The organism is Amycolatopsis sp. NPDC104775, from assembly GCF_055583325.1.
The window spans coordinates 186728-244173 of record NZ_JBVJOE010000002.1; the positions used below are offsets into that span (position 1 = coordinate 186728).

Here is a 57446-nt window from a genome sequence, read left to right on the forward strand (position 1 = left end):
CGCTGCGGCAGCCGTTTCTTCGGCGTCCTCCGGCAAAAACCGGCGCACCCGGTCCGATGCGGACTCGGCCGGTTCCTCGGCGGGCGGCGCGGGGAACGTCTTCTGCGCGTCGGCCACCAGCGTTTCCGTGGTCTGATCGCCGCCGACGGTCTCGGCCGCGGCCTGCTGCAACAGTTCGGGGATCCGGGCCTGCGCGCGCTGCACGAGCCGCATCACCTCGGCGGAGACCTCGGCCATCTTCTTGCCTGCCGCGGAGTCCGCGAGCACCAGGTTCTTGAGCAGCCCCTTGGCATCCACGGTGACCTCGACCGAACCGTCCTTCGACCGTTCGGTGACGGTTTGGCCCTGCATGCGCTCGGCCATCGCCTGGTAGCGGGCAGCGGTCTGCTGGAGCTGCTTGGTCCAGCCCTCGATCATCTGCTCGCTGGCGTCGACGCTGTCCGGCATCGGGCCCCCTTCTCCACGGTGACTTCTCCAGAATGACGGACGCGCGACCCCGTCGGTTCCGCGCGGTTCCGAATTGTCCGCGCGGCGCGGTTTCTTACGTGATGTCGACTACTGTACGCGAACTTCCGGTTGCGCGCCGTAATAAAAACCGGCCCGCCCGCGAGGATCGCGGACGGGCCGGGAGAAAACAGGATACGGATCAGAGGTTGCCGCGGCGCTCCTGCTCCCGCTCGATGGCCTCGAACAGGGCCTTGAAGTTGCCCTTGCCGAAGCCGAGCGAACCGTGCCGCTCGATGAGCTCGTAGAACACGGTGGGCCGGTCGCCGATCGGCTTGGTGAAGATCTGCAGCAGGTAGCCGTCCTCGTCGCGGTCGACCAGGATCCGGTGCTCCTTCAGCGTTTCGATCGGCACGCGCACCTCGCCGATCCGGGCGCGCAGCTCGGGGTCGTCGTAGTACGAGTCCGGGGTGTCGAGGAATTCGACGCCCGCCGCGCGCATCGCGGTGATGGTGGCGATGATGTCGTTGGTGGCCAACGCGATGTGCTGGCAGCCGGCGCCCTCGTAGAACTCGAGGTACTCGTCGATCTGCGACTTCTTCTTCGCGATCGCCGGCTCGTTGAGCGGGAACTTGACCCGGTGGTTGCCGTTCGACACCACCTTGCTCATCAGCGCCGAGTAGTCGGTGGCGATGTCGTCGCCGACGAACTCCGCCATGTTCACGAAGCCCATGACGCGGTGGTACCAGTCGACCCAGTAATCCATCTTGCCGAGTTCGACGTTGCCGACGCAGTGGTCGACCGCCTGGAACAGCCGCTTCGGCGCGCCCTCGGGCCGCTTGACGGTGCCCTCGCGCGGCTCGAAGCCGGGCAGGTAAATGCCGTTGTAGCGAGACCGGTCGATGAGCGTGTGCCGGGTCTCGCCGTAGGTCGCGATGGCCGCGCGGCGGATCGTGCCGTGCTCGTCGGAGACGTCGTGCGGCTCCTCGAGGATCGTCGCGCCCTCCTTGCGGGCGTGCTCGACGCACTTGTCGACGTCGGTGGTCTCGAGTGCGAGGTCGATCACGCCGTCGCCGTGCCGGCGGTGGTGGTCGAGCAGCTTCGAGTCCGGCTTCACGCCGCCGGTGATCACGAAGCGCGCGGAACCGGACTTGAGCACGAAGGCCTTGTGGTCGAGCTGTCCCGTCTCGGGACCGGAGTACGCGACCAGCTGCATGCCGAACGCGACCTGGTAGAACCACGCGGTCTGGGTGGCGTTGCCCGCGATGAAGACCACCGCGTCCAGTGCCTTGACCGGGAACGGGTCGGTCGAGGCGTCGTGGTCCACCAGTCCGACGAGCTGGCGGAGCTGGTCGTAGCTGACGTCGTCGAGTGCGCCGTGCGGATCCATCGTGGAGGTCATGCAGTGAGCATGAGTCGCGCCCGGCAAGCTGCGCAACGGTTTCCGTTTCGACTGGACAATATGTTCAGCTTATCCTGGAGAAGCTCAGTCATCTTGGACAACCTGCGCAGGGAGAAAACCGGTGCTTGACTCGCTCGACGCGCGGCTGCTGCTGTTGCTCACCGACTCGCCTCGCCTCGGCGTGCTCGAATGCGCGCGCCGGCTCGGCGTCGCGCGCGGCACCGTGCAGGCACGGCTGGACCGGCTCACCGAACGCGGCATCCTCGGCGGCTTCCCGCCGGAACTCGATCTGGCCGCGATGGGATACAGCCTCACCGCGTTCGCCGTGCTGGAAATCGCGCAGGGCAAACGAGCCGGTGTCGCGGAGGCACTGGCTGCGATCGACGAAGTGTGCGAAGTGCACGCCACCACCGGACAAGGCGACCTCTTCGTACGCCTTGTCGCTCGGGACAACGACGATCTGCAACGCGTCATCGACGAAGTGGTTGGCGTGCCGGATGTCTTGCGTACCTCGACTTCGATCGCGCTGTCGACACCAGTGCCGCCGCGAGTGCGGCCGTTGCTCGAACGAACGGCTAGGACACGTACGTGAGATAGCGCTTCGCGGAGCGCTGTACGACGTTATGGGCGTCCGTACGCACGATGGCGTCCCACCACGCGCCGTAGAGAGCGTCGAATGCGTACGGCTCCAACAGTTCCGCGGCGCGCTGTACGACGCTCGGCCGCTCCGGAATGAGGTTCGGGTAGCTGTACATGAAACCGACGTGCGTACGGTCCGGGACCACCTGCACGATGTCGCCGGTCAGCAGCGCGCCGCGGCCTTCCTCGCCGTCCGGCCAGTGCATGACGGTGCCGCCAGCGAAGTGCACGCCGAGGTTGATCAGCTGGAGGTCCGGCGAGACCTGCAGCGTCGTGCCGGTCCACAGCTGGATCGACGGGTCCGGCCGCCCGATCCACTGCTGGTCGTTCTCGTGCAGGTAGATCGGGACGTCGAAGGCACGCGCCCATTCGACCATCGTCGTGTAGTAGTGCGGATGGCTGATCGCGATGCCGGTGATGCCGCCGAGTTCGGTGATCTTGCCGATCAGCTCGTCGTCGAGGTAGGCGGAGCAGTCCCAGAGGAAGTTGCCGCTCGCCGCGCGGACCAGCAGCGCGCGCTGGCCGATCGCGAACTTCGGATCCGAGCCGACGCCGATCAGGCCGGGCCCCTGCTCCTCGACCCTCGGCTTGAGCGCATCGTCCGAGCGGAGCGTGGCCAGGTCGGTCCATTTCTGCCCGCCCGGCGGCACGTACTGGCGTTCGTCTTCGCAGATCGGGCAGTCCGCTCGCGGGGCGGCGTACTGCGTCCCGCAGGTCAGGCAGAGCGGCATGGTGCTCATCGGTGTCCTCCAGTGGTTCAGCTGAAAGACACGCTAGACCGCCGAACGCGCGCCGGGCCACGGAGAAACCGGGCGGGCGCGCGTTCGGCGGAAACGAGTCAGGACTCGGTGTAGGGCACCGCCTTGACCAGGGTGACCTTCATGGTCTTGCCGTTCGGCAGCTCGTACTCGCGGGACTCGCCCTCCTTGGCGCCGAGCAGCGCCTTGCCGAGCGGCGATTCGGGGGAGTACACGTCGAGCTCGCCCTCCGCGCCTTCCTCCCGGGTGGCGAGCAGGAACTTCTCCTCCTCGTCGTCCCCGTCGTACTTGACGGTGAGCACCTTGCCGGGGCCCGCCGTGCCGTCGTCGTCCGGAGCCTCGCCGACCTTCGCGTTGCGCAGCAGCTCCTGCAGGTGCCGGATCCGGGCTTCGGCCTGGCCCTGCTCTTCGCGGGCCGCGTGGTAGCCGCCGTTCTCCTTGAGGTCGCCCTCTTCGCGGCTGTCGTTGATGCGGGCGGCGATGACCGGACGATTCTCGATCATTTCGTCGAGCTCGTGCTTGAGCCTGTCGTAGGCATCCTGGGTCAGCCAGGTCACCTTGGTGTCGCTCACGGTCACCATCTCCTCGTAGGGCCTGCCAGGCTTGGGTGTACAAGCCGGCCACCGCGTACGCACGCGGCTGAGATAAAGGAAAAACACGGCCCGTCGGGGGCCGTGCTGGTGTACGAGCGTATCACGGCAGGACAGGTCGACGCCGGTCCATTTCACGCCGAGCGGACGCTCGCCGCGCATTTCACTCCGTTGGCCGCTACGGGGTTGACAGATAGCGTGGTATGGAATACGAGCAGCCGAACACGTCGGCGGTCACCGGGGTCCCGATGCTCTTCACCACTGTGCTGACCCTGCTGTGGCTGGCCCCGGCGGGAACCAGCACCTCCCGGCGGCCGCTTTCCGTGCCGGAGCGGTCGCGCACCCGGACGACGCATACTCCGGGCTTGCTGTCGTCGTCCCGGGTGACGTTGAGCGTGACCTGCATCGCGTCGTTCGGCAGTTCCTTGAAGCCGACGCGCTCCGCTTCGATCGGGGTCTTGCCGAGGTTGAGGTAGTAGATCCAGCCGATCGCGCAGCTCACGACCAGCGCGACGGCTACGAAAAGCCACCTCCGCCAGCGCTTGGACGGCTTGCCCTTGCCCGCGGTGCCGTACCGGTCCGCGGGCCGCGCCGGCATGGCGTCGCCCTCGGCGGTCACAGTCTCCCCGCTCGGCAAATCCGGGCCTCCGGTCAAACTTGTCGTACCCCTGGGGACAATAGGCGGTGCGGCCGGTCCGGGGCACCACCCTGGTCGAGTATCCGCGACCCGTTCCGAAGGCGCGGAGCCGGGGCGGTTTACCGAGGCGCAACCAGGTGTCACGGAATAACAGGACAGGAAAGGGCCGTTCGGACCATGGTGGGAGCCGACGAGCTGACAACAGAAGACCGCAAGCAGCGACTGCGCCTGATGGCGGTGCACGCCCATCCCGACGACGAGTCGAGCAAGGGCGCCGCCACGATGGCCAAATACGTCGCCGAAGGGCACGAGGTCATGGTCGTGACCTGCACCGGAGGCGAGGCGGGCAGCATTCTCAACCCGGCCATGGACCGGCCGGACGTGCTGGCGAACATGAGCGAGATCCGCCGCGAGGAGATGGCGCGCGCGGCGAAGATCCTCGGCGTGAGCCACCGCTGGCTGGGATTCATCGACTCCGGGCTGCCCGAGGGCGACCCGCTTCCGCCGGTGCCGGAGGGCTCGTTCGCGGTGATCCCGCTGGAGGAGTCCACCGAGGCGCTGGTCCGCGTGATCCGCGAGTTCCGCCCGCACGTCATCACGACCTACGACGAGAACGGCGGGTACCCGCACCCGGACCACATCCGCACGCACGAGGTGTCGATGGCGGCCTTCGACGCGGCGGGCGACCCGGAGCGGTTCCCCGAGGCGGGCGAGCCGTGGCAGCCGCTCAAGCTCTACTACATGCACGGGTTCTCCAAGGCCAGGATGGTGGCGTTCGACACCGCGCTCAAGGAGGCCGGGCTGGAGTCGCCGTACGAGGAGTGGCTCAAGTCCTGGGACCCGGACCGCGCCGACATCATGGAGCGGGTGACGACCCGGATCGAGTGCGCGGAATACTTCGAGGTGCGCGACGAGGCGCTGAAAGCGCACGCCACGCAGATCGACCCGACCAGCCGCTGGTTCGCCGTTCCGCTGGAGATCCAGCGCGAGGTGTGGCCCACTGAGGAGTACGAGCTGAACCGCTCCCTGGTGGATAGCACGCTGCCGGAGGACGATCTGTTCGCAGGCATCAAGGAGAAGGTGAGCCCATGAGTTTCGGTGTGCCGGCCGTCGCGGTCGTCCCGCTCACCGCGTCGGCGCTGGTATTGGCCCAGCAGCCGGACAGCGGGGACAACGGCGGCCAGGGCGAGGACTTCGGCAAGTCCTCGCCGGTCGGCCTGCTGGTGCTGATCCTGTTCCTGGTCGCGGTCGTCTTCCTGGTCCGGTCGATGAGCAAGCACCTCAAGAAGGTGCCGCAAAGCTTCGACAAGGAAGAGGCCGGTTCGGAGACCGCTGCCGAGGCAGGCTCGGCTGAGCCCGCCTCGGCAGGGGCGGAGGAAGCACCGGCCGCGGCTGCCGAGAAGAAGCCGGATGCGGCGGCGGCCAAGAAGAGCGACTGACCTCCGGCGACGGGCCTTGGCTAGTCGGCCAGCCCGTCGCGGAGGGCGGCGATCTTGTCCGTGAGCAGGCTGTCCTCGCCGGGCAGCACCGTGATGTACCGGTTTTCCTCCGGCCCGGACACCTCGAACGCGACGCGCCCGTCGGTGAGGTCGAGGTAGCTCAGCGGCCCGGCTTCCGTGCGCCCTGGCCGAGCCGGTTCGCGCACGACGACGGTGATCTCGCCGACGCCGAAACAGGTCTGCTGGAACAGGGCGTCGACCTGGCGGACGGCCGCGTCGCGGTCGGCGGAGAAGTCGGCTTGGAAGTCCTCCTGGGGGAGAGAGAACGCGGTCAGCTGGGCTGGCCGGTACCGCGGCAGGCTCGCCACCAGCGCACCGGCCGGGCTCCGGGTCCCGTCGAGCACTTTCAGCCGCACCCGGTCGCCGCAGCACAACGCCTTGACGCCGGTCCGGCCCCGGACCGCGACCAGCACGCCGTAGCGAACGTCCTGGTTCTCGACGTGGGCGACGTATTCGGTGTCGGCCCGGCCCAGCGCGTAGAGCACGTCCTCGAATTCGTCGGCGAACCGGCCGTGCTCGGTCAGGCCGAGCCAGTCCAGTTCGCCCCGGACGGCCTCGCGCAGCCGCTGATCCTCCGCCGTGAATCGGAGCCGTCCCGAGAACACCGGATGCGGCTCGGCGAACCCGGCTTCCCGGAGCGCGCCGACGAGGGCGTCGAGGGACAGCTCGGTCGCGCGCACCGCTTCCTCCCCGACGGCCTAGCGGTCCCCGAGCACCGGAGGCGTCGGTTTGACGTCGGTTCCGCCGAACACGTCTTCGGCCTCCCGGAGGTAGGGCGGAGCGGTTTTCTCCTTGTCTTTTTCTTTGGCTTTGCCCGGGATTCCGCTTCCGAGCACGCTGCCGGGTTTTCCGGCCGCGCCCGGAGTTCCGGCGGTGTTGCCTCGGACCGGTGCCGATTCGCCAGAGGTGCGGGCATCTACCCGGTTTCCCGCACCGAGACCGCCGCTCGCAGTGCCGCCGTTGCCTGGCGCGGGAATGCCGAACGGTACGAATCCGCTCGGCCCCAGGGGGTTGACCGGCTGACCGGACGGCCCGAACTGATAACCGGGCGGCAATGCGGGCGAACTGGATTCGGACGAACTGAGATGCGTCGAATCCGGTTGCGCGGCAACTGTTTCCGGTGGTCTCGCGGAAGCGAGATGGCCGGACGGCTCAGGCTCATGACTGCCGCGGCGGACAGCCGGGCTGACGCTGGCCGTCCCGGGTATCGACGCTCGGGGGCGCGGAACTTGTCCTGCCGGGGCAGGAGGCGGCTCGGTCGAGCCGGGCTGGTGGCTGTCGGGAGGTTTCCCGCTCGGCCCACCGGGACCCGCGACCGGTTTCCGCGGCACGCTGGTGCTGGCGAGATCGACGGACCCACCGGCATCGCTCAGGTCCGCGTAGCGCGCGGGAATCCGATCGGAGTTCGCGCCCGTCGTCGAGTGATAGCCGGTGTAGGCGTCGATGTTGTGCTGGGCGTCGGCCTGCCACTGGTCGAGTTTGCCGAAGTAGCCGGGCTTCCCGCTGAGCGAGTCGTACACGTCCTGCACGGTGAGTTCCGGCCGGTCGCCCACCGGTCTCACGGTGTTCTTGACGGCCTGGAACGCCGATAGCTGTCCCTCCGCCGCGGTCTGGGCGAACACCAGGTTCGTGCTGTGGTCCGCGGAAACAGCCATCAGCGGGAAAGCCGAATTCGCCGCTTCCTCCGCGGAGACGCCCTTCCACCCGGCCCGCACTTTCTCCGCGAGGCGGGCGATTTCGTCGACCCGCTCCAGCAGGACCCGGCTGAGCTCCTCCGCGCACTGGCGGGTCGCGTTCAGGGACTCGAGTCCCTGCCCGCCGGTGATCTTCTGGTAGATCTCCGCGGCGGTCATCGATCGACCGGCCATCAGCGTCCTCCTCGCAGATTGCCGAGCACTTTCTCCTCGACGCCCCGCGCGGATTCGCACGGGTCTTTCTCGCCTTTGTGCGCCGCCGATTGCGTGACCGAGACGACCACGGTCTGGCGGTCGCTGATGCCCATCGAGACGTCGCATTCGCCGCGGCTCGCCCGATGATCTTCTTCGCCGTAAGCGACGACGGGGTATCCCTGGACGGGCGCAAGAGGCAGGAAGAACGGGTACACCCGGTCCTTGGCGCGATACAACGACGTCAGGCCGAGACCGTGGACTTCGGGGAACAAGATCACCAGTTGCGCCTCGGAGAACCAGCCGCACGCCGGCCCGCCCGGGCCGTGCGGCTCCGGCTTGACCCGCGGGTTGTCGCCGAGAAATTCGGTGATTTGCGCGGAAGTCAAGGATTCGCAGGGGTTTTGCTGGAAATGGGCGGCGTCGAGGGGGTTCGTCACTTTCGGCACCCCGGGTCCGGGCACTTGGTCGGCTTCGCTGCTTGGCGTCGCCGCGGCGGCCTGGCTGGCGTGCTCGTCCGGGGCGGCCCGGCCGTTCGTCGTGCCGGAGCACCCGGCGAGGGCGCACAGGACGATCGCGGCGAGCGCCAGGGGGTGTCTCACAGACTTCCCCCAGCGCGGTGGAGGTCGGTCGAATGCGTGTCCTCGGCGGCTGAGTATTTTTTCAGCGCGGCACGGTATTTCGCCGCCTGCTCGCGGCAGTATTGCTCACATTGCGCCAAAGATCGCACCAGTGCTCGACCGGAATTCTGGAACCGTTCCGCATTGTCGGCGCTGGAGAAATCCCACGCGGGTGGCTGGGTTTGCGCGATGCTCCGGGCGCGGGTCTGGTCTATCCGGTAATTGTCGCCCAGATCCTCGTAGAGTCGCGCGAGTTCCTCAAGCGTCGTTCTGTCGTACGAATACCCGTCACCGAGCAATGGCGCGACCGCCATCGTCTCCGTCGACGCGCCGCCGTACCTCCGGACCGGAGGCAGGCTGGATCCCTGATCGTCGGCCACGATGTACGCCTCCCCGTGCGTAGATCGTCCCGGGTCCGCTGGGCCCGACACTGGTCACCCTCTGACACCGGGTAGTTACTGTAGTCGCGACGATTAAGCCTGTCTGCAACTGCAAACTGCAACTGGCAGCCGAGTTCAGCTTTTCTGTGCTTGAGCAGGGCGGCTGTCCCGCCGCCAACAGCAGCATCACCCGAATGCCTTAAGCGGCGGACAGCGGGGAGGTGGCGTCAGTGCCGTTCGGCCAGTTGCTCGTCGTAAAGGCTCTCCGGCGCAAGGTGCTTGCCCGGCGACACGATTTCGCCGCTTCGATGACCGGACGGCGGCTTGTCCTGCGTGCCGGTGCAGCCCAGCGCCCAGTTGTGCGCGGTCGGCGGGTTTTCCACGAGATAGGAGCCCACGCCGCAGTTCCACAGCACCGAATTCGCGCCCGCCCAGCCCTGGCCGCTGCCCATCCACTGCCGGTCGGACAGCTGCAGGTGACCCGACGGCGGGCTCATCGTGAGGTCGTCGTAGAGAGTCCCGCTGGCCCAGCGCTGGTGCGGACCCGCGTCGAGGATCCGGGAGCCGGTGTTGGTCGCGGTGCAGCGGCTGACCACGTTCGGGCCGGGCACCCTGGCCTGCGTGACCCAGGCGTGCAGGTTGCTGCCGGTGACGACGCACTGCCGCACCAGGATTTCCTGGCCGCTGAGGGTGTAGGCGGCGGGTTGGTCGTGGATGTCCTGCGGGACGGACTCGTTGAGGGACGAGGTGCTCAGCAGGCTGATCCGGAGCGCGTTCTGCCCGATTCCGAAGGCGGAGCCGAAATGCTCCGCGACGACGTCGTCGACCCAGCTGTCCTGCGCGGTGTCCACGGACACCAGCTGGGATTTGAAGAAACCGTCGTTGTGCCAGGCGGGGTCCTGCTCGAATTCGGCGCCGTCCGCGGAGAGGTGCGCGAGGCCGGAACCGCTGATCCGGCCGGGATACGAGTAACGGGTGACGGTTGCGTGGGTGTACTGGCTTTCCAGCGCGTTGGTCAGCGGGACGTCGAACTGGACCGTTTTTCCGTTGACCGCGGTGATAGTCCGGTCGAACTGCAAGCCCGCGTTCGGCGTCCATTGCTTGCTCGGAGTGCCGTCCGGCCGCGGCGGGATGTTGTCCATGCCGATCGCGTGAATCCACGGCTGTTCCTGCGGACGCTGCACGAGGACGTGGTCGCCCAGGTGCAAAGACGAGGAATCGCTTACGTCGAGCCGATCCGCGCCGACCGGGACGTAGCTGCTGGTGACCGGGATCGCCGAACCCGTTGTGGTACGCGAACCGTTCCCGGCGATCGTGACCAGCGTGTGCAGCTTGCCCGCGGCGACCAGCCTGGTGCCGTGCGATCCGCTTCCCGCGCCACGCAGTTCGACGTTGCTGGCGCTGATCCGCAGCGTGCCTTCGAGCCGGTAATCGCCCGCCGCCAGCTGTACCGCGCCGGGCTTGCCACTGCTCGCGACCTGATCGATGGCCTGCTGAATCCGCGCGGTGTCGTCGCCTGACGGCTGCGGCCTGACGGTTGCCGCGACCGGCAGTTCGGGCAGCGCGGCATCGCCGTTGCGGTAGCCGACGCGGGAGAAATCCGGGATCCGGTTGCCTTGTGCGTCGCTGCCGTAGGCGAGGCGGCCGTTCGCGAAGCTGATCCAGTTCGGTGCCGCGGATGCCTCATGAACGCTGCAACCGGACAAGCCAAGACATCCGATGAAAGCGATCGCTGCGACGGACTTCCAGGAACCAGCGCCAAGGGATCGCCTCATGGAAGGGGACTGTAGCGATCTTCTCGCCGGGAAACCAAGGGCAGAGGTCGGATTTCTCAGCGTCCGCTCAGTGGATTACCTGGCATTGACATCGAGTTTACTGGAGGTTTTACGTTCGCCTCATGTCCAGCTCTTCTGCTCAGAACGCCGAAAACCCTTCGACCAAGGGAAGTTGGCGTGACTTGCTCACCGGCAGGCATCGTCGCGTAGCCGCCGTGCTTGCCGGAGGCGTGGGGCTCTACGCGACCAATGTCTTCCTGACGACCAGCCTCCTGCCCGTCGCGGTGCAGGACATCGGAGGCAGCCGCTACTACGCCTGGGTGACCACCGTTTTCCTAGTGGCGTCAGTTATTTCTTCGGCGTTGGTGAGCACGGCGTTGCCGCGGCTCGGTGCGCGCAATAGCTACTTCGCAGCCCTCGGCGCGTTCGCGCTCGGCACCGTGATTTGCGCGGTCGCCCCGGTCATGGAGGTGCTGCTGGCAGGCCGGTTCGTCCAAGGGCTCGGCGGCGGTCTGCTGTGCGGATTGGGGTACGCGCTGATCCGATCGCTGCTGCCGGAACACCTGTGGTCCCTTGGAGCCGCACTGGTTTCCGGGATGTGGGGCGTCGGAACTTTCGCGGGCCCGGCGATCGGCGGAATCTTCGCGCAGTACGGCATGTGGCGCGGGGCGATGGTCACCCTCCTGGCCGTGACGGCACTGGTGGCGATTCTCGTTCCGCTCACCGTGCCCTCGACCCGCGCGGGTGATGTGCCGCCCGTGCCGTCCCCGCTCACGGTGGGGCTTCTGGTCGTCTCGGCGCTGCTCGTCAGCATTGCCAACATCGTGGATTCCACCGTCTTGCTCGGGGTACTGCTCGTGGTGGCTCTGCTCGGCCTTGGTCTGGCGTTCGCGTACGACAAGCGACGCGGCGGGCGGATTCTGCCGCCGTCGGCGTTTTCCTTCTCGTCTCCTCTTCCTTGGTGCTACGGCGCGGTCGCGTTGCTGGCTCTCGCGTCGCAAATCGAGGCGTTCATTCCGCTGTTCGGGCAACGCCTGGCGGGGCTCGCTCCGGTGCTGGCCGGATTCGTGGGCGCCGCGATCGCGCTGGGCTGGACTTTGGGCGAGGTGCCCAGCGCGGGGGTCACGGGGCTCCGGGCCAAAAGCCGGGTGGCGTCGGCGGGACCGCTGTTGATCACCGTCGGTTTCGTGGCCGCCGGGCTGCTGGTGGGCGAGGCCATGGGCACCGGCGCGACCGTGGCCTGGACGGCGGCGCTCCTGGTGGGCGGGGCTGGCATCGGCATCGCCTGGCCGCACGTGGCCGCACGGATCATGGGCGGAGTCGGTTCCGACGACGAGGGCGATACCGCCGCCGCGGCGATCAACACCGTGCAACTCGTCTCGAACGCGATCGGCTCCGCCGTCGCGGGGGTGTTGGTCCATCTCGGCGGACCAGCCCCGGAGGGACAGGCCCGAGCCGCACTCTGCGGCATTGGCGTAGCCGGAGTGGCGGGCGCGTGGTGCGTCTGGCGGGGTACCGCCGCGTGGCGGCACAAGGCCGGTTTCTCGGCGCAGCCAGCCGAGAATTAGCGCCCGGTAGTCGTGCTTTCCCCGGCGGAAAGCACGACTACCGCAGGGGCGGGACCGGTCTCGGCCGGAATGAGGCACACTCGGCACATGCCGAACCGCCTCGCCGAAGCGACGTCCCCGTACCTTCTGCAGCACGCCGGCAATCCGGTCGATTGGTGGGAATGGGGTCCGGAAGCGCTGGCCGAGGCGCGCCGTCGCGGGGTGCCGATCCTGCTGTCCGTCGGGTACGCCGCCTGCCACTGGTGTCATGTCATGGCGCATGAATCCTTCGAACACGAGGGCACCGCGGCGCTGATGAACGCGCATTTCGTCAACATCAAGGTCGACCGCGAGGAACGGCCGGACATCGACGCCGTCTACATGGCAGCCACGCAGGCCATGACCGGCCAGGGCGGCTGGCCGATGACCTGCTTCCTCACGCCCGAGGGCGAGCCATTCCATTGCGGCACTTACTATCCGCCCGCGCCGCGGCCCGGGATCCCGTCGTTCACGCAGCTGCTGGTGGCGGTCGCGGAGGCGTGGGAGGAGCGGCCGGACGACCTGCGCGAGGGCGCGAAACAGATCGTCGGGCATCTCGCCGAGCAGAGCGGTCCGCTGAAGGAAGCCGCCGTCGACGCCGACGCTTTGGCCGAAGCGGTCTCGAAACTTGCGCAGGAGGCAGACTCGGCGCACGGCGGTTTCGGTGGTGCGCCGAAGTTTCCGCCGTCGATGGTGCTGGAGTTCCTGGTGCGCCACTATGAGCGCACGGGTTCCGCGCAGGCGCACGCGCTCGCCGAGTCCGCGGCGGAAGCGATGGCTCGCGGCGGCATTCACGACCAGCTGGGCGGCGGGTTCGCGCGCTACTCCGTGGATGCGGAGTGGATCGTGCCCCACTTCGAGAAAATGTTGTATGACAACGCGTTGCTTCTCCGAGTGTACGCGCACCTCGCGCGCCGGGGCTCGGCGTCGGCGCGGCGAGTGGCGGAGGGAATCGTCCGGTTCCTCGAACGCGATCTTCTTACCCCGCAAGGAGGTTTCGCGGCCTCCCTCGACGCGGACACCGAAGGCGTCGAGGGATTGACGTATGTGTGGACTCCCGCGCAGCTCAACGAGGTTCTCGGCGAGGACGGCCCGTGGGCGGCCGAGCTGTTCAGCGTCACCGAAGGGGGCACCTTCGAAGAAGGCGCATCGACTCTCCAGCTGCGCAAAGATCCGGACGATTTCGGCCGATTCGAGCGCGTCCGGCAGGCGTTGCTCGAAGCGCGGGCCGAGCGTCCGCAACCGGGCCGGGACGACAAGGTAGTCGCGGCCTGGAACGGTCTCGCGATTACCGCGCTGGCCGAGGCAGGCGTCGCGTTGGAGCGTCCACAGTGGATCGAACTGGCTCGCGGCGCGGCGTCGTTGCTGCTGGACCTGCATGTCGTGGACGGACGACTCCGCCGCAGCTCGCGAGACGGCGCGGTCGGTACACCGGTCGGCGTGCTGGAGGATTACGCCTGCCTCGCGGACGGTCTTCTCGCCCTCCATCAGGCCACCGGCGAAGCTCGCTGGCTCACCGAAGCGACCCGGCTGCTGGACGTCGCCCTGGCGCGCTTCGCGTCGGACTCCGCGCCGGGTGCGTATCACGACACCGCCGACGACGCCGAAGTCCTGGTGCAGCGCCCGTCCGATCCGACGGACAACGCGAGCCCGTCCGGTGCTTCGGCACTGGCTGGTGCCCTGCTCACCGCGTCCGCGCTGGCTGGACCCGATCAGGCGGCGCGCTACCGCGATGCTGCCGAACTAGCGCTGCGTCGCGTCGGTTTGCTCGCCGCGCGCGTGCCGCGGTTCGCCGGACACTGGCTGTCCGTCGCGGAGGCGGCGCAGTCCGGGCCGGTGCAGGTCGCGGTCGTCGGCGCGGACCGCGCGGAGCTGGTCACCGCCGCCGCGCAGCACATCCACGGCGGCGGCATCGTGCTCGGCGGCGAGCCGGACGCGCCCGGTGTCCCGCTGCTGGCCGACCGGCCGCTGGTCGACGGCGAGGCGGCGGCTTACGTCTGCCGCGGCTACGTCTGTGAACGCCCGGTGACTACGGCCGCCCAGCTCATCGCCCAGCTCTGAGGAATTCCGCCCCTGGTGAACGCGCTACCCGCCCGGGTGGAATCAGCGTAGCTTCTGTAGTGACGTAATCATGTAATCAAGGATGGTGGACGTCATGGGGCGAGGTTGGAAAGGCCGGGGCTGGCAGCAGGCCGAGGTGCCGTCGGCGGACGACGCGGCGGCGTGGTTCGGCGGACGGCTTCCGGACGGCTGGTTCACCGGTGAGCCAGAAATCACAGCGGACCGCGAAGAAATCCTGATCGTCGGCGAGCTTCCCGCGCTGACCGGCGATTACGCCGACGACGCGGCCCGCGCGGCGGCGGAGGACGGACGCATCAAGCGGTTCCGCGAGGAAACGCGCGACGAGCGCATCGAGATCGCCCGCCAGGCCGAGCACCGCTACCAGCGCAAGGTGGCGTGGGGCGCGAAGCTGGGCGGTACGACGGTGCATTTCACGACGCTGTCGGTGCCGGTGATGACGCGGCTGCGGCAGCCAGAACGGCTGGTCCTGGACACGCTTGTGGACGCTGGCGTCGCGCGGTCGCGGTCTGAGGCGCTGGCCTGGGCGGTGCGGCTCGTCGGCGAGCACGCGGACGCCTGGCTGACCGAACTGCGCGAGGCGATGACCAAGGTCGACGACCTGCGCTCGAAGGGGCCCGACTTGGGCTGAACTGCGGAAGATCCTCCGCTGCGGCAGGCTGGAGGCAACCGGCCGTATCGGAGGAACCGTGGACATCCCTGCTGTGCCCGAGAAAGTGGACCCGGATGCGTTGACCGCCGTCCTCGATGGACGCTGGGGCGGTTTGAAACGTGACGTGCGCGCGCAGATGAGCACGGAGAAGTTCCGGGACACCATCGGACTCGACGTCGAGGCGCATCGCGTCCAGGTCTTGGACCAGCTGCGGAAACTCGCCGAAACGGACCGTCCCGCGCTCGGCTTCGACGCCGCGTACGGCGGGCTGAGCGATGTCGGCGGGTCGGTGATGTCGTTCGAGATGCTCGGCTACGGCGATCTGTCGCTAATGGTCAAGGCCGGGGTGCAGTGGGGCTTGTTCGGTGGTGCCGTGCAGCTGCTCGGCACCGCGTCGCATCACGAGAAGTACTTGCGCCGCATCATGAATCTGGACCTTCTCGGCTGCTTCGCGATGACGGAGCACGGCCACGGCTCCGACGTCCAGCACTTGCACACCACCGCGACGTACGACCCTTCGACGCGCGAATTCGTCGTGCACAGCCCAGATCTCGGTGCCACCAAGGAATACATCGGCAACGCCGCCCGCGACGGACAGCTCGCGGTAGTGTTCGCCCAGCTGATCACCGGCGGCGAATCCCGTGGTGTGCATGCTTTCCTGGTCCCGATCCGCGACGACTCGGGCGCTCCAGCCCCCGGCGTCACCATCACGGACTGCGGCGTGAAGGCCGGTCTGAACGGCGTCGACAATGGACGGTTGACCTTCGAACAGGTCCGTGCGCCAAGGGAAGCGCTGCTGAATCGCTTCGGCGACGTATCCGAGGACGGCACCTACACGAGCCCGATCGAAAGCGACGGCCGCCGGTTCTTCACGATGCTGGGCACGCTCATCCGCGGCCGCGTGAGCGTCGGCGGCAGCGCCGGATGCGCCACCCAACGAGCCCTGACGCTGGCCATCCGCTACGGCGACCAGCGGCGGCAGTTCCAGCGCCCGGAAGGCGACGAGGTAGTCATCCTCGATTACCTGGGCCACCAACGGAAACTGCTCCCAGCCTTGGCGAAGACCTACGCCCTGCACTTCGCGCAGGAGGAACTGGTCGCCGCCCTGCACGACATCGCCCCCGACGCGCCAGAAGAAGAACAACGCGAGCTGGAATCCCGCGCCGCCGGCTTGAAGGCACTGAACACCTGGCACGCCACCGCGACGATCCAAGCCGCCCGCGAAGCCTGCGGCGGCAGCGGATACCTGGCTGAAAATCTGCTGGCCGGTCTGAAAGCCGACACTGACGTCTTCACCACCTTCGAAGGCGACAACACTGTGTTGCTGCAGCTGGTCGCGAAGGGCTTGCTGACGCAGTACAAGGAACACTTCGAGGACCTCAGCCCCCTCGCGACCGCCCGCTTCGTCGCCGAACAGCTGGTGGACACCGTCAAGGAACGCTCAGCCGCGTGGAAGTTCCTGGAACGCCTCGGAGAGTCCGACGACGCTTCGGTGCTCTTCGACCGCGAGTGGCAGCAGCGGCTCTTCGAGGACCGCGAAGAGCATGTGTTGAGCGGCGTGGCTAACCGACTTCGAGGTGCTGCTTCGGATCCTTTCGGCGTCTTCAACTCCGTACAGGACCATGTGCTGCTCGCAGGCCGCGTACACGTGGACAGGTTGATTCTCGACGACTTCGCTCGCGCTGTCGCTGCCTGCCCTGATGAGGATGCGGCTACGCTTCTCTCGCGGGTGTGCGACCTGTACGCGCTGTCAACGATCGAGGCAGACCGCGGCTGGTTCCTGGAGCACGGCCGTATCTCCGCGACCCGCTCCAAGGCGGTGACTGCCGCGGTTAATGCGCTGTGCGAAGCTTTGCGGCCCCATGCGCGGACGTTGGTGGATGGGTTCGCGGTTCCGGAGCAGTTCTTGGCGGCCCCGATGCTGAACGGCTGAGCTCGATCTGGCGCGGAAACGACTCAGGCCGTCTCCAGGCAGTGCGACGGCCTGGAGACGGCCTGAGGAAGATCCACAAGAGCGAACCCGCAGCTAGGCGTACATCGCCAACCAGATCGCGATGTAATGCGAAACCGCCGCCAACACCGTGCACGCGTGAAAGAACTCGTGATACCCGAACGTCTCCGGCCAATGGTTCGGCCACTTCACCGCGTAAAAAACCGCCCCCACGGTATAAAACAGGCCGCCCACGCACAGCAGCACCAAAGCCGCAATCCCGGCATGGCTCAGCAGCTCGGGCAGAACGAACACCGCGACCCACCCGAGCGCGATGTAGATCGGCACCCCGAGCCAGCGCGGTGCGTGCGGCCACAGCATCTTCATCGCCACGCCGAGGATCGCGCCGCCCCAGACGATGCTCAGGACGATGTATCCGGTTGGCTTCGACATGGCCAGCAGGGTGAACGGCGTGTAGGTGCCGGCGATGAAGAGGAAGATCATCGAGTGATCCGCGCGCTTCATCCACTTGTACGCGCGCGGGCTCCACAGCCTGCGGTGATACAGCGCGCTCACGCCGAACACGCCCAGCACGGTGAGGCCGTAGACGGACGTCGCCAGCGCGGCTATCGGGGAGACCGTCGACGCGGCGAGGCTGATCAGCGCGGCGGCCGCGGCGACGGCGCCGAAGAACGACCAGAAGTGGATGTGGCCCCGTAGCCGGGGGCGGGTGTCCTCGGGGGCAGGCGGGGGTTCCATCGTCACACTCACCGTGCCCAGGTTACGGGACCGTAGGTTTTTTGCCAGCCCCCGTGGCGCGTCACACCCCCGATCTTAGGGTGCGTACGCTCGGGCGACGTGAGCCTCCGGTCCTTCATGTCCGACGTTGTCTACAGCATCTACAGCCGCCGACTGATCCAGCAGTCGGCGGGCCGTCATCCGCGGCATATCGCGATCATGCTCGACGGCAATCGCCGCTGGGCTCGCGAAGCCGGGTTCACCGACGTGGCCGACGGGCATCGCGCCGGGGCCAAGAAGATCGCCGACTTCCTCAGCTGGTGCCAGGAAGCCGAGGTCGAGGTCGTGACGATGTGGCTGCTGTCCACTGACAACCTCAACCGCGATCCGGACGAGCTCACCCCGCTGCTGAAAATCATCACCGACGTCACCGACGAACTCGCCGGGGCCGAGGTTCCGTGGCGGCTGCGCATCGTCGGCGCGCTCGACCTGCTGCCGCTCGAGGTGGCGCAGAAGCTCACCGCCGCCGCGGCGCGCACCGAGAACCACTCGGGCATGGAGGTGAACATCGCGGTCGGCTACGGCGGACGGCAGGAGATCGCGGACGCCGTCCGCAAGCTTCTCCTGCAGCACGCCGACGAGGGCACTTCGATTCGCGAACTCGCGAAAATCCTCGATGTCGACCACATCTCGGAACATCTCTACACTTCCGGTCAGCCGGATCCGGATCTGATTATCCGAACGTCCGGTGAACAGCGGCTTTCCGGATTTTTGCTCTGGCAGTCCGCGCATTCGGAATTCTGGTTCACCGAGGCTTACTGGCCGGCATTCCGGCGCGTCGACTTTCTCCGCGCGCTGCGCGACTACGCCTGGCGGCACCGCCGGTTCGGAGCTTGAGCGGCTTGCGGGGGCGGTGAACCGGTCCGGCGGACCCACCCAGCCGGACCGGTTCACCCGAGCCGCGGACGCCGCGAAGGCCCCGGAGCCAGGCTCCGGGGCCTTCGCGGCAAAACGGCTCAGCCGTGGTGGTGCTCCATCGAGTGGGCGATCAGCGCCGGGGTCAGCGCAACGCCGGTGTAGGCACCCGCGACCAGGGAAGCGGCACCGTAGCCCAGCGCGCCGCCGCCCTCGATGAAGGTGGCGTAGGCGTCGCCGAACGTCGGGTCCGGAGCGCCCTGGGTGGTGGCCGGGGAGGCGAACGCCGTCCCGCCGATCATCATCAGGCCCGCGGCCGCACCGGCGACAATTCCAGCCTTCTTCAGCACTTCGCACACTCCTAGGTAGAGATACTGGGATTTCGGGGCACCGGAGTGTTCCGGTGGTGTGTCCCGCAGTAAGGAAATTACCCCCGAATGGCCTCTAGCGAATGGTGCGTACGCCCATTGTGTGAGCGCTTGAAGGCGCAGTTCACTCGGTCCGGTTCAGTGTCCAGGACGCGAAATGCATTCTGGTCTGGCCCGTGGTACAAGGCCCTTTACCTGGGAATTGCCTGCACTCGGTGATTAATTTTCCATGATCATTCGTCCGGGTGACCCCCCGATCGCCGGGTCCGGTGACGCTGAGTGAGCACTGTGGACACTCTGTTGCGGGCGACCGACGGTGGGATGACGAATCGGCGAATCACCTGTGTGGCTGCCTGCACGACGGGGCGGACGTAGGTACCTTCCGGGATAGAGAGCTCGCGTTCCGTGCGGGTTCTCGCGGGAGGCCCTGGTCGTGGCGTTGATCGAGGGGGCGGCTCAGCCGCCCACGAGATGCACGAGGGGGCCGGCACCCGGCCCTCGTGGCCGTGCCGCCTGACGCAGCCAGCGTCAGGGAGTGCGGACCCAGCCAGGGAGGTGCCCGGCCCAGCGAGTGCGGGCGTGGGGTGCACACGCCCTCGAGGGAGATGCCGTCGTGACTGCGCAGCGTTCACCCCGCAAGGCCTCTGGCCGTTCTTCGACCGGTGCTTCGGCCCCGGAGAAAGCCTCGATCTCGCCCGAATCCCCACGCATCACTTATGTGCTCGACACGTCGGTGCTGCTCTCCGACCCGTGGGCGGTCACCCGGTTCGCCGAACACGCGGTGGTGCTCCCGCTGGTCGTCATCAGCGAACTGGAAGCCAAGCGCCACCACTCCGAACTGGGCTGGTTCGCCAGGGAATCCCTCCGCCTGCTGGACGACCTCCGGCTCAAGCACGGCAGGCTCGACGCCCCGATCCCGATCGGCGACCAGGGCGGCACCCTGCAGGTGGAGCTGAACCACACCGATCCGTCCGTCCTCCCGGTGGGCTTCCGCACCGACTCGAACGACCACCGCATCCTCGCGTGCGCGCTCAACCTCGCCACCGAGCAGCCGGCGGTCACCCTGGTGACGAAGGACATCCCGCTGCGGGTCAAGGCGGGCGCGGTCGGGCTCACCGCGGACGAGTACCGGGCGCAGGAGGTCACCCCGTCGGGCTGGACGGGCATGGCGGACGTGGACGCGCCGCAGGAGCTGATCGACACGCTCTTCTCGGGCGGTTCGGCGGACCCGGCGGAGTTCGGTCTCGGCGAGGTGGGCGAACTGCCGTGCCACACCGGGCTGCGGCTGCTCGCGGGCAGCTCCAGCGCGCTCGGCCGGGTCACGGCGGACAAGCGGGTGCGGCTGGTGCGCGGCGACCGCGAGGCGTTCGGCCTGCACGGCCGCTCGGCGGAGCAGCGCGTGGCGCTCGACCTGCTGCTGGACTCCGACGTCGGCATCGTCTCGCTCGGCGGCCGAGCGGGCACCGGCAAGTCGGCCTTGGCGCTGTGCGCGGGACTGGAAGCGGTGATGGAACGCCAGCAGCACCGCAAAGTCGTGGTGTTCCGCCCGGTCTACGCGGTCGGCGGCCAGGATCTCGGGTATCTGCCCGGGTCCGAGAGCGAGAAAATGCAGCCCTGGGCACAGGCGGTGTTCGACACGCTCGGCGCACTGGTCAGCCAGGACGTGCTGGACGAGGTGTTCGACCGCGGCATGCTCGAAGTGCTGCCGCTGACGCACATCCGGGGCCGCTCGCTGCACGACACGTTCGTGATCGTGGACGAGGCGCAGTCGCTGGAACGCAACGTGCTGCTGACCGTGCTTTCGCGGCTCGGCTCGGCGTCACGGGTGGTGCTCACGCACGACGTGGCCCAGCGCGACAACCTGCGCGTCGGCAGGCACGACGGGGTCTCGGCGGTGATCGAGAAGCTGAAGGGGCACCCGCTGTTCGCGCACGTGACCTTGACTCGGTCGGAGCGCTCGCCGATCGCTGCGCTGGTGACGGAGATGCTGGAGGACCACGGCTGAGCTAGTCGTGAGCGGCGGCGCCGGTTCTCACCCGGCGCCGCCACTCACGAGGCCTCACCAGCCAGCAGGCAGCGGACGCCCCTCAGCAAACCCCGCCGCGGACTGCACACCCAGCACCGCGCGCTCGTGGAACTCCTCAAGCGTGCGCGCGCCCGCGTACGTGCAGGACGACCGGACACCCGAGCAGATCGAGTCGATCAGGTCCTCGACGCCAGGCCGCGCCGGGTCCAGCGCCATTCGCGACGTGGAAATGCCTTCCTCGAACAGAGCCTTGCGCGCGCGGTCGAAGACGTTGTCCGTGCGCGTGCGGGCTCCGACGGCGCGCTTCGACGCCATCCCGAACGACTCCTTGTACGGGCGACCCTGCTCGTCGTACCGCAGGTCGCCGGGGGATTCGTGGGTGCCGGCGAACCACGAGCCGACCATCGCCGCCGACGCGCCCGCGGCCAGTGCCAGCGCGACGTCTCGGGGGTGCCGGACACCGCCGTCCGCCCAGACGTGTTTGCCCAGTTCACGAGCGGCTGCCGCGCATTCCGCGACTGCGGAGAACTGCGGGCGGCCGACGCCGGTCATCATTCGCGTGGTGCACATCGCGCCGGGGCCGACGCCGACCTTGATGACGTCCGCGCCCGCGTGGATGAGGTCGCGGGTGCCTTCGGCGGTCACGACGTTGCCCGCCACGATCGGCACCTTCGGCGACACCGAACGAACCGCCTTGAGCGCGGCGATCATCTTTTCCTGGTGGCCGTGCGCGGTGTCGACGACCAGCGTGTCGACGCCCGCGGCCAGCACCGCTTCGGCCTTCGCCGCGACATCGCCGTTCACGCCGACCGCGGCGGCGACGCGCAGCTTCCCGGCAGCGTCGGCGGCCGGGGTGTAGATCTCGGAGCGCAGCGCGCCGACCGCGGTGAGGACGCCGGCGAGGCGACCGTCGGCGTCGAGGCCGAGGGCGAGGCGTCCGCCGTGGCTGTGCAGAAGTTCGAAAACCTCGCGCGGCGGCGTGTCCAGCGGCACGGCGACGACCGCGGGCTCGGCGACGTCGGCCAACCGCGCGAAGCGGTCGACCCCGGCGCAAGCGGCCTCGTCCACGACTCCGACCGGCTTGCCGTCACCATCGACGATGACGACCGCGCCGTGTGCTCGCTTGTGCACGAGGTTGAGGGCGTCGGCCACCGCGTCGCCGCCGGTGAGAACCAGCGGCGTGTCCCAGACGGTATGGCGGGACTTCACCCAGGAGACGATTTCGGCCACCGCGGCCGTGTCGACGTCCTGCGGAAGCACGACGAGCCCGCCGCGGCGAGCGACCGTCTCGGCCATCCGCCGTCCGGCGACGGCCGTCATGTTGGCCACCACCAAGGGGATCGTCGCGCCTGTGCCGTCCACAGTGGACAAGTCGACGCCGAAGCGGGATTCCACGTCCGAACGGTTCGGCAGCAGGAACACGTCGTCGTAGGTCAGGTCGTGAGCGGGCACGTGCCCATCCAGAAAGCGCACGAGTCACCAGGCTACGTGGCTCGCGCGCGAGACGCTAACCCGGCGTGGCCCGTGGAACAATGGCCAGGTGGACAGCCGGGATCGCGACGACCAGGGACGGGCGCGCAATGCCCGCCCGCGGGACGGCCTCGGCCGCCCGCTGCCCTATGGCTCCGACGGTGTGCCGCGCCAGCCCGAAGGCGTGCAGCGCACCCCGGCGGAGACCCTGGCGGAGGCGCAGGACCTCCTGGACGCCGGCCGCCCGTTCCACGCGCACGAGGTCTTCGAGGACGCGTGGAAGGCAACGGACGGCCCGGAGCGGGAGCTGTGGCGTGGTCTGGCCCAGTTGGCGGTGGGGCTGACGCACGCGCTGCGCGGGAACGGGAACGGCGCGGTCGCGCTGCTGGAACGCGGGGCGGAGAACATCGCGCCGTTTGCCGAGGCGCCGCCGCACGGGATCGACGTGGCTGGGCTGAGGGAGTGGGCGCAAACGCTTGCGGCGGAGGCCCGGGAGCGGGTTCGGGTGGAGCCGGAGGTTCCTCGACTGGCTCGGTAGCCGGGCTGGCGGTGGAATTCCTGGTTCGGCTTGGCCTTGCCCGCTGCTGGCTTCGCTGAGAACGCTCGGCTTGGTTCGGATAGTCGCTCGGCGGTGCGCGGGAAAGCGGCGCTCGGCGGAGTGATAGATCGCGAGTCGGGCGGTTCCGCGGTGGCTCGATTGCTCGCGAAGTTGGTGATCCGGCAGTACGGCCTTGCGCGGCGGCGGGCAGAACGTGGGCGATCTGACGGTGTGGCTTGGTGGCAGCCGCTCGCAAGCGGGCTGTTCGCGGTTGGCCGAGAGACGGAACCCGGCCCTGGGCAATTGCGCAGTTGCGGCTCGGTAAGGCGGCGCGACGTGCGGATTCCGCAGCGCGTGGTGGCGAGAGAAGCCGCACTCAAGTAGGCGCAAACGTTTGCAGTCCAGGTCTCGGCGGTCGAGGGCGGAACTCGCCGGGCGGAGCCCGCGACTAGGCGGACCGGCCCGGCGAGAGGGTGGTCAGGCGGTGGGCCAGTCCGCCGATCCCGCTTTTTCCTTGCCGATGGTCGTCGCCTCGCCGTGGCCGGTGCGGACGATCGTGGCGTCGGGGAGGGGGAAGAGGCGGTCGCGGATGGACTTCACGATGGTCGGGTAGTCGGAGTACGAGCGGCCGGTCGCGCCGGGGCCGCCGTGGAACAGGGTGTCTCCGGTGAAGAGGACTTCCAGGTCGGGGCTGTGCAGGCAGATCGCGCCGGGGGCGTGGCCGGGCGTGTGCAGGACCGTCAGGTCGGTGCCGGCGACGGTGATGACCTGCCCGTCGGCCAGGTCGCCGTCGGGGGCGCGGTCCGGGTGGGTCAGGTCCCAGACGACGCGGTCGGCCGGGTGCAGCAGGATCGGCGCGCCGGTGCGTTCGGCCAGCGCGGGGGCGGCGTTGACGTGGTCGTTGTGCGCGTGGGTGCACACAATCGCGCGGACCGTGCGGTCTCCGACTACGTCCGCGATGGCGTCCGCGTCGTGCGCGGCGTCGATGACGATCACCTCGGAGCCGTCGCCGACTATCCAGACGTTGTTGTCCACGTTCCAGCTGCCGCCGTCGAGTTCGAACACGCCCGACGTGACCAGGTTCTGCACTATGGCCGTCATGCCGCCGACCCTAGTGGCCCTCGGGGCATACCGCCGGTACTTACCTTCGAGTATTCTTACTCGCGGTAAGTTATCCGCGACGACGGGACCGCTCATGACCGACCCCCGCGATCTGCTCGCCGAACCGCTCAAACTTTCCTGCGGGGCCGTGCTGCCGCATCGGCTCGCGAAGTCGGCGCTCAGCGAGCAGCTGGGCGACCGCCGGAACGCGCCTTCCGCCGAGCTCGCGCAGTTGTACCGGACCTGGGCGCGCGGGGGTGCTGGCCTGCTGGTGACCGGCAACGTGATGGTCGACCCCACGGCGCTCGGCGAACCCCGCAACGTCGCGGTGCCCGCGGTGCCCGATCCGGCGTTGTACCGGCCGTGGGCGCACAGCGTGGACGGGACCGACGCGCAGCTGTGGGTTCAGCTCAACCATCCCGGCCGGCAGAGCCCGCGGTATTTGTCCCGGCAGCCGGTCGCGCCGTCGGCGGTGCCGTTCGGCGATCGAGGGGTGCGGACGGCGTTCGCGGCGCCCCGGGCGCTGACCGGGGACGAGATCGAAGCGGTGGTGGAAAGGTTCGCGGTGGCGGCGCGGACCTTCGTCGACGCCGGGTTCGCGGGGGTCCAGATTCACGGTGCGCACGGGTATCTGATTTCGCAGTTCCTGTCGCCGCTGGTGAATCGCCGCGACGACGAGTGGGGGCGCGACCGCAGCCGGTTCCTCCTTGAGGTGGTGCGCGCGGTCCGGAACGCGGTGGGCGATCGCGTGCCGGTTTCGGTGAAGCTCAACAGTGCCGACTTCCAGCGCGGCGGCTTCGAAGAGGACGAGTCGTTGCGGGTGGTCCGCGCGCTGGGGGAGGCGGGGATCGACCTGCTGGAGATCTCCGGCGGCACGTACGAGCGAGCCGTGATGATGGGGTCCGGCCGGGCGAGCACGCAACGGCGGGAGGCGTATTTCTTGGACTACGCGACGAAAGCCCGCCAGATCAGCGACGTCGCGCTGATGGTCACCGGCGGGTTCACCACGGCGGCCGGGATGGCGGAGGCGCTGGAATCCGGTGCGCTGGACGTGATCGGGATCGGCCGTCCGTTCACTGTGGACCCCGGGCTGCCGGGGCGGCTGCTCGCGGGCGAGGACGTCCGCGCCGAACGGCGGTGCCCGCACACGGGAATCCGGCTCGCCGACAGCTTGCTGGAGATCCAGTGGCACACCCAGCAGATGCACCGCATTGCCGCGGGCAAGCCAGTGGACCTTAAGCGCGGCGCGTGGCGGGCGCTCGCCCAGGCTGGGCTCAGCGATCCGCTAAACGCGTTTCGCCGGGTACGCGCGTGAGCCGCCGGTCGACGACCCGGGCACCGCTGGCGAGCGCGATGAAGAAGACGCCGATGAGGACGCAGTTCAGCGCGACCTGCCCGTAGCCGAGGTTGCTGACGTTGACGAACGGATAAGGGTAGTAGCCGTCGATCGCACCGCGGACGAGCGTGAAAGCCAGCCACACCAAGGGATAGACGAGCGACCACCAGACGGTGCGCCATTCCAGCACGCGCGGGGCGAAGATCAGCCAGCCGAGCACGCACAGCACCGGAGTGACGCGGTGCAGCAGGATGTCCGCGGCGAGGCTGAGCCCGTGCAACTCGTACAGTCCGGCCAGCGCGACCTGGTAGACGACGCCGGTGACGACGATCCCGACCAGCGCGTCGAGCCACAGCACCCGCATCAGGGGAGAGGTGCCGCGTCCGCGCGCGAAAGCGGCTCCGGTGATGAGGACGAGCAGGTTCGAGATGATCGTGAAGTAGGTGAACAGGTTCGCCACCCGCCCGCCGAAGCTGGCGTACCGTCCCTGCGCCGGTACCAGCGCGACGATCTGGATCACGAGCGCGGCCAGCACGACGACCGCGGTCACCCCGAACCACAGCCGGGCCAACGCTTTCGAGGACATACCGCTGACAGTACGTCGCCGGTCCGGCCCGCCCGCCCCGACACGACCAGGATCGGTCGCGCCGGGCCGGGTGAACTTGCCTCTGGTTCCGGACGCGTCGGTGGGCTACCGCATCACCGCACCGCCTTCACCAAGGCCGGGACGAAGACCGAAGCGTCGATCGTGCCCCAGCCGCTCGCGATGTCGTAGCCCGGACCGGCCTTGAAGCCCTCGACGTCGAACTGGCTGTTGTCGCCCTTAGTGACGTCGATGATTCCGGCCGCAGTGCCCTTCGGGCCCAGCTTCGAGTACAGCGCCGGGTTGATCTGGCCCAGCCGTCCGTGCTTGGCCTGCACCGCCAACGCCAGCACCCCGGCGAACAGCGGTGCCGACTGCGACGTGCCCTGGACGCCTTCCATGCTGATGTCCGGGTACGCCCGCATCGTGCTGCCGGTGATCTGCTTGACCCGGTTCTGCCAGGACGGCCGCGCGTATGCCTTCGACAGGCCGGCGCCTTCGCTGAACCCGTTGTCCGCCGCGTTGACCAGGTCGTCCGGCTGGGTGCGGACGCCGTTCGCGTCCAGGTGCAGCTGGGTGCCGCCGAGCGTGGTGACGTTCGGGTCGCTGGCCGGCCAGCTCGCCACCCGGTACGGATACCGGCCGGGGCCCTGCAGGTACGCCCCGGTCGGCCCGTCGTCGCCGGACGACGCGACCAGCGTGACGCCGGCCTTGCTCGCCCGCTCCAGCGCCGGGTCGAGGGTCTTGATCGACTCGAACGACGGGAAGTTCTCCTCGGTGGTGCCGAAGCTCATCGAGACCACGTCGGCGATCCGGTGCTCAGTCAGGTAGTCGACGGCGTGCATCATCTCCGGCAGCCCGGCGAAGCCCTGCGTCTCGGCGACCGGGGTGGCCGCGACGACGATCTTCGCGGCCGGAGCCATCGCGTGCATCATCGTGACGTCGAGGTCGGTTTCCCCGCCCCACGACTGGCACGCGGCGGTGTCCACTCCGGGATCGGTGCACGCGGGCACCGCGCCGGACGGCTGCAGCACCTCGACGTTCGCCGGCGGCAGGCCGTGCTGCCGCGAATACTCGTTCAGCACCTGCTTGACCTTGTCGTCGCCGAACGACACGAGCGTGGCCACGGTGGACCCGGCACAGGTGATGCCCTGGCTCCACAGCTTCGTGGCGTTGTACGCACCGCTTTCCTTCGGCAGCTTGGCCATCGCCGCGTTGAGCCGCGCCACCCGCTCGCTCACCGTGGTCGCGCCGACGAACGACTGCGCGGCCGCCGAGAAGTGGTGCCGCGACGGCAGCGGCGGCGCTGGCGCGGCACTGGCCGGTGCCGCCACCACGGTGGCGGCGAGCGCCACGCCCGCCAGCAGGGTCATCGGCCGCCCGAATCCCCGGACGGCTGATTTCACCCGGAACGTCATGCTTTTCTCCCATCGACGCAGGCCAGTGCCCCCACTCTCGGGTACGCGACCATGGGTGCGACATCAACTTTCGTCGGGCGTTTTCCGGAGTACGGCGGGGAAATCTGCCCGATGTCCGTAATGTGCCCGCTCATCCAGACGCTGTTCCCGCTGATCTTCATCCGGACGACTCCTCGGAACCGGCCGGGTCTTCGGTACCGGACGGCACCGCGGACTCAGGTAGCTCCGCGGAACCAGCGCTGGCACCTTCCACCGGACGGCTGCCGCGCAGCAACCCCCGCACGGTGTCGATGGTGTCGGCCTCGCCCGGGTCCTTGTCCGGCCGGTACCGCACCACCCGCGCGAACCGCAGCGCCAGCCCGCCCGGATACCGCGTGCTGACCTGCGCCCCGTCGAGTTCGATTTCGACCACCATCTCCGGCCGCAGATAGACGGTCCACTGGTCGCGGTGCGTTTCGATTTCCTGGAACCGCTCGGTCTGCCAGGCCAGCAGCTCGTCGGTGAGGCCCTTGAACGTCTTGCCCACCATGATCGGCGGGCCGCCGTCCGGATCCCGCGCGCCGAGGTGCAGGTTCGACAGTTTCCCGGTGCGCCGCCCGTGGCCCCATTCCGCCGCCAGCACCACCAGATCGATGGTGTGCACCGGTTTCACTTTCAGCCACGCGCGCCCGCGCCGTCCGGCCGCGTAAATCGAATCGAGGTCTTTCACCATCACGCCCTCGTGCCCGGCGTCCATCGCCGCGTCGAGCACCGCGGCCGGCGATTCCGGCCGGACCGCGCCGGGGATCACGTGCTCGCCCGCCACCCGGCGCAGCGCTTCGTTGCGTTCGGACAAGGGCGCGTCGAGCAGATCGACCCCGTCCAGATGCAGGCAGTCGAAGAAGTACGGCCGCAGCAGCAACGCCCGCACCTGTTCGTCCCGCGTGCTGCCGAACCGGCTCATCGTTTCCTGGAACGGCCGCGGCCGTCCGTCGTCGGTGAGCGCGAGGGTTTCGCCGTCCAGCACCACCGATTCGCAGGGCAGCGACCGCACCAGTTCGACCAATTCGGCTACGCTGCCGGTGATTTCCCGCAGCGTGCGCGTGTACACGTGCACTTCCGAACCCTGCCGGTGCACCTGGATCCGCGCACCGTCCATTTTGTACTCGACGATCGCGTTCCCGTGCTCCGTCACGGCTTCCTCCAGCGATTCGGCCGGCGACGCGAGCATCGGCCGCACCGGGCGGCCCAGCTCAAGGCCGAACTCCGCGAGCGCCGCCGCGCCCCCGGTCAAGGCCGCCTGCCCGGTGACCGGCAACCGCCCGGACAGCATGAACGCTCGCCGCACCTGATCGACGCCCACCTCGGCCGCCGCCGCGACCGCGTCGACCATCACGCCTTCCAGCGCGCCTTGCCGCAGCTCCCCGGTGACGAGCCGGAACACGAACTCCTGCTCGGCCCGGGTCAGCCGGGAGAACAGCGCGGTGAGCGCCTCCGCCCGTCGCTTCACCGAACCCGCGCCCGCCGCGGCCGCGACCTCGGTGAGCGCGACGTCGACCTCCGCCACGGACACCGCGGGCGCGGCCGCGGGTTCGACGGCGAGGTCGGCGAGCGTGCGCCAGCCGGCTCCGAGCCGGTCCTGCGCGGTCTGCCCGGTGAGATACGCGATCACCGCGGGCAGTTCGCCGGGTTCGGCCGTGCGCAGCACAGCGGCCAGCACGGCGATCTTCGTTTTCCGTGACCGCGTGGCCGCCAGTTCGGCGGAGGCGGTGACGAGGTCGGTGAACAACACCCGGTCATCATTACCCGCGCCACCGACAAAAACTCCCGCTCCAGCCTCGACCGGGTGAAAAAGAACTGGTCAGGCATCCGGACGAGTGCAGTACTGGTCCAGCAGCCCCTGTTTTGTCACACATGGCGTGTACCCTGCGTCCTGCAGTTCCGCCCGCGCCGTGCTGCTGCGCAGATAGTCGATGAACTGCTTGAGCAGCGAGTCGTTCTCCGGCACGCCCTTGGTGTAGAGGTACTCCACCGTCCAGAAGCGATAACCAGCGTCGATACTGGTCACGTCGGGGTAGCGGTCGTCGAGTTTCGCCATGGCGACCCGGCTGCCCGCCGCGGCGATCTTGGCCGCTGGAACGTCCGCGTAACCGATCGCGCCGGGAGTGTCGCCGACCGCGCGCAGCAGGTCGTCGGTCGTGCCGCGTTCGCAGCGCACCACCGCGGCGCGCGGGTCGCGGGTCGGGGTCCGGCAGTCGTCTGAGGACAGCCCTGGCTCGGCCGCGCCCAGCACCTTCTCTTCGAAAGTCTTGCGCGTGCCCGATTCCTGCCCGCGCCCGACGACCCGGATCGGGACCGGCGGACCGTCGCGCAGTTGCGCCCAGTTGGTGTACTTCCCGCTGAAAATGCCGCGCACTTGCTCGCCGTTCAGATGGTCGACGCCGACGGAGTTGTTCACTACCAGGCTGTACACGAGCACCGCGACCGGTTGCGTGACCAGATCCGGCCCGGCGTCGGCGGCTTTGCCGTCGGACAGCACTGCCAAGCTGTCTTTTTGGTCCGCGGGCAACGGTCCCAGCTCACGCACCGCGGACACGCTTCCGACCGCTTGCGTCGTGATCGTCGCACCGGGACACTGCCGGTGGTATTCCGTCGCGATGCTGTTCATGATCCGTGCGAAGGCGCTGGATCCGTGCACCGCAAGGGTTCCGGTGCCGCAACCGGGTTCGGGTCCGCGTGACGCGGCGACGAGGAGCATGCTGAGCAACGACCCGGTCAGCAACACCCCGATCGCTCCGGTGACCATCGGCCACGACAGCCAGCGTTGCTTGCGTTCGTCTTTGATCCGTCCGCCGCTGATCCGTCCGGTGACGTCCAGTTCCTTGGACAGCGGCCCGCCGCGCCAGTCGTCCGGCTCGCGCAGCACGACCACGAGCTTGAACTTTTCCCGCCGTTTCAACGAAAGCTGCTCAAGACGGACGCCGTGCCATTGCGGTGCCGCGGCGACCGGCGCGTCAGGTTGCCGCAGCAGAGCGGTCAGCCGCTGCGGCAGCAACGCTCGCACGCCGGACAGTCGCGCGGTTCCGTTTTCCGGCGTAGGCTGATCATGAGTAAAGAATTCAAGCCCGTTTCGCACCACTTCACGCAGACCGTCCTTGGCGTCAGACACGCGCGCGTCCCACACCACCCTCCGGCCGAAGGTGAACTGCAGCGGATGTTCCCAGTCGTCCGGGCCGATGTCGAAGCTGCCGGTGTTGCGGATGCGGATCACGACCACGCTGAGCGGTTCCAGCAGCCGCACGGTGCGTTCGAGTTGCGGATCCGCTTGCACCGCACCGTGGGCTGAGTCGCCGAGCGGGATCGGGTTGAGGCCGATCTTGGAGTTGTACAGCTCGCGGTAGATGACGCGCCTGCGCCGGATCACGTAACGGTCGACGATCGGGGCGAGGATCGTCGTGCCCGCGACGACCGCGATCGGCACGATGCCGCGATCGGATGTGAGCACGTCGGCGAGCGCTCGCAGGACATCTCCGAAGCTCACGCCTCGCCTCCCCCTGGCCGCTCCCGAGAATGTCCACAGTAAGCGTCAACCCAGGGACCCCTCCCCGGTGCACCAGGTGTTCACCAGCGGTTCAGCCAGCCGATGCGATCCGCTCGACGGCGGCGCGGAGCCGGTCCGGCGGAAGCGCGGCGTATCCGAGCACGAGGCCTGGATATCCCGCCGCGGCATGGGAATAAGTCGACAAAGCCGGTGCGTACACGCCTGCCGCGGCGAGTTTTTCCTGCAGCCGCACGTCATTGGTGCCGTCCGGGAGCCGGACGACCAGGTGCAATCCGGCGGCGATCCCGACCGGCTGCCACCGCGGCAACCGCTGGGCGAGCGCGTCGATGAGCGCGTCCCGGCGAGCGCGGTACAGCCGCCGGGTACGGCGCAGATGCCGGTCGTAACCGCCGGTGGCGATCAATTGCGCGAGTGCGGCCTGCGGAAGCGGCGGGCAACCGAGGTCGTGCATTTCCTTGACCCGGGCCACCGCGTCGCGCAATCGCCGCGGCGGAATGAGCCAGCCGATCCGCAACGCTGGTGCGAGTACCTTGCTGACGCTGCCGATGTACGCGACATGATCGGGTGCGAGTGCGCGCATCGCGCCGAGAGCGGGACGGTCGTAACGATGCTCGGCGTCGTAGTCGTCTTCGAGGATGAGACCGCCGGTTTCGGCTGCCCAGGCCAGCAGTTGCCGACGGCGATCCGGATGCAGCGCGACGCCGAGCGGGAACTGGTGCGCGGCGGTGACCAGCACGACGGAACAGTCCGAAGTGGACAATGCGTCGACGTTGAGACCCTTGTCGTCGACCGGAATACCGACGGGAGTCAGCCCGTGGTCGCGCAGCAGCATCGCTTGGCCGTGGTGGCTCGGGTCTTCGACCGCGATGCGCTGGTTCGGCAAGGCGTTGGCCAGCAGCGACAACGCTTCCGCGGCTCCGCTGGTGATCACGATGTCGTCCGGGTTCGTCGGCAGCGCGCGGACCCGTCCGAGGTAGGCGGCCAGTTCCGCGCGCAACGCGGGGTGTCCGGTCGGATCGGGGTAGCCGAGACCGAGATCAGGTGTCGCGTTCAGGGCTTCTCGTTCGGCGGCAAGCCATTCGACGCGGGGGAACGCGGACAACGCGGGCAGTCCGGGACGCAGGTTGAACTCCCACGTCGGCGCTTTCGCCGTGCTTGCCCGGGGAAGTGGCGCGACATCGTCGATCGGCGCCACGCGAGTGCCCGAACCGTGCTTGCTCAGCAGGTAACCCTCGGCAGTGAGCTGCTCGTACAGCGCGGTGATGGTGCCGCGCGCGACCCCGAGTTGGCGCGCGAGATCGCGGCTCGACGGCAGTCGCGTGCCGGCAGCCAGCCGTCCGGTACGGATCGCGTCGCGCAATGCGGCCTCGACGGCGCGCCCCCGGCGTCCTCCGGTGGCGGCGGGCAGGAGCAGCTCGCGGATGGTTTCCACCAGCACGACAGTACGACGAAGTGGTCCAGTTAGACCAGGACGGAGTGGTCCTTCTGAATAGACCACTCACGACTGAAAACTGAACGGCGTGAAACGGTCGATGGTGCTTTCAGGAGTGGCCGGCGCGGTGCTGGTCGGCGGATCGGTGCCGGTCACCGGCATGCTGGACGGATATCCGGTGATCACCGGGCAGGCGTTGCGGTACGCCCTCGGCGGCCTTCTGCTGCTGGGTTGGGCGAAGGCGACGCGCAGTCCGCTGCCACGGCCGAAACTGGGCGATCTGCCGACCCTGCTCGGCCTCGCCGCGACCGGGATGATCGGGTTCCAGGCCTGCCTGCTGCTGGCGCAGCGCTACGCGGAACCCAGTGCGGTGGCGGCGTTTCTCGGGGCCAGCCCGCTCGTGCTCGCGCTGCTCGCGCCGATGCTCGACGGTCGCCGTCCGTCCGCCGCCCCGGTCGTCGGCGCGGTGCTGGCCGGGCTCGGGATCGTGGTGCTGTCCGGCGGCGGATCCGCTTCCGCGCCAGGGTTGTTGCTGGCCGCGCTGGCGATGTTGTGCGAGGCGTCGTTCACCCTGCTCGCGGTGGGATTGCTACGCCGGCTCGGGCCGTTGGCGACTTCGACGTGGAGCTGTTTCACCGCTGCGGCAAGCGGTGCCGTGGTTGGGACGGTAGTCGATCCAGCCGGAGCTTGGCAGTGGCCGAACACGCGCGAACTTGTCGCGTTGCTGGTGCTGGCTGTCGTGGTGACCGCAGTGGCTTTTGTGCTCTGGTACAGCTGCGTCGTGGAGTTGGGTGCGGACCGGGCAGGCGTCCTGATCGGACTGATGCCGGTGGCCGGGCTGACTGTCGCGGTGTTGATCGGCGCGCAACGGTTCGAGCTCAAGGATTTGGCAGGCGTCACGCTAGTTGCTGCGGGAGTCGCATGTGGACTGTGGAAACGCGAAGCGGCTCGCCCGGAATTGCCCGAACGAGCCGCTACGACCTGCTGAACGCTACTTGCCGCCGCGCGCCATCCGCAGCACGTCCAGCGCCTCGTCCAACTGCGCTTCGGTGAGCTTGCCGTCGCGGACATACCCGCGCTCCAGCACCACCTCGCGGATCGTCTTGAGTTCCTTGAGCGCCTGCTTCGCCACTGCGGCCGCTTCCTCGTAGCCGATGTACTTGTTGAGCGGCGTGACGATCGACGGCGACCCCTCGGCGTACTGCTGAGCACGCTCGACGTTCGCGGTGACCCCGGCGAACACCTTGTCCGCCAACAACCGCGAGACGGCCGCGAGCAGCCGCGCCGATTCGAGCACGTTGCGCGCGATGACCGGCAGGTTCACGTTGAGCTGGAAGTTGCCCGCCGCACCGGCGAACGCGACCGCCGCGTCATTGCCGACGACCTGCGCGACGACCTGCAGCGTCGCTTCCGGAATGACCGGGTTGACCTTGCCCGGCATGATCGACGAACCCGGCTGCAGGTCCGGCAGCGCCAGTTCGGCCAGCCCGGTTCGCGGGCCCGAGCCCAGCCAGCGCAGGTCGTTCGCGATCTTGTTCAGCGACACCGCGATCGTGCGCAGGTGCCCGGAGGTCTCGACCACGCTGTCCTGCGTCGCCTGCGCCTCGAAGTGGTTGCGTGCCTCGGTGAGCGGCAAGCCGGTGATCTGCGCCAGTTCGGCCGACACCGCTGCGCCGAAGCCGTCGGGAGCGTTCAGGCCGGAGCCGACCGCGGTGCCGCCGATCGGCAGTTCGCCCAGCCGCGGCAGGCCGGACTGCAGCCGTTCGATGCCGAACCGGATCTGCGCGGCCCACGCGCCCGCCTCCTGGCCGAGGGTGATCGGTACGGCGTCCATCAGGTGCGTACGGCCGGACTTGACGACGTCCTGCCACTCTTCGGCGCGCGCCTCGATCGCACCGGCGAGGTGCTCCAGCGCCGGGATGACGTCGGTGAGGACAGCCTCGGTGGCGGCGACGTGGATCGTCGTCGGGAAGGTGTCGTTGGACGATTGCGACGCGTTGACGTGGTCGTTCGGATGCACGTCGCGGCCGAGCGCCCGAGTCGCCAGCGTCGCGATGACCTCGTTCGCGTTCATGTTGGACGAGGTGCCCGAGCCGGTCTGGAAGACGTCGATCGGGAAATGCTCGTCGTGCTTGCCCTCGGCGACCTCGTCGGCGGCCTTGGCGATCGCGTCGGCGACGTCGGCGTCCAGGACGCCAAGACGCGCGTTCACGCGGGCGGCGGCGGCCTTCAACAGGCCCAGCGCGCGGATCTGGGCGCGCTCGAGACCGCGGCCGGAGATGGGAAAGTTCTCGACGGCACGCTGGGTCTGCGCGCGGTAGAGCGCGTCGACCGGGACGCGGACCTCACCCATCGTGTCGTGTTCGATCCGGTATTCCTGTTCAGCCATACCCCCGATTCTGGCCCCGATTCGCTCACCTGGCCGGGTGTTGTCGCCCACCCCGGTAGGCTCGGTTGTGTTCTCGATCACCGCCACCCACCACTGGCATGGAGCGAGCCTCATGGATTACGACCTCGTCGTCATCGGAGCCGGTCCCACCGGCCTCTTCGCCGCCTACTACGCGGGATTCCGCGGCCTGTCGATGGCCGTGGTCGATTCGCTGCCCGAACCGGGCGGCCAGGTCACCGCGATGTATCCGGAGAAGATGATCTATGACGTCGGCGGGTTCCCCGCGGTCCGCGGCCGCGATCTCGTGCAGGGCTTGGTGGACCAGGCCGCGCCGTGGAAGCCGGACTACCTGCTCGGCCGCAAGGCGGAAAAGCTGGAGAGCGTCGACGGGGGACTGGAGCTGACCCTCGACGGCGGCGACGTGCTGCGCGCGGGCGCGGTCCTGATCACCGCGGGCATCGGCGAATTCACACCGCGCCCGCTGCCCGCCGGAGACGGCTGGCTCGGTCGCGGAATGGTCCATTTCGTCCCGTCGCTCGCGGCCCACGCGGGCCAGCACGTCGTCGTGGTCGGCGGCGGGGACTCGGCGTTCGACTGGTGCCTGGCGCTGCATCCGGTCGCGGCGAGCGTGACGCTCGTGCACCGGCGCGCGAAATTCCGGGCGGCGGAATCGATCGTGCGGCAGGTGCGGGAGCTGGGCGTACGGCTGGTCACGGACGCGGAGGTCGCCCGGTTCGTCGAAGCCCCGGACGGCTCGTTGCAGGCGGTCGACGTGACGGTGAAGGGCGGTGCGGACGAACAGCTGCGCGCGGACGCTGTAGTGGCGGCTCTGGGCTTCACCGCGGATTTGGGGCCGATCGAAAGCTGGGGGCTGGAAATCGATCACCGCGCGATTTCGGTGGATTCGACTATGGCGACCGCGCGGCCGCGCGTTTACGCGGCGGGCGATGTGGCGGCTTATCCGGGGAAGGTGAAACTGATCGCGACCGGATTCGGGGAGGCGGCTACGGCGGTGAACAACATCGCGGTGGCGTTGAATCCCGAGGCGCATTTGTTCCCGGGGCATTCGAGCAACGTCGAATGAATCAGCCGGTTTTCTCCGCCAGCCAAGGCTGATACGCCACCGCCGACGACGCGATCGACGGCGCTGATCCGCACGTCGGCGACCCGTTTCCCGGGCGGCTGACCATTCCGGCCAGCGTCCACCGGTCGCCGTCGCGGATCAGTTCCGGGCCGCCGGAATCGCCATAGCACGAACCGGATCCGCCGGGGCTGTCTGTGCACAGCTCGGACGTTCCGTCGAACGCCGCGGTGCATTTCTCGCCCGGCACCAGATGTGTGTCGAGCTGGCGCAAAGTTTTCGACACCGGGCCGCACTGCGGCGTCGCGCACGTCTGGCCCCAGCCGATTATCCGGACCGCCGTGCCCGGGGCGGCCGAACCGCTGATCGCGATCGGCGCGGCCTTCACCGGTGCGGTCAGCCGGATCAGGCCGACGTCACCAGTTTGCGTTTCGGCGTTGAAATGCGGATGCAGCACGAATTCCGCCGCTTTCGGGGTCTCCCCGCCCTCGTCCGCGTTGTTGCTGCCGACGCGCAGCCCGATCGTCGCCGGGTCCTTCGCGGACAGGCAGTGTGCCGCGGTGACCACCCAGGTCGGCGTGAGCAGCGCACCGCCGCAGAACTGCGCGCCGCCGGAGGTGTGCAGGGAGACCGCGAACGGGTAGGGCTGATCCGCGTCGGCCCCGCCGACGATCGCGGGCCCGGCCGAAGCGCTGCCCGCGCTGAGCGCGACGCCGGTGAGGACGGTCAGCACCAGCGCGAACAGCCGTTTCGACACCGGGGAACTCCTTGGCAGATCAGGGAAGCGGAGGCACCACGTGCTCGTCCTCGTCGAGGTCGAGGTTGCCGTCGAAGTTGACGGACGAGTACGCCCGCAGCTTCTCGAGCCGGTGGTAGCCGTCGATCATTCTGACCGTCCCGGACTTGGACCGCATGACGATCGACTGCGTCGTCGCGCCGCCCGCCCGGTAGTGGACCCCGCGCAGCAGGTCGCCGTCGGTGACGCCGGTCGCGCAGAAGAACACGTTGTCCCCGGTGACCAGGTCGTCGTTGAGCAGGATCCGGTCGAGATCGTGGCCGGCGTCGAGAGCCTTCTCGCGCTCCGCGTCGTCCTTCGGCCACAGCCTGCCCTGCAGTTCGCCGCCGAGGCACTTCATCGCGCACGCGGCGATGATGCCCTCGGGCGTGCCACCGATGCCGAGCAGCATGTCGACGCCGGTGGTCGGCCGGGCCGCGGCGATCGCGCCCGCGACGTCGCCGTCGGAGATGAACCGGATCCGTGCCCCCGCCTCGCGGACCTCTTTGACCAGCTGGTCGTGGCGTGGCCGGTCGAGGATGCAGACCGTCACGTCGCTGACGCTGGAGTTCTTCGCCTTCGCCACGCGCCGGATGTTCTCCGCGACCGGGGCGGAAATGTCCACCTTGCCCGCCGCATCCGGGCCGACGGCGAGCTTCTCCATGTAGAACACCGCGGACGGGTCGAACATCGCGCCCCGCTCCGCGACGGCGAGCACGGCCAGCGCGTTCGGCATGCCCTTCGCCATGAGCGTGGTGCCATCGACCGGGTCGACCGCGACGTCGCAGTCCGGGCCGTCGCCGTTGCCGACTTCTTCGCCGTTGAACAGCATCGGCGCTTCGTCTTTCTCGCCCTCGCCGATGACGACGACGCCACGCATCGAGACGGTGGAGACGAGCTGGCGCATCGCGTCGACGGCAGCCCCGTCGCCGCCGATCTTGTCGCCTCGGCCGACCCAGCGGCCGGCCGCCATCGCGGCTGCCTCGGTCACCCGCACCAGTTCCATGGCGAGGTTGCGATCAGGCGCTTCGCGTCGGCTGCGGTCACTGGCGGTGGTCATGGTGGCCTCCCGGAACACGGTTCGTCAGCGGGTGCCCAGTCTGTCAGATCCTTAGACCACCTGACCGATTCAGCAACGCATGGTGCACGTCACTCTGTGTCGTCGTCAGTCTCCACCGAGGCCAGCGCGGCCTCGATCCGCTCGCGAGCGCCTTCCAGATGCCGCTCGCACACCTTGGCGAGCCGCTCGCCCTTCTCCCACAGCTCGAGCGACTGCTCCAGGGAAAGCCCGCCTGCCTCGAGTTCCTTCACCACTTCGACGAGCTGATCGCGGGCCTGCTCGTAACCGAGTCCGGCGGTGTCTGCTTCGCTCACGTTCTCCGACCTTGTGGTGCACGGGGCTGTCGGCGCAGACTACCGCGCTCGGCCGACATTCCCGGGGAACCGGGCCGCGCCCGCTGCGGGCACGCGACCACCGCACTCGCCATCGCGTGGTCGTACCCGACAAACGCCAGCGCGAACTCCTGCCCGTCACCGTCCGCGATGGCGTCCTCGAGGTTCTCCTGCGCGCTCGCCACCCGCCGCCGGTGTCCGGTCCCCTCGGCGAACCACCACCGCACGCCGACGTGCTCGGACGTCGCCTCGGACAGCCGCCTGAGCTGAGGTGCCAGACCGCGTCGGGCCGCAGTGCCGCAGCCGGCTAGCAGGGCCGTCCAGCATTCGTCGGCGGCGTGGTCGGTGACCAACGCCTGCCGCAGCAGGAGACCGGCGTTGAGCCGGGCGGCGGCGTCCACCGTGAGCGGGAGGAACGCCGGGGCCCGGTGCGTCACGGCCGGTCTCCTTCCGGTGCGGGTGTCGTCGGCTCGACGGATTCGGCCACCGCGCGGACCGCTCCGTCGGCGACCCGCACGCGCAGCTGCGCTCCATCCTCGATCTGGGAGACGGAGCGGAGCACCTGGAGGTTGCCCTCGGAATCAGAGAATTGGACGACGGCGTACCCGCGCTGCATCGTGGCCGCCGGGCCGAGCGCGGCCAGCCTGCCCCGCGCGTTCGCGATCTCGGCCTGGTCCTTGGCGAGCAGGCCGAGCATCGCGCGACGGCCGCGTTCGCGGTGCATCTCGACGTCGCTGAGCCGGCGCTCGATCGGACCCAGCGGATCGGCCAGCGACGGACGGCTGCGCAACTGCGTGAGCAGCCGCGTCTCCCGGTCGACCCAGCCGTGCAGCGCGCGCCGCCCGCGGTCGCGCATCTGCCGCACGCGCGCGGTCTCCTCGCGAACGTCCGGCACGATGCGCTTGCTCGCGTCGGTCGGCGTGGAACAGCGCAGGTCGGCGACGTGGTCGAGCAGCGGGGTGTCCGGCTCGTGCCCGATGGCGCTGACGATCGGCGTGCCCGCGGCCGCGACCGCCCGGCACAGCGCTTCGTCGGAGAACGGCAGCAGGTCCTCGACGCTGCCGCCGCCGCGGGCGATGACGATCACGTCGACGTCCGGATCTTTGTCCAATATGGACAGTGCGCGGAGGATTTGCGGCACCGCCTGCGAACCCTGCACGGCGGTGTTCAGCACCTTGAACAACACGTGCGGCCAGCGTGCCTGCGCGTTCGCCAGCACGTCTCGCTCGGCCGCCGACGCGCGTCCGGTGATCAGCCCGATTCCCTTGGGCAGAAAGGGAATCGGCCGTTTCCGCTCGCGGGCGAACATGCCTTCGGCGGCCAGCAGCTTGCGCAGCCGTTCGATCCGCGCGAGCAGTTCGCCGATGCCGACCGCGCGGATCTGGTCCGCGCGCAGGCTCAGCGTGCCGCGGCCGAAGAAGAACGACGGCTTCGCGTGGATGACCACCCGGTCGCCTTCGCGCAGCGGCGTCGGCAGCTCGCGCACCAGCCACATCGGACAGGTGACGGACATCGAGACGTCCGCGGACGGGTCGCGCAGGGTCAGGAACGCGGTCTGCGTGCCGGGCCGCGCGTTCATCTGCGTGACCTGGCCCTCGACCCAGACGTCGCCGAGCCGGTGGACCCAATCGCCAATCTTGCGCGCGACAGTACGGACCGGCCACGGGTTTTCCGCGCTGGTAGCGGGATCGTTGCTCACTGGCCTTCCGCGGGGTCGCCCGGTTGTTCTTCCGCCTTGCGCGCGTTGCCGATCCGCCGCGCGAGCATGCCGACGAACGACGCGCGGTCCGCGTGGGACTTCTCGTACTCCAGCAGCTCTTCCAGCTGGGGCACGGTCAACCGGCGCAGCCGGGCGCGCAGCTGTGGCAGCGTCAGCTCGTCGTAATTGCCCAGCCCGGCCGGACCGGAGCTGTCGTTCTCGCCCTCGGGGTGTTCCTCGCCGAGCGCGCGGGTCTCCTCGACCCACGGATCGTCGAGGGTTTCCGCGGCGAGATCCGGCGGCTGCGCGCGGTGGCCGTTGGTGTGCTGCTCGGGCAGGTCGTCGACCGGCACGAGCGTGGGCCGCGCTGGAGTGAATTCGGGCTCGACGTCCTCGTCGAACGTGGCCCAGCTGGGCGTGTCCTCGACGGGACGCAGCATCGACAGCGCGTCGTCGCCCTTGATGGCCAGCTCGGTGACCTGCTGCTGGACGCGCATGGACAGCTGCAGCACCTGGCTCACGACGGTGACCGGCAGGCCGGTGAGCTGCTTCGGGAGCTCACGAACCCGCTCGGCGGTGGTGACGGCGAGGCCCGCGGCGACCCGGAGGGGGAGCGGGAGTGGCTTCATGGGTCCAGCGTGCCGCATCAAGGCCGTCCTGCCCAACCGAACGGGTGGCCAGGGGCGCCGGACGTGACGCCCGGCACAGCCTGAATGGCCGCCGCCATCATCCGAACGAGGACTTCGACCCCGGATCGGCACTGCCCGTACCCTGGAGGCATGACTTCTGCGAGTCCCGGAACCGAACCCGCCGGTACCCCGACGATCACCCGGTCCGGCGCCGCCAAACGCGTGCTGCTCGCGAAGCCGCGCGGGTACTGCGCCGGCGTTGACCGCGCGGTCGTCGCCGTCGAGAAAGCGCTCGAGCTGTACGGGCCGCCGGTGTACGTGCGCAAGGAAATCGTGCACAACCGGCACGTCGTCGACACCCTGCGCGAACGCGGCGTGATTTTCGTCGACGAGACGTCCGAGGTGCCCGAGGGCGCGCTCGTGGTGTTCTCCGCGCACGGCGTCTCGCCCGCGGTGCACGCCGAGGCCGCGGAGCGGAACCTGCGCACCATCGACGCGACCTGCCCGCTAGTCACCAAGGTGCACAAAGAGGTCAACCGGTTCGCCAAGGACGACTACGACATCCTGCTGATCGGCCACGAGGGCCACGAGGAGGTCGAGGGCACGGCAGGCGAGGCTCCGGAGAAGGTGCAGCTGGTCGACAAGCCCGAGGACGTCGACAAGGTCGACGTGCGCGATCCGTCGAAGGTGATCTGGCTGTCGCAGACCACCCTGTCGGTGGACGAGACGATGGAACGCGTCGACCAGCTTCGCGAACGCTTCCCGACTCTGGCCGACCCGCCCAGCGACGACATCTGCTACGCCACCACCAACCGCCAGGTCGCGGTCAAGGCGATGGCCCCGGAGTGCGACCTGGTGCTGGTCGTCGGCTCGAAGAACTCGTCGAACTCGAAGCGGCTGGTCGAGGTCGCGTTGAAGGCCGGTGCGTCGGCTTCGCACCTGATCGACTTCGCGTCGGAGGTCGACGAGGCGTGGCTGGAAGGCGTTTCGACGGTCGGGGTGACGTCGGGGGCCTCGGTGCCGGACGTGCTGGTGATGGACCTGCTGAAGTGGCTCGCCGAGCGCGGGTACGGACAGGTGGACGAGGTGACCACGGCGAACGAGAAGATCGCGTTCGCGTTGCCGAAGGAGCTTCGGAAGGCTGTTAAGTCGGAGTCCTGAGGCTGTTTTCGGCTTTGGCTGCCTCTTGCCGCCGCGACGACAGCTGATCCTTTCGGGACGGACCTGGGCGGTCCCGTACGCCGATGGCCTCGGCGCGCTGCTCGGGCAGCAGCAGATCCCGGCTGCCCCGGGGCCTGTTCACTGAACCGCGTGAACCACGCTTGGCCGCAGCGATACCTTGCGCGGCAACGAAAAGGCCGCCGATCCCGATGAGTGGATCGGCGGCCTTTGCCGTCTGACAGCGATGTCCCGGTTCCTGGTCAGCCCTTGTCGTCCTAAGGACGTTGGCGGCGCGGAGGATCAGCCCTCGTGGTCCTAAGGAGGTTGGCGGCGCGGAGGATCAGCCCTCGTCGTCCCAAGGACGTTGGCGGCGCGGAGGTTCCCGGCGAGGCGGACGCGGACGCCCGGGCGGCGGCTCGTCCCCTCGCGGCCGACGACGGGGCGGCGGCGCGTCGCCCCGCGGATCACGACGACGCGGATCACCCTCCGGCGGCCGCGGACGACGCCCCTCCGGCGGCGGCTTGCGGCCACCTCGCGGAGCGTTCGGGTCCATCGGGTCCCGCCGCGGACGGGCGCCCGGGTCAGCAGGCGGCCGCGGACGGCGCGGAGGCGGAGCGTCGAGATCCCGGTCCCGCGGCGGACGGCGACGGTTGCCCGGAAGCGGCGTCTGACCGGACTGCTGACCGGCACGACCGGCGGGCGGCCGCGAACGCGGCCGGCTCGCGGCTTTGTCGTCGTCCTCGTCCCGGGTGCGCGGGGCCTTGCCGTCCTTGAGCTTGACCGGCGCGTCCGGGTCGCGTTCGCGGTAGATCCGGAAGAAGCCGAAGAGCAACGTGACGCCAGTGGTGACCGCCATCGTCGGGAAGCCCTTGATCAGCGGCGTCCCGATGTTGAGCAGCTTCGACAGAGTGTCGCTGGCCTCCGGCCCCCCGCCGGTCAGCAGCACCACGCCCGGCACGGTGACGGCGAGCACCAGCGGCGGCTGCACCATCGGACCGAACAGCCCGCGTCTTTGCACCGCGCCGACCGCGATCACGGCCCCGAGGAAGTAGCCCGCCTTGAAAACAAAACCGAGGCTGCCGGTGGACTTCTCGTCGATGATGGCGCCGAGCACTGCCAAGCCGAAGCCCACGAGCACAGCCGCCCACCAGGGCAGGCCACGCCTCGTGCCGACGACGAGACGCTCGTCCCACGGCACGGGGGCGTCATCGGCATCAGGATCGCTCTGGCGATCGCGTATCGCGGTCACGAGGCACACCGTAGCCCGTACTTGTCACGATCTTGTTGGCACTGCCGAGGACAGCATGAGGCAGCCACTCGACCGCATGACAGTTCGTTCGGTCGAGCGGTACTCGCGGTACGGCCTTCTCGCCCCGCTCCGCCGGACGGGGAACCAGTGGACCAGACCTCTGACCAGCGGTGATACCGACGGTATGGTCTGTCCGCCCGATTCCCGGCCCCGCGCTGACCCCAGGCTATGCCACGAGCCAGTCCCGGCGACGGCGGCGCCACCGGTCCCGTTCCGGAACATTCGCCGTTCTGGAACTTGACCGGGAATTGACGTTCCCGTGAGCGGCCTGAGCGCGCGGATGCTGCCCGCGCGACGTCGGAACCCTGCCCTTTCGCTCGCCGCGACGGCAGTGTCCAAGCTGGACTTAGCCGTTCGTTCCGGGCAATCCGGACTCCCATGCCAGGCCGCCCTGAACGTCGACGCGCTCGCGGATCACCGTCGAGACGACGTTCAGCTCACCGTGGACGCCCTCCTCCGCACCGCGGCACGCGACCTCGCGACTCACGCTCTCACGGCGACGCCTGAGCCGGGCGGTGCCAGACCGCTCAGCCAGACCCGTCGTCAGACGCTCTCCACCGGATCGCGCTCTGAAGCTCCTTCCGCCGGATCGCGGCCGCCGGTCCGCGCCTGCCTGGGGCCGTCCCGCCAGGACTGCGCCTGCCCGGGGCGAGCTGCCACGCCTGCCTTGAGCCGAGGTGCCCCGACGGCACCTGCCCGTGGCAGATCCGCCGCACGCGCCTCTCCCCGGGAGAGCCGCCCGACCGCGCTTGCCCCGAGGCGAGCCGCGCGACCGCGCTTATCCCGAAACAAGCTGCCAGTCCGCATTGCCGCGTCCGCGCCCGTCAAAGCCGACGCCGACACCGCGCCGCCAAGCCGGCAGACCGGAAGATCCCGCCTCGCCCAACATCGCGGTCCAGCCTCAAGCCTCAGCTCGAGTCCCACGAGCTCCGGGCCGTAACCCCGGCATCGCCAGGTCGCGACTGCCGGACCTGTCCCGCGAGCCCCGGCACCGTCAAGCCACAACTGCCGGATCCGCCCCGCGAGAGCACGCCGTCGATCATCCGATCGCGACTGTCGAGCCTGCGGCCATCGCGCCGCAACCTCAACCAGCTGTCACCTCGTCTCCCTTCCGCAGTTGCGGCACCGGCGCCGGACTGCCCGACGCGTCGGTGAGCGGCGCGACCGTCGCGCGGAACGTCTCCAGTGCCTCGAGTTCCCGGCGGCGGGCCGAGACGAAGCGCTGCAGGTGCGTCGTGGACAGATTCAGCGCTTCGACCGCGTTGCCCGCGGCCCGGTGCGCGGCGGCGGCGCCCGCGCGCACTTGCTCGACATCCTCGACGAGCGCCCGGTCGCTGGCGGCGAACAGCGCCGCCGACGCGAGCACCCCGAATCCCGTAGGGCCGCACAGGAAAACGCGGCGGTCGATCAGCCAGCGCAGCAGTTCGGGATCGGTGTCGAGGGCGGCGACCACGGCCGCGTCGGATGGAACGAACATGATGGTGCCGTAGATCGCGTCCGCCCAGCGCTGGTAGCCCTTGCCCGCCAGCTCCGCCGCGCGGGAGCGCAGCTGCCGGACGTGGACGCGCAGCGCGTCGAGCCGTTCCTCCGGGTCGTCGGTCTCGACCGCCTCCGCCCAGATGGCCATGCTCGCCTTCGCGTCGACCGGTACCGCCCGGCCGCCGCCGACATTCAGCACCAGGTCGGGCTTCGCGCTTCCGCCGCCGCCCAAATCGGTCTGCAGGGTGAAGTGCAGTCCCTCCCGCAGTCCGAGTGCGCGCGCGGTTTCCACAAGCACCTGTTCGCCGAGTTCGCCGCGGCCGTGGATCGACGCGAACGCCACTTCGTACCGGCGCAGCGCGAGCTGTTGCTGATCGCCTTTCGCGCGTTCCGCCGCCACGAGCCGCGCCGCTGCGTCGGCACGGCGCATTCCGTCGTTGTACAGCCGCCACAGCGCGACAACCGCGACGCACAGGAGCAGCGCGAGCACGACGGCCGCGGTGGTGATCACCGTCTCCACCCGGTCCTCCTCTCCGTCGGGTCCGGCGGGTGTCCGGACGCGAGACATCATGGCGGACCCCACCGACAAAAACCGGCACCCGTGGTCGCGCTGTGTAGCTGACCTGCGACTTTCCAGATTCGAGGCTGGGCGTGTCCGAAGTGGCCCCATCGGTTTCGTACACACGTTCGAGTGGGGTACCGGCGTGCCTCCCGGATTTCGTCGGGGTCTGCTCCTAACGTGGTCGCCGTGAGAGTCCTCCATACCTCTGATTGGCACATCGGCCGCACGTTCCACGGCGCCGATCTGCTTACCGAACAGGAGGCCGCCCTCACGCACATCGCCGAACTCGTCGACCGCGAGTCGGTCGACGTCGTGGTGGTGGCCGGTGACATCTACGACCGAGCGGTGCCGTCCGCCGAAGCTGTCCGCGTCGCCACGGCCGCGATGACCCGGATCCGCCGGGCAGGCGCGGAACTCGTGGTGACGCCGGGCAACCACGATTCGGCCGCGCGGCTTGGCGCGTTCGCCGAATTCGCGGCGGCGGGCGGGCTGCACGTCCGCGCGACCGTCGAAGGCATCGCGGAACCCGTTGTGCTGCACGACGAACACGGTCCGGTCGCGTTCTACGGCATCCCGTATCTCGAACCCGAGCCGTCGCGGCACGCATTGGGCGTGCCGGAGGCGCGCGGCCACACCGGCGTGCTCGGCGAGGCGATGCGGCGGGTGCGGGACGATCTGGCCAATCGTCCAGGCGCTCGATCCGTAGTGCTGGCGCACGCTTTCGTCACCGGGGGCGAGGCCAGCGAATCGGAACGGACCATCGCAGTGGGCGGGGTCGAGCAGGTTCCCGGCTCGGTGTTCGACGGCGTGGACTACGTCGCGCTCGGGCACTTGCACGGACCGCAGACGCTCGCGGAACACCTCCGGTATTCCGGAAGCCCGCTGGCGTATTCGTTTTCCGAAGCGCGGCAACGGAAATCGGTGTGGTTCGTGGACCTCGACGCCACCGGACTGGCCGAGGTGCACCGGCATGAGGTGCCCGTGCCGCGTCCGCTCGCGACGCTCTCCGGCGAGCTCGCCGCTTTGCTCGAGGACCCGGACCACGAGCAATGGCGCGAGCATTTCCTCTCGATCACCGTCACCGATCGAGTGCGCCCGATCGACGCGATGCGGTTGCTGCAGAACCGTTTTCCCTATGCGGTGCACATGGACTGGCGGCCCGACGGCGGGGTCGCCGGCACTGAATTGAAGTACGCCGAGGCGGTGCGCGGGCGCAGTGACATCGAGATCGCGCGCAGTTTCCTCGACGACTGCCGCGGCGCTCCGCCGACCGAACGCGAGGAGCGGCTGGTGCACCTGGCGCTTGAAGCAGCGAACCGGGCGGCGGTGGAGAAGCTGTGAGACTGCATCTGCTGGAGGTGGAAGCCTTCGGCCCCTACGCGGGCCGGGAGGTAGTGGACTTCGATGCCCTTGGCACCGACGGTCTTTTCCTTCTCCACGGCGACACCGGCGCGGGCAAAACGACGCTGCTCGACGCGATCGCGTTCGCGTTGTTCGGCGTGGTGCCGGGCGCGCGCGGCGACGTCAAGCGATTGCGGTGCGATCTCGCCGAACCTGATCGGCGGACGGAGGTCGTGCTGGAGCTGACCGTACAGGGTCAGCGGCTGCGGATTGTGCGCAGTCCGGAGTACCAGCGGCCGAAGAAACGTGGCGACGGATTCACCACGCAGCAGGCCCGGGTTTCGCTGACCTGGGTCGGCGAACCACCCGCCGGGCTGCCGCCGGACGGAAGCATCCGCATCGACGAGGTGGCGCGCACCGTTGAGCGGCTGCTGGGCATGACGGCTGCGCAGTTCTTCCAGGTAGTGCTGCTGCCGCAGGGGGAATTCGCGAAGTTCCTCCGCAGCGACACCACGGAGCGCGAGAAGCTGCTGGAACGGCTTTTCGGCACCGAGCGGTTCTCCGACGTCGAGCGCTGGTTCGCGGATCTTCGCGCGGAACGCGGCCGTGCGCTGGAAAAGCGGCAGCAGGAGGTCCGGGAGCTGCTCGCCCGTTACGCCCAGGAAGCGCAGCAGGAACCGCCGGAGGAAGGGCAGCCGGAATGGGTCGAGGCGGTCCTGTCGGACATCGCTGCTCGGGCTGACGCTGCGGAAACCGAGGCGGCGCAAGCACGATCGGCGGCGAAGTCCGCTGAGATCGCGTTGCGTGAGGCGGAGGAGGACGCGGAGAAGATCCGCCGGGTCCGCACCGCGCACACTCGGCTGGCGCAGATCGCCGAGCAGGCGGCGGAACGTGCTGAGTGGACGGAAGAGATCGCGGCGGCTCGGCGCGCCGCCGCGGTGGTTCCGGAAGCTGAGCTGATGGACCGCCGCGCGGCCGAACTCGGTGATGCGCAGGTATTGGTGGCGGATCGGATCCGGGACCTCGCCGACCTCGGTTTCGACGCGGTCGGGCTCGCGGTCGCCGATCTTCGCGAGCGCGCGGGTTCCGTTCGCGAGGAGGCGGGCGCGCTCGCCGAGTTGGCCGCGGAAGCGAACCAGCAGAAGAGCGACGAACAACGCCGAGCGGAGCGGCAGAAGGTCGCGGAAAAAGCTGCCGAGCAGGTTGCTGGGCTCGCCGAGCGGTTAGCCGAGCTGCCCGGCCTGATCGCTGCTGCGCGTACCGAAGCGACGGTGGCCGGAGAAGCGGCAGCGAAGCTGGACGGTGCGAAATCGCGTGTCGACGACCTGACGGCGCTCACTCGTGCAGCCGAGGAGTTGCCGCCAGCTGAAGCCCGGGTCGCGCGCGGTGAGGCGAAACTGCGCGAAGTGGTCGACGAGCACCAGGCGGCTCGGCAACGCCGGCTGGATCTCCGCGAACGGCGTCTCGACGGCATGGCAGCGGAGTTGGCCGCTGGCTTGGCCGATGGTGCAGCGTGTCCGGTGTGCGGGTCGGCTGAACACCCAGCACCGGCGAATCATGACGCGCCGCTGGTGGACGCGGCCGAAGAACGCGCTGCCGAAGAAGCCGAGCAGAAGGCGTCGGCGTTACGCCAGCGAGTGGTGTCCGCCTTGGAAGAGGCCAAGGCGCGGGTCGTCTCCTTGCGTGAAAGGTTGGACGGACGCACCGCGGAGGAGATCGCGACCGCGTTGACCGAAGCCCGCGCGGTCGTCGCGGAACTCTCCGGGAAGGCGCAGCGCAAGGACCAGTTGAACGCGAAGGTCGCTGAACTGGAGCGCGGTGCCGAGCAGGTGGCCGAACAGCACCGTCTCGCGGAGAAGACAGTCACCGAGGCGAAGAGCGAGATCCGCGCGCTGGACGAGCGGATGGCCGAACGCGAGCAGCGGCTGGTCGCGGGCCGGGGAGAATTCCCGGACGTTCCCGCCCGGCGACAGCATTTGCTCACGTTCGCCGGTGCGCTCGATTTGGCGGCGGAGGCGCACGCCGCGGTGTCCGGAGCGGAGGCCCGGTTGGCGGAGCAGCGGGATCTGGTGGAAATCTCGTTGCATGCCAAGGGATTCGCGACCCTTGAGGAAATGCGCGCCGCCGTACGGACCGACGAGCAGATCATGAAGCTCGAACAGGGCCTCGCTGAGGCGGAAGCGACGGCCGCCGGTGCGCGGGAAATGCTCGCGCAACCGGAACTGTTCGGAATCTCGCCGGACGATGTGGTGGACGTCGCTCCGCTGGCCGAGCGGGCGAAGGAGACGCGGGCCCGCGCGGACACCGCTTTTGCCTCGCAGCAAGCGGTTTCGGCGCAACACCGAGAACTGATGAAGCTCGCCGGACGGTTGAGCACGGCGCTGTCGGAGCTGCGGCCGTTGGAAGAGGAGTACGCCGAACTGCGGGCACTGTCCGAAGTGGTCAACGGACGAGGACAGAACGCGCGGAAGATGTCGCTGCGCTCGTATGTCCTGGCTGCCCGCCTCGAAGAGGTCGCGCTCGCGGCGACCGCCCGGCTGCGGACCATGAGCCAGGGCCGCTATTCGTTCGTGCACTCGGACGCGGCCGGCGCGCGCGGCACGAGGGGCGGTCTCGGCTTGGACGTACTGGACGACTACTCCGGTGCGATACGCCCAGCGAAGACGCTCTCGGGCGGCGAGTCGTTCCTCGCGTCGCTGTCGCTCGCGCTGGGCCTGGCCGACGTGGTGGCAGGCGAAACCGGCGGTGCGCTGCTCGACACCCTCTTCGTGGACGAGGGTTTCGGCACCCTGGACGCCGAAACGCTGGACGTGGTGATGAACATCCTCGACGAACTCCGCGCAGGCGGCCGCGTGGTGGGGCTGGTGTCGCACGTCGAGGAACTCCGCCAGCGCATCCCCACGCGGCTGCGGGTGCGGAAGTCCCGCACCGGGTCGAGAGTGGAGCTGCAGATGGCTTGACGAGAACTCAACGGGCCTGCGCCGGGTTGCCGATGGATTGGCCGCGTGACCGGATGGCTGGGCTTGCTGGGCGGCTGGATCAGCGGAAGCGGCGGTGGGTGACGGCCGGGCTGGTCGCGCAGGACCAACAGCGAGGCGCGGCGCGAGCCGAGCGCGGTTGACGGAGACTGGCGGTTATCGGCTGACCTGTCCAGCCAGCTCCGCCGCGCGCCGCGTGGGCTCGGTCGCCTCCGCCGTGCTCGCCGACCCGGCCGGTTCAACCTGGCTTGCCCCGACCCGGCGGCCTCGGCTCGGCCAACTCAACCTGCTCCCCGGCCCCGGCCCCGGCCCGCCCGCTCCGGCCCGCCCGGCCCTACCTCGCCTGGTTCGGCCTGACCCGGTCCGACCTGGCCCGATCCGACCCGGCCCGAGCCGACCTGACCCGATCCGACACGAACCGACCCGATCCGGTCTGGCCCGGCCTCGCCCGGGTCCGGTCCGGCCCGCCCGGACCCGGCCCGACGTGCCCGAACCTGGCCCGGCCCGACGCGCCCGAACCCGGCGTGGCCCGGCCCGGCCTCGCCCGGTCCGGTCCGGCCCGATGCGCCCGAACCTGGCCCGATCCGACCTCGCCCGGCCCGGCCAGACCCGCCCGGTCCTGCACGAACCGTCAGGCGGACTCTTCGTGGTGCAGGAGCCACCGCTTAGCGTTCACGCCCCAGCGGAAGTTGCCGATCGCTCCGCCGGTTCGGACGACCCGGTGGCAGGGCACGAACAGCGCTGCCGCGTTGCGGGCGCAGGCGGTCGCGGCCGCACGCACCGCGGACGGGTTCCCGGAGAGCGCGGCGTACTCCGCATAGCTCACTGGGCTGCCCGCGGGAACCTTGCGCAGCATCTCCCACGCGTGCTCGCGGAACGGGCCGGACCGCTGCCGGACCTCGATGTCGGCGACGGCGTCGAGGTCGCCGCCGTGGTAGCGGCGGATCGCGGTCGTTACTGGGCCCAGGTCGCGGCGTTCGGTCAGGGCCGTCGGGGCCAGGGACGGCGAGATGAGCGGCGTCAGTTCGGCGACGTCGCCCGTCCAGCCGGAGGCCAGTACGGCGCCGTCGCCGGTCACGACCGCGGTGAACGGGCCGATCTTAGTGTCCAAAGTGGACCAGAAAGCGGTGTGCACGGGGAAAGTCTCCTCAAGCGGTTCGGGAACTGAGATAGCGGCTGGCGTACGAACTCCACGGCTGCCAGTCGCGCGCGGAGGTCGTCAGGTCGATGCCCAGTTCGGCCGCGCCGCGGCGGACGGCGGGGTCGGCGGTCAACAGGACGTCTGGGGCACCGAGCAGGCGCATCACGACGTAGTCGGCGGTGGCGGGGTCGACGCCGGCCGAGAGCATCTCGGCGCGCAGTTCGTCGGCGTCGCGGCCGACGTGCGGGTCCAGGTCACCGGCGACAATGGCCGCGGCGACCTGTTTGACCAGCGGTTTGACGTCCGATTCGGCGATGGCGGCCGGGGTCGGGAAGAGGGTGGTCAGGGTGTCCATGGGCGGATCGGCGGGCGGGACTGGCTCGCCGAGTTCGACGACGTCGGCGACGTCCTCGCCCAGCAGCGCGCGGAGTAGAACTTCCGGGCCGTCGACAGCGCCGGGCACGCGGATGCCGGGGACGGCGGCGACCAGCGGGGCCAGTGCCGCGTCGGCGGAGAGGACGCGGGAGACGGCTTCTGGGTCGGCGTCGAGGTCCAACAGGCGTCGCACTCGGCTGACGGCGCTGCTTAGGTCGCGCAGGTCCGCGAGCGCCAGGTCGCACTGCACATAGCCAGCGCGCGGGCTGACCCACACCGAGCCTGGGCCGTGCGGCAGCCGCAAGGTGCGGCCGTACCCATCCCCCGAGACGGCTTCGATGCCTGGCAACGCCCGGGAGGCGTGGTAGTTCAGCACGCCTTCAGCATCAAACGGAGGACGGAACGGCAGGCGCAGGCTGAGCCGCGTCGCGCCGCTGGGTTCATTGCGGTTTCCGCGGCGAAGCGAAGCCGCGCGGAGCTGCGACGGCGTTGTCGCGAACACCTCGCGGATCGTCTCGTTGAACTGCCGGATGCTGGAGAACCCGGCGGCAAACGCGACGTCGGTGAGCGGCAGCTGCGACATCTCGATCAACAGCCGCGCGGAGTGGGCGCGGTGTGCTCGAGCGAGGCGGATCGGGCCCGCGCCCAGCTCCGCCGTCAAGACGCGGCCGAGCTGACGTTCCGAGTAGCCGAGCTGGCGGGCCAGACCGGGCACGCCCTCGCGTTCGACCAGGCCGTCCGAGATCAGCCGCATCGCGCGGGCGGCCAGGTCGGCGCGGACGTTCCAGTCCGGCGAACCCGGGACCGCGTCCGGCAGGCAGCGTCGGCACGCGCGGAAGCCACCGGCCTGCGCGGCCGCCGAAGTGGGGTAGAAGCGGACGTTCTGCGCCTTCGGCGTGAGCGCCGGGCAGGACGGGCGGCAGTAGATGCCCGTGGTGCGCACGGCCATGATGAACTGGCCATCGAACCGCTGGTCGCGGGCGGTCACCGCGCGGTAGCAGCGCTCGGTGTCGCGCCAGATCGGGATGGTCGAGGTAGCCATGCCGTCGATGATGCCAGCAGGTGGGAGCCCTGACTGGCGGAAAACCGACACGACGTTACCGGGTCGGCGGCGGTCCGCGCGCGGCACGTAGACTTACCGGTCGTGAGTCTCACCCTCGGTATCGTCGGCCTGCCCAACGTCGGCAAGTCCACCCTGTTCAACGCGCTGACGCGCAACGACGTGCTCGCCGCGAACTACCCGTTCGCCACGATCGAGCCCAACGTCGGCGTCGTGCCGCTGCCGGACCCGCGGCTGGACCGGCTGGCCGAGATCTTCTCGTCGGAGAAGACCGTGCCCGCTGTGGTGTCCTTTGTGGACATCGCAGGCATCGTGAAGGGCGCCTCCGAGGGCGCGGGGCTCGGCAACAAGTTCCTCGCGAACATCCGCGAGGCCAACGCGATCTGCCAGGTCATCCGCGTGTTCGACGATCCGGACGTGGTCCACGTCGACGGCCGGATCGACCCGATGTCCGACATCGAGACGATCAACACCGAGCTCATCCTCGCTGACCTGCAGACGCTGGAGAAGGCGCTGCCGCGGCTGGAAAAAGAGGCGCGCACCAAGAAGGAAGCGCGGCCGGCGCTCGAAAACGCCCAGAAGGCCAAGGAAATCCTCGACGCCGGACGCACGCTGTTCCAGGCGCAGAAGGACATCGACGTCGAGGCGCTGCGCGAGCTGAGCCTGCTCACCACGAAGCCCTTCCTGTACGTCTTCAACGCCGACGAAGCCGTGCTCACCGACGAGGCGCGCCGCGAGGAACTGGCGAAGCTCGTGGCGCCGGCGGACGCGGTGTTCCTCGACGCGAAGGTCGAAGCTGAGCTGCTGGAGCTGGACGACGAGGAGTCCGTGCGCGAGCTGCTGGAGTCCGTCGGCCAGCTGGAGCCGGGCTTGCACGCACTGGCCCGCGCGGGTTTCCACACGCTCGGCCTGCAGACGTACCTCACGGCGGGTCCGAAGGAATCCCGCGCCTGGACGATCCCGCAGGGCGCGACCGCCCCGCAGGCCGCCGGCGTCATCCACACGGACTTCGAGCGCGGCTTCATCAAGGCGGAGGTCGTGTCGTTCGAGGACCTGGTCGAGGCGGGCTCGATGGCGGCCGCGCGCTCGGCGGGCAAGGTCCGCATGGAGGGCAAGGACTACGTGATGGCGGACGGGGACGTGGTGGAGTTCCGCTTCAACGTCTAACGGCGGCTGACACGTCACTCGTCGCTGGCCTGGCAAAAGTGCAGATCAAGTGAGATCCGGTCCGTACGAGCGAGGTCTGTTCAGCTCTGGATCGAGGAGCCGTATTCGCCTTATACCAGATGCAGACAGGCTGTATAGCGCCTTGGCTCGTCACGTATCCGCTGTGGTAGAGGCGTGACCGTCCTTGGCGATATGAGTCGAGGCAGAAAGGCCGAAACCGGACGTCGAGGGATGATGCGGCCGGTTCCAGGTGTACCGCGGAGCCCTCGGAGTTGGCTTGCTTCGTCTCGCAGGGGCCCTAGAGCTCTGCAGGACGAAGCAGGCACCGTGTTGTCTGCTCTGCTTGGCGTGGGGACTCGCGCAGGAGAACGGCGGGAACGTATTCGGTTTCTGCTTCAATATCCTCAACACTATCGTCGAGAAGTGGGGTTGGGAGCGCGGATGGGTAAGGGCGCACGGGAGATGCCCCTTGAGGTGCAGCACATCAAAAGCGCGCTGCTGAGGGAGTTCGCGGAACTGATCTCCATGGAGGACTTCGGGAAGAAGGACCCCAAAGAGCGCGAAAGGGCTCTGTTGTCAAGGGCTGTCTCAGCGAAGGCGGCGCGTATTCTCGCGGACTGCACCTCAGACGACGCGGCGGAGTGGGTGATCGACGGCCGGGCCGATTTCGGCATCGACTGCGTCGCGTTTTCCGCCTCAGGATCCGAACTTTGGCTGATCCAGGCCAAGTGGAGCGATAAGGGAACTGCTGGCTTCGACACAGAGGCTGCACTCAAGCTAGTCCATGGGCTGAAGAAACTCGACAACCGCGATCTCGACGACTTCAACGAACGGCTGCAACTGCTCGCCGACCGTGTGCATGGTGTTCTCAGGCTGCCCACATGTAAAGTTCACCTGGTCGTCGCGCTTGTAGGAGAAGGCAACCTTTCTCTCGAAACTCGCAACATCTTGAGAGAAGCGGCCGATGAGTTCGGCGGCCGCGGCCGGACCGTCGAATATCGCGTCCTGGATCAGGAAGATTTCCACCGGGCGGTCCTGGAGGACCTGGAGCCGCAGCCCATCACGCTCAAAGCCACCATGGACCGCGAGTGGTACAGTCGCGAAACACCGTATAAGGCGGTGATCGGGGAGATAAGCGCCGATCAGCTCGCGTGGTGGTACGGTGGCCGGAGCGGCGACGAAGCTCATGACCATGTGAGAGGCCACGGCGAGCGTCTCTACGACCGCAACGTCCGCAAATCTCTGGGCCTCACTGGGGTTAACCAGACCATGGTGGAGTCGATGCTGGAGGACCCAGAAGGGTTCCTCTACCGTCACAACGGCATCACGGTTCAGTGCGACCGAGTCGAGCAGGAGTATCACGCCAAACGGGCGGTCGGCCAGCCCACCACCCTCACCTTGCACAACGCCAGCGTGGTCAATGGTGCTCAGACGGTGTCGTCGGCCTCCCGGGCGTATGAGAGGGATCCCGAAGCTGTCGCTGAGGCCTATGTCCTGGTGCGAATCATTTCGCTAGAAGGGGCGCCGGAGGACTTCGGACGCTCCATAACCAAGGCCACCAACACGCAGAACCACATGGAGCGCCGGGACTTTATCGCGATCGACACCGTCCAAAGCGAGATTCAGAAGGATTTCCGCCTCTCCCTGGATAAAGAGTACGTCTTCCGGAGAGGAGAACTGGACCCGGCCCCCGAGTCGGGTTGCTCGGTCACGGAAGCGGCCATGGCTCTCGCCTGCATGCACCGGGACTCGTCCCTCGCGGTCCGAGTCAAGGGCTCCACGAATGTATTGTGGGAGGAAGGCCCGGGGGGCGCTTACACACGATTGTTCGGTCAGCAGCCGACCGCTCAGCAGATCTGGCGCGCCGTAGAGGTCTTCCGGCTGGTGCGGGATCAACTGACCGGGCTGCGTACGAGATTCACAGGGCGTCCAGCCGCCATCGTGGACAGTGGCAGTCTGCTGGTGGCTCATCTGGTGTTCCAGCGGATAGGCAAAGCTCGGTTCGACGAGTCAGACGACGAGTGGGCCGACGTGCTCGCTGGAGTGCCCGATGAGGTCAGTGCTGTGCTCAATTACCTCATCCCCATGGTCGACACTCTTTTCACCAGCAAGAGTTTCGTTACTAGCACCTTCGCCAATGAAGAGCGTTGCGAGCGTCTGGTCGAGGCGGTTCTGAGTGTCTCTCGGGACAGTACCGGACTGGCCGCATCGACGGATCTTAAGGCCTTCATGGCGGACAGTGGGCTGAGGCGGCAACGTCGGCCGCAGACGGTGCGTCTGCTCGTTGACAACGATGCAATCAGTGCTGGCACTCCGCTCGTCTACGCGCCTAGCGCCGCGGAGGAAGCGGCCATCGGTGCGTGGCTTGACGCAGATCCTCGTCGGCGCCGGGCCAGTTGGGTGAACGATCGGAAGGCCCCGATTCTCTGGGAAGCCGACGGAAAGCGATACTCCCCGACTGGATTGGTTTCCCAGATGTGGAATGCGGCAGATTGGAAAGAACAGTGGAGCGCCGTGCAAGGCCCCAAACAGTGGAAGGTGCCTGGCGAGGGGACACTGGTGGAGATCGCCGAGACGCTCTGGCAGGAGATCGCAAACGACGACGAGTCGGCTGAGGACAACTCTGCGTCGTAATCGATGATCCGCTTGTGAAGTCGTAGGACCGGATGAAGTGGACTGGCTTCTGCGAACATGTCGAGGGGTGAAGACGTTCGTCTCGTTGTCTGGTCCGGTCAGGTCTACTACGACTGGAGTGAGTCGAGGGCAGCGATCTCAAAAGTCATTTTTGAAAGGATCCTTCCCAGGAAAGAACACGAACTGGCACGCCTCGCGTGCCGCGAGTGAGGGTGGAGGTCAGACCAGGAAACGCCCCGGGTTTGGCTGACTAGGCTTCATGGCCACCGTCGAGCACGTCAAGTTTCGCAATCGCGACATGTACTGGGACATCTCGGCGGGTCTGCACTTCCCGCCGGGCTTCGACAAGCCCGAGGCCTATCTAGCGATTGGGGTCGCAGTTGCAAGGACCAGGCCTCCGACAACGTCTACGTCTCGGCCTCGCGGAGGCCGGGAATGTGCCATCCCGTTCAACGCCGGCTTCCAGGGTACGAGCGGGGCGAACTGCGGTTTCTTGAGGACTTGTCCAGCGTGTCCAGGATTTCAGCCGCGTCGTCGACTACATGGCGACCCTGCCCTACGTCGACGCCAACCGGATCGGAGTGCTTGGCATCTGCGGAGGTGGCGAGTACACGCTCGCGGCGGCGAAGACTGAGAAGCGTTTCAACTCGGTTGGGTCGGTCGCCGGTGCCAACAGGCAAGGCGCGTTCGGTGCCCACCGAGACGGTCGTGAGATCTACGAACGGGCTGCGTCCCCCGACAAGACGCTCCTCGAACTGGACGGCTTCGCACTATGACTGTTCGAACGGCGCGGGTGAGGCGTTGAAGACGATCGTCCCCTTCTTCGCCGACAAACTCTGACCCGCGCGCCCGTAAGATCGCCGCATGCTCGTGCTTTCACCCCGTCCTTGCCGGACCGCGAGAACGGGGGACGTCTCGGCGGCGCACCGCCGGTTGCGATCGAGACGCATGAGCTCCTTGCGACGCACCGCTATCTGCTGACTGTCCCCGCGGTTCCGTGGTCTCCGGGCTGCTAGGTTTCCGTATTGCTGCGCAACGGATTCGACATCGATAACAGCGACCTCAAATACCCGGACATGGCGATGCGTGCACGCACCGTCGCCCTGCGGTGAGCGAGCCGATCTGGGGTGGCTGGGGCCCTGCTCGGCGGCGCTTTCCGAGGCGGCAAAAGACACGATCGCGCTGGTCCAGTTCGGGGACGAGCCGGTGCTGATTCAAAACGAACCCAGCTACGCCGACACCCTGTGCGCCGACGGGCATTGATTTCTCTTTCAGGTCAACGAAGAAGGCTGGCTGGACGAGGGCGAGCTTGAGGACGTGATCGACGAATACCTTTGGGGATACGGATCGGTCTACTTCTACGGCACTCCGGACGCCGACGGAGTAGTGCGCGAGGTCGTCGCGGGGTTCAACGATTACTGACGAGGCCAGTGGTTCAGCTCAGCGGCACTGGAAACCACCACGCCATACAGATCCCCAATAGTCGCCAACGCGCTGTTGTGCAGTTGCGCAGCGCTAACCTCCCCGCCCGGACCAGGCAACGGCCGGGTGGCGCAGGCGTCGGCGACGACGGTTGGGTGGTTGCCGCGCAGGAATGCGCCTTCGGTGGTGAACGTGACGCACATGTTGGTCATGAACCCGGCGATCACCACGTTCTTGTGCCCGGCCGCGTCGACCCGCGAGCCCAGGTCGGTGTTCACGAAGGAGTTCGGCGCGCCCTTCACGACGACCGGTTCGCCCTCGATCGGGGCGACGTCGGGATGGATGCTGCCGATCTCGGTTCGGATGTCGTACGGCGTGCCCTCGCCGCCGTCGTTGACGACGTGGATCACCTTCGTTCCGGCGGCGCGGGCCTTGGCCAGCAAATGCCGAGCCGCGGTCAACGCGGGCTGCCAGCCTTCCAGTTCCATCACGCCGCGGGTGTAGGTGTT

50 protein-coding genes and 1 pseudogene (2 of these 51 running past the window's edge) are annotated in these 57446 nt (G+C 68.6%); 19 read left to right on the plus strand and 32 right to left on the minus strand.

The window, feature by feature from the left end; translation table 11 throughout:
- Positions 1-447: the 5' portion of a YbaB/EbfC family nucleoid-associated protein gene (locus tag ACZ63D_RS09705; protein ID WP_465353883.1), read on the minus strand. 117 nt of this gene lie to the left of the window's left edge; only the first 447 of its 564 coding nucleotides appear in the window; its start codon is at positions 445-447; the stop codon falls past the left edge of the window.
- 199 nt (positions 448-646) lie between these two features.
- Entirely contained in the window at positions 647-1846 is a 1200-nt protein-coding gene (hppD, locus tag ACZ63D_RS09710) for a 4-hydroxyphenylpyruvate dioxygenase (RefSeq protein WP_465353884.1), read from the minus strand.
- Positions 1847-1967: 121 nt separating this feature from the next.
- Here hppD and ACZ63D_RS09715 point away from each other — a divergent pair, with 121 nt between their 5' ends.
- Positions 1968-2438: an Lrp/AsnC family transcriptional regulator gene (locus ACZ63D_RS09715; protein ID WP_009083170.1), complete on the plus strand. Its 471-nt coding sequence runs from the start codon at positions 1968-1970 to the stop codon at positions 2436-2438.
- Here ACZ63D_RS09715 and ACZ63D_RS09720 read toward each other — a convergent pair.
- The 3 genes from ACZ63D_RS09720 to ACZ63D_RS09730 all read right to left on the minus strand — a co-directional run bounded on the left by ACZ63D_RS09720 (position 2422) and on the right by ACZ63D_RS09730 (position 4431).
- Positions 2422-3225 (minus strand): MBL fold metallo-hydrolase, encoded by an 804-nt coding sequence (locus tag ACZ63D_RS09720; protein WP_465353885.1) that lies wholly within the window; start codon positions 3223-3225, stop codon positions 2422-2424. The two genes, ACZ63D_RS09715 and ACZ63D_RS09720, sit on opposite strands and share 17 nt — an antisense overlap.
- A gap of 98 nt (positions 3226-3323) precedes the next feature.
- Positions 3324-3824 carry a transcription elongation factor GreA gene (gene greA, locus ACZ63D_RS09725; protein WP_465353886.1) on the minus strand — a complete coding sequence of 167 codons (501 nt, stop codon included), beginning with the start codon at positions 3822-3824 and terminating at the stop codon, positions 3324-3326.
- Between the two features lie 187 nt (positions 3825-4011).
- On the minus strand, positions 4012-4431 hold the full coding sequence (locus ACZ63D_RS09730) for a DUF4307 domain-containing protein (protein ID WP_465354736.1): 420 nt from the start codon (positions 4429-4431) through the stop codon (positions 4012-4014).
- Positions 4432-4647: 216 nt separating this feature from the next.
- On the opposite strand from ACZ63D_RS09730, the gene mca reads away from it, so the two are divergent.
- Both mca and ACZ63D_RS09740 read left to right on the plus strand, forming a co-directional pair.
- On the plus strand, positions 4648-5562 hold the full coding sequence (mca, locus tag ACZ63D_RS09735) for a mycothiol conjugate amidase Mca (protein ID WP_465353887.1): 915 nt from the start codon (positions 4648-4650) through the stop codon (positions 5560-5562).
- Positions 5559-5909 (plus strand): hypothetical protein, encoded by a 351-nt coding sequence (locus tag ACZ63D_RS09740; protein WP_465353888.1) that lies wholly within the window; start codon positions 5559-5561, stop codon positions 5907-5909. Before mca ends, ACZ63D_RS09740 begins: the two co-directional genes overlap by 4 nt.
- A gap of 20 nt (positions 5910-5929) precedes the next feature.
- Here the strand turns inward: ACZ63D_RS09740 and ACZ63D_RS09745 are convergent, their stop codons facing one another.
- The 5 genes from ACZ63D_RS09745 to ACZ63D_RS09765 form a co-directional block, all read right to left on the minus strand.
- A complete protein-coding gene (locus ACZ63D_RS09745) occupies positions 5930-6649 on the minus strand; it encodes an ESX secretion-associated protein EspG (RefSeq protein WP_465353889.1) in 720 nt (239 codons plus the stop codon).
- 18 nt (positions 6650-6667) lie between these two features.
- A complete protein-coding gene (locus tag ACZ63D_RS09750; protein ID WP_465353890.1) occupies positions 6668-7837 on the minus strand; it encodes a hypothetical protein in 1170 nt (389 codons plus the stop codon).
- Complete coding sequence (locus ACZ63D_RS09755) at positions 7837-8457, minus strand: DUF3558 domain-containing protein (protein WP_465353891.1); 621 nt, start codon at positions 8455-8457, stop codon at positions 7837-7839. The genes ACZ63D_RS09750 and ACZ63D_RS09755 overlap by 1 nt, the downstream gene beginning before the upstream one ends.
- Positions 8454-8855: a hypothetical protein gene (locus ACZ63D_RS09760; protein WP_465353892.1), complete on the minus strand. Its 402-nt coding sequence runs from the start codon at positions 8853-8855 to the stop codon at positions 8454-8456. Before ACZ63D_RS09760 ends, ACZ63D_RS09755 begins: the two co-directional genes overlap by 4 nt.
- A 227-nt stretch (positions 8856-9082) precedes the next feature.
- Entirely contained in the window at positions 9083-10630 is a 1548-nt protein-coding gene (locus ACZ63D_RS09765; RefSeq protein ID WP_465353893.1) for a hypothetical protein, read from the minus strand.
- Between the two features lie 122 nt (positions 10631-10752).
- Between ACZ63D_RS09765 and ACZ63D_RS09770 the strand changes: the two genes are divergently transcribed.
- From ACZ63D_RS09770 to ACZ63D_RS09785, 4 genes are all read left to right on the plus strand, one after another.
- Positions 10753-12198: an MFS transporter gene (locus ACZ63D_RS09770; RefSeq protein WP_465353894.1), complete on the plus strand. Its 1446-nt coding sequence runs from the start codon at positions 10753-10755 to the stop codon at positions 12196-12198.
- Between the two features lie 87 nt (positions 12199-12285).
- Positions 12286-14277: a thioredoxin domain-containing protein gene (locus ACZ63D_RS09775; protein WP_465353895.1), complete on the plus strand. Its 1992-nt coding sequence runs from the start codon at positions 12286-12288 to the stop codon at positions 14275-14277.
- Positions 14278-14371: 94 nt separating this feature from the next.
- Positions 14372-14926: a hypothetical protein gene (locus ACZ63D_RS09780; RefSeq protein WP_465353896.1), complete on the plus strand. Its 555-nt coding sequence runs from the start codon at positions 14372-14374 to the stop codon at positions 14924-14926.
- A gap of 58 nt (positions 14927-14984) precedes the next feature.
- Positions 14985-16880 carry an acyl-CoA dehydrogenase family protein gene (locus ACZ63D_RS09785; protein ID WP_465353897.1) on the plus strand — a complete coding sequence of 632 codons (1896 nt, stop codon included), beginning with the start codon at positions 14985-14987 and terminating at the stop codon, positions 16878-16880.
- 93 nt (positions 16881-16973) lie between these two features.
- On the opposite strand, the gene trhA is transcribed toward ACZ63D_RS09785, so the two are convergent.
- Positions 16974-17636, minus strand: a complete 663-nt coding sequence (trhA, locus tag ACZ63D_RS09790) for a PAQR family membrane homeostasis protein TrhA (RefSeq protein ID WP_465354737.1) — start codon at positions 17634-17636, stop codon at positions 16974-16976.
- 117 nt (positions 17637-17753) lie between these two features.
- Here trhA and ACZ63D_RS09795 point away from each other — a divergent pair, with 117 nt between their 5' ends.
- Positions 17754-18512 carry an isoprenyl transferase gene (locus tag ACZ63D_RS09795; protein WP_465354738.1) on the plus strand — a complete coding sequence of 253 codons (759 nt, stop codon included), beginning with the start codon at positions 17754-17756 and terminating at the stop codon, positions 18510-18512.
- A gap of 119 nt (positions 18513-18631) precedes the next feature.
- On the opposite strand, the gene ACZ63D_RS09800 is transcribed toward ACZ63D_RS09795, so the two are convergent.
- Positions 18632-18880: a hypothetical protein gene (locus ACZ63D_RS09800; RefSeq protein WP_465353898.1), complete on the minus strand. Its 249-nt coding sequence runs from the start codon at positions 18878-18880 to the stop codon at positions 18632-18634.
- A gap of 736 nt (positions 18881-19616) precedes the next feature.
- On the opposite strand from ACZ63D_RS09800, the gene ACZ63D_RS09805 reads away from it, so the two are divergent.
- Positions 19617-20903, plus strand: a complete 1287-nt coding sequence (locus ACZ63D_RS09805; protein WP_452077072.1) for a PhoH family protein — start codon at positions 19617-19619, stop codon at positions 20901-20903.
- 54 nt (positions 20904-20957) lie between these two features.
- On the opposite strand, the gene guaB1 is transcribed toward ACZ63D_RS09805, so the two are convergent.
- Positions 20958-22397: a GMP reductase gene (guaB1, locus tag ACZ63D_RS09810; RefSeq protein ID WP_465353899.1), complete on the minus strand. Its 1440-nt coding sequence runs from the start codon at positions 22395-22397 to the stop codon at positions 20958-20960.
- Positions 22398-22464: 67 nt separating this feature from the next.
- Here guaB1 and ACZ63D_RS09815 point away from each other — a divergent pair, with 67 nt between their 5' ends.
- Positions 22465-22932, plus strand: coding sequence for a DUF309 domain-containing protein (locus ACZ63D_RS09815; RefSeq protein ID WP_465353900.1), 468 nt, complete (start codon positions 22465-22467; stop codon positions 22930-22932).
- Between the two features lie 477 nt (positions 22933-23409).
- Here ACZ63D_RS09815 and ACZ63D_RS09820 read toward each other — a convergent pair whose 3' ends face one another.
- Positions 23410-24033 carry an MBL fold metallo-hydrolase gene (locus tag ACZ63D_RS09820; protein WP_465353901.1) on the minus strand — a complete coding sequence of 208 codons (624 nt, stop codon included), beginning with the start codon at positions 24031-24033 and terminating at the stop codon, positions 23410-23412.
- Between the two features lie 94 nt (positions 24034-24127).
- On the opposite strand from ACZ63D_RS09820, the gene ACZ63D_RS09825 reads away from it, so the two are divergent.
- Positions 24128-25348, plus strand: coding sequence for an NADH:flavin oxidoreductase/NADH oxidase family protein (locus ACZ63D_RS09825; protein ID WP_465353902.1), 1221 nt, complete (start codon positions 24128-24130; stop codon positions 25346-25348).
- Here the strand turns inward: ACZ63D_RS09825 and ACZ63D_RS09830 are convergent.
- The 5 genes from ACZ63D_RS09830 to pdxR all read right to left on the minus strand — a co-directional run bounded on the left by ACZ63D_RS09830 (position 25308) and on the right by pdxR (position 32343).
- Entirely contained in the window at positions 25308-25955 is a 648-nt protein-coding gene (locus ACZ63D_RS09830; RefSeq protein ID WP_465353903.1) for a Pr6Pr family membrane protein, read from the minus strand. The two genes, ACZ63D_RS09825 and ACZ63D_RS09830, sit on opposite strands and share 41 nt — an antisense overlap.
- A gap of 113 nt (positions 25956-26068) precedes the next feature.
- Positions 26069-27370 carry a S53 family peptidase gene (locus ACZ63D_RS09835; RefSeq protein ID WP_465353904.1) on the minus strand — a complete coding sequence of 434 codons (1302 nt, stop codon included), beginning with the start codon at positions 27368-27370 and terminating at the stop codon, positions 26069-26071.
- A 157-nt stretch (positions 27371-27527) separates the two neighbouring features.
- Entirely contained in the window at positions 27528-29141 is a 1614-nt protein-coding gene (locus ACZ63D_RS09840; protein ID WP_465353905.1) for an ATP-dependent DNA ligase, read from the minus strand.
- A gap of 69 nt (positions 29142-29210) precedes the next feature.
- Positions 29211-30890: a PstS family phosphate ABC transporter substrate-binding protein gene (locus ACZ63D_RS09845; protein WP_465353906.1), complete on the minus strand. Its 1680-nt coding sequence runs from the start codon at positions 30888-30890 to the stop codon at positions 29211-29213.
- A 91-nt stretch (positions 30891-30981) separates the two neighbouring features.
- Complete coding sequence (pdxR, locus tag ACZ63D_RS09850) at positions 30982-32343, minus strand: MocR-like pyridoxine biosynthesis transcription factor PdxR (protein WP_465353907.1); 1362 nt, start codon at positions 32341-32343, stop codon at positions 30982-30984.
- An 88-nt stretch (positions 32344-32431) separates the two neighbouring features.
- Here pdxR and ACZ63D_RS09855 point away from each other — a divergent pair, with 88 nt between their 5' ends.
- The gene (locus ACZ63D_RS09855) at positions 32432-33331 is read left to right on the plus strand and encodes a DMT family transporter (protein ID WP_465353908.1); all 900 of its coding nucleotides are present in this window, start codon (positions 32432-32434) and stop codon (positions 33329-33331) included.
- 3 nt (positions 33332-33334) lie between these two features.
- Here the strand turns inward: ACZ63D_RS09855 and ACZ63D_RS09860 are convergent, their stop codons facing one another.
- On the minus strand, positions 33335-34732 hold the full coding sequence (locus tag ACZ63D_RS09860) for a class II fumarate hydratase (protein WP_465353909.1): 1398 nt from the start codon (positions 34730-34732) through the stop codon (positions 33335-33337).
- A 112-nt stretch (positions 34733-34844) separates the two neighbouring features.
- Between ACZ63D_RS09860 and ACZ63D_RS09865 the strand changes: the two genes are divergently transcribed.
- Entirely contained in the window at positions 34845-35816 is a 972-nt protein-coding gene (locus ACZ63D_RS09865) for an NAD(P)/FAD-dependent oxidoreductase (protein WP_465353910.1), read from the plus strand.
- Position 35817: 1 nt separating this feature from the next.
- Here the strand turns inward: ACZ63D_RS09865 and ACZ63D_RS09870 are convergent, their stop codons facing one another.
- From ACZ63D_RS09870 to ACZ63D_RS09895, 6 genes are all read right to left on the minus strand, one after another.
- Positions 35818-36570: a S1 family peptidase gene (locus ACZ63D_RS09870; protein ID WP_465353911.1), complete on the minus strand. Its 753-nt coding sequence runs from the start codon at positions 36568-36570 to the stop codon at positions 35818-35820.
- Between the two features lie 19 nt (positions 36571-36589).
- Positions 36590-37648 carry a class II fructose-bisphosphatase gene (glpX, locus tag ACZ63D_RS09875; protein ID WP_465353912.1) on the minus strand — a complete coding sequence of 353 codons (1059 nt, stop codon included), beginning with the start codon at positions 37646-37648 and terminating at the stop codon, positions 36590-36592.
- An 89-nt stretch (positions 37649-37737) separates the two neighbouring features.
- The gene (locus ACZ63D_RS09880; protein WP_037367840.1) at positions 37738-37962 is read right to left on the minus strand and encodes an exodeoxyribonuclease VII small subunit; all 225 of its coding nucleotides are present in this window, start codon (positions 37960-37962) and stop codon (positions 37738-37740) included.
- Positions 37959-38417, minus strand: a complete 459-nt coding sequence (locus tag ACZ63D_RS09885; protein WP_465353913.1) for a hypothetical protein — start codon at positions 38415-38417, stop codon at positions 37959-37961. The genes ACZ63D_RS09880 and ACZ63D_RS09885 overlap by 4 nt, the downstream gene beginning before the upstream one ends.
- Positions 38414-39679, minus strand: a complete 1266-nt coding sequence (gene xseA, locus ACZ63D_RS09890) for an exodeoxyribonuclease VII large subunit (RefSeq protein ID WP_465353914.1) — start codon at positions 39677-39679, stop codon at positions 38414-38416. The genes ACZ63D_RS09885 and xseA overlap by 4 nt, the downstream gene beginning before the upstream one ends.
- A complete protein-coding gene (locus tag ACZ63D_RS09895; protein ID WP_465353915.1) occupies positions 39676-40308 on the minus strand; it encodes a lipid droplet-associated protein in 633 nt (210 codons plus the stop codon). The genes xseA and ACZ63D_RS09895 overlap by 4 nt, the downstream gene beginning before the upstream one ends.
- Positions 40309-40458: 150 nt before the next feature.
- Here ACZ63D_RS09895 and ACZ63D_RS09900 point away from each other — a divergent pair, with 150 nt between their 5' ends.
- Positions 40459-41469 (plus strand): 4-hydroxy-3-methylbut-2-enyl diphosphate reductase, encoded by a 1011-nt coding sequence (locus ACZ63D_RS09900; protein WP_465353916.1) that lies wholly within the window; start codon positions 40459-40461, stop codon positions 41467-41469.
- 340 nt (positions 41470-41809) lie between these two features.
- Here the strand turns inward: ACZ63D_RS09900 and ACZ63D_RS09905 are convergent, their stop codons facing one another.
- From ACZ63D_RS09905 to rmuC, 3 genes are all read right to left on the minus strand, one after another.
- Positions 41810-42718 (minus strand): DUF6542 domain-containing protein, encoded by a 909-nt coding sequence (locus ACZ63D_RS09905; protein WP_465353917.1) that lies wholly within the window; start codon positions 42716-42718, stop codon positions 41810-41812.
- A gap of 406 nt (positions 42719-43124) precedes the next feature.
- On the minus strand, positions 43125-43265 hold the full coding sequence (locus tag ACZ63D_RS09910) for a hypothetical protein (RefSeq protein WP_465353918.1): 141 nt from the start codon (positions 43263-43265) through the stop codon (positions 43125-43127).
- Positions 43266-43862: 597 nt separating this feature from the next.
- Positions 43863-44777 carry a DNA recombination protein RmuC gene (gene rmuC / locus ACZ63D_RS09915; RefSeq protein ID WP_465353919.1) on the minus strand — a complete coding sequence of 305 codons (915 nt, stop codon included), beginning with the start codon at positions 44775-44777 and terminating at the stop codon, positions 43863-43865.
- 228 nt (positions 44778-45005) lie between these two features.
- Between rmuC and ACZ63D_RS09920 the strand changes: the two genes are divergently transcribed.
- Entirely contained in the window at positions 45006-46160 is a 1155-nt protein-coding gene (locus tag ACZ63D_RS09920; RefSeq protein WP_465353920.1) for an exonuclease SbcCD subunit D, read from the plus strand.
- Positions 46157-49120: an AAA family ATPase gene (locus tag ACZ63D_RS09925; RefSeq protein ID WP_465353921.1), complete on the plus strand. Its 2964-nt coding sequence runs from the start codon at positions 46157-46159 to the stop codon at positions 49118-49120. Before ACZ63D_RS09920 ends, ACZ63D_RS09925 begins: the two co-directional genes overlap by 4 nt.
- 649 nt (positions 49121-49769) lie before the next feature.
- Here ACZ63D_RS09925 and ACZ63D_RS09930 read toward each other — a convergent pair.
- Together ACZ63D_RS09930 and ACZ63D_RS09935 are read right to left on the minus strand one after the other, a co-directional pair.
- On the minus strand, positions 49770-50273 hold the full coding sequence (locus ACZ63D_RS09930; RefSeq protein ID WP_465353922.1) for a methylated-DNA--[protein]-cysteine S-methyltransferase: 504 nt from the start codon (positions 50271-50273) through the stop codon (positions 49770-49772).
- A 13-nt stretch (positions 50274-50286) separates the two neighbouring features.
- Positions 50287-51696, minus strand: a complete 1410-nt coding sequence (locus ACZ63D_RS09935) for a DNA-3-methyladenine glycosylase 2 family protein (RefSeq protein ID WP_465353923.1) — start codon at positions 51694-51696, stop codon at positions 50287-50289.
- 102 nt (positions 51697-51798) lie between these two features.
- Here ACZ63D_RS09935 and ychF point away from each other — a divergent pair, with 102 nt between their 5' ends.
- The 3 genes and pseudogenes from ychF to ACZ63D_RS09950 form a co-directional block, all read left to right on the plus strand.
- Positions 51799-52881, plus strand: a complete 1083-nt coding sequence (gene ychF, locus ACZ63D_RS09940) for a redox-regulated ATPase YchF (protein WP_465353924.1) — start codon at positions 51799-51801, stop codon at positions 52879-52881.
- A 441-nt stretch (positions 52882-53322) separates the two neighbouring features.
- Positions 53323-55515: an AIPR family protein gene (locus ACZ63D_RS09945; protein ID WP_465353925.1), complete on the plus strand. Its 2193-nt coding sequence runs from the start codon at positions 53323-53325 to the stop codon at positions 55513-55515.
- Between the two features lie 521 nt (positions 55516-56036).
- A pseudogene (locus tag ACZ63D_RS09950) lies at positions 56037-56291 on the plus strand (acyl-CoA thioester hydrolase/BAAT C-terminal domain-containing protein); the annotation flags it as partial.
- Between the two features lie 639 nt (positions 56292-56930).
- Here ACZ63D_RS09950 and ACZ63D_RS09955 read toward each other — a convergent pair.
- A protein-coding gene (locus ACZ63D_RS09955) for a cysteine hydrolase family protein (protein WP_465353926.1) crosses the window boundary here: on the minus strand, positions 56931-57446 show its 3' portion. Its footprint extends 90 nt past the window's final position; 516 of the gene's 606 nt are visible here — the last part of the coding sequence; its start codon lies off the right edge, out of view; its stop codon occupies positions 56931-56933.

Bases quoted from the DNA above. Each gene is read 5' to 3' on its own strand.
- hppD (WP_465353884.1), bottom strand. From the start codon at position 1,846: ATGACCTCCACGATGGATCCGCACGGCGCACTCGACGACGTCAGCTAC.
- ACZ63D_RS09720 (WP_465353885.1), bottom strand. From the start codon at position 3,225: ATGAGCACCATGCCGCTCTGCCTGACCTGCGGGACGCAGTACGCCGCC.
- greA (WP_465353886.1), bottom strand. From the start codon at position 3,824: ATGGTGACCGTGAGCGACACCAAGGTGACCTGGCTGACCCAGGATGCC.
- ACZ63D_RS09730 (WP_465354736.1), bottom strand. From the start codon at position 4,431: ATGCCGGCGCGGCCCGCGGACCGGTACGGCACCGCGGGCAAGGGCAAG.
- mca (WP_465353887.1), top strand. From the start codon at position 4,648: ATGGTGGGAGCCGACGAGCTGACAACAGAAGACCGCAAGCAGCGACTG.
- ACZ63D_RS09740 (WP_465353888.1), top strand. From the start codon at position 5,559: ATGAGTTTCGGTGTGCCGGCCGTCGCGGTCGTCCCGCTCACCGCGTCG.
- ACZ63D_RS09750 (WP_465353890.1), bottom strand. From the start codon at position 7,837: ATGGCCGGTCGATCGATGACCGCCGCGGAGATCTACCAGAAGATCACC.
- ACZ63D_RS09765 (WP_465353893.1), bottom strand. From the start codon at position 10,630: ATGAGGCGATCCCTTGGCGCTGGTTCCTGGAAGTCCGTCGCAGCGATC.
- ACZ63D_RS09770 (WP_465353894.1), top strand. From the start codon at position 10,753: ATGTCCAGCTCTTCTGCTCAGAACGCCGAAAACCCTTCGACCAAGGGA.
- ACZ63D_RS09775 (WP_465353895.1), top strand. From the start codon at position 12,286: ATGCCGAACCGCCTCGCCGAAGCGACGTCCCCGTACCTTCTGCAGCAC.
- ACZ63D_RS09780 (WP_465353896.1), top strand. From the start codon at position 14,372: ATGGGGCGAGGTTGGAAAGGCCGGGGCTGGCAGCAGGCCGAGGTGCCG.
- trhA (WP_465354737.1), bottom strand. From the start codon at position 17,636: ATGGAACCCCCGCCTGCCCCCGAGGACACCCGCCCCCGGCTACGGGGC.
- ACZ63D_RS09795 (WP_465354738.1), top strand. From the start codon at position 17,754: ATGTCCGACGTTGTCTACAGCATCTACAGCCGCCGACTGATCCAGCAG.
- ACZ63D_RS09820 (WP_465353901.1), bottom strand. From the start codon at position 24,033: ATGACGGCCATAGTGCAGAACCTGGTCACGTCGGGCGTGTTCGAACTC.
- ACZ63D_RS09825 (WP_465353902.1), top strand. From the start codon at position 24,128: ATGACCGACCCCCGCGATCTGCTCGCCGAACCGCTCAAACTTTCCTGC.
- ACZ63D_RS09830 (WP_465353903.1), bottom strand. From the start codon at position 25,955: ATGTCCTCGAAAGCGTTGGCCCGGCTGTGGTTCGGGGTGACCGCGGTC.
- ACZ63D_RS09835 (WP_465353904.1), bottom strand. From the start codon at position 27,370: ATGACGTTCCGGGTGAAATCAGCCGTCCGGGGATTCGGGCGGCCGATG.
- ACZ63D_RS09860 (WP_465353909.1), bottom strand. From the start codon at position 34,732: ATGGCTGAACAGGAATACCGGATCGAACACGACACGATGGGTGAGGTC.
- ACZ63D_RS09865 (WP_465353910.1), top strand. From the start codon at position 34,845: ATGGATTACGACCTCGTCGTCATCGGAGCCGGTCCCACCGGCCTCTTC.
- glpX (WP_465353912.1), bottom strand. From the start codon at position 37,648: ATGACCACCGCCAGTGACCGCAGCCGACGCGAAGCGCCTGATCGCAAC.
- ACZ63D_RS09895 (WP_465353915.1), bottom strand. From the start codon at position 40,308: ATGAAGCCACTCCCGCTCCCCCTCCGGGTCGCCGCGGGCCTCGCCGTC.
- ACZ63D_RS09900 (WP_465353916.1), top strand. From the start codon at position 40,459: ATGACTTCTGCGAGTCCCGGAACCGAACCCGCCGGTACCCCGACGATC.
- ACZ63D_RS09935 (WP_465353923.1), bottom strand. From the start codon at position 51,696: ATGGCTACCTCGACCATCCCGATCTGGCGCGACACCGAGCGCTGCTAC.
- ACZ63D_RS09945 (WP_465353925.1), top strand. From the start codon at position 53,323: ATGGGTAAGGGCGCACGGGAGATGCCCCTTGAGGTGCAGCACATCAAA.